Below are 57,671 nucleotides of genomic sequence, written 5' to 3' on the forward strand. Positions count from 1 at the left end.
AACAAGCTATAGCAATATATTTTTTAAAAAGCTGTTAGATAAAAAACAATCTTTGTTAAGTTTAAAATGTACAAGCTATATACATGCAATAAAATCATAAAAAATTCAGGAGAAAACTTGTAATATTATAATGAAAGTAGTATACAATTTATTTTTATTGACAAATTAGAAATTAAAAAAATCTATAAAATTGTTAACCGTCCCTATGCTTGTCAACAATTTGCTAAATAAAGTTGACAATAGGAAAAAGATATTGTAAACTATGAATTAATATTGGTTAACAATATTAATTCATAGTTTACATAACAGGGGTGGGTAAGTATGAAGATAAACACTAAACAAATGATTTTAGCAGCCTTATTTGCAGCTCTTACTGCAGCAGGAGCTTTTATTCAAATTCCATTAGGAACTGTACCTATTACACTGCAATTTCTTTTTACAGCTTTAGCTGGAGTGCTGCTTGGTGCAAGATTAGGCGCATTGTCACAATTAATCTATGTAATAATAGGACTTATGGGAGTTCCGGTTTTTGCAGGAGGAACAGGGGGTATTTCTACTATTACTAGTAAAAGCTTTGGATATCTGCTAGGGTTTATTCTTGGATCATATGTTATAGGGAAAATAGCTGAAGGAAGTACGAGACCGAGCTTTATAAGACTCTTTGCAGCTACTTTAGTTGGAATTGCTGTTATATACGCTATAGGAGTTCCTTATCTTTTTTTAATATCAAAGTACGTAATAGGTAAGGCTATTCCTTTTAATCTGGCACTTAAATTTGGGTTTTATGTATTTATACCAGGAGATTTGCTTAAATGTATATTAGCAGCAGCTTTAGGAGTAAAAATAATTCCAAGAATACAACAAGTTTTTGCATAAAAAAGAGAGCTATATATAGCTCTCTTTTCCTCTTATTGAAATTTCTCCTGATATTAAGCTTTCACGTCTGCCATCTTTGTACTCAACAAGCAGTCTTCCGTCTTCATCAATATCTATAGCTTTAGCTTCAACACTAGTTTCTCTGTTTATTATTATTATATTTTTACCTATTAGAGCAGAATTTTCACGGCAAATATTTATTGAAGAGGATAAATCATTTTGTTTTACAAACTGTACATATAGTTTTTCAAAGTTGTTCAAAATATTTCCAGCTAATTTTTGTCTGTTAATAGATTTCTTTGACTCTATCTTAAGAGAAGTGGCTATATGTTTTATATCTCCTGGAAACTCAGTCTCGTCAATATTAACATTAATTCCAATACCTACAATTACATAATTAATTCTTGTAAGCTCTGCATTCATTTCAGTTAATATTCCACATACTTTTTTATGATTAATAACAATATCATTTGGCCATTTAATATAGGTTTTGATTCCAAATTCTTCAGTACCCGTAACTACAGCTGCAGCAGCTATTTGAGTTAGTTTAACTGCTTCTATCGGATTTAAATCAGGTTTCAATATAATGGACATCCATATCCCTTTGTACTGAGGAGAAATCCAGTTTCTTCCAAGTCTACCTTTGCCACTAGTTTGTTCTTCAGCAATAACTATAGTGCCGTCCTTTACTATTGAATCGGCCAGTTTTTTTGCTTTAATATTAGTTGAATCAATAGAATTAAAGTGAATAATATTTCTGCCTATAAAATTAGTATTCAAATATGGTTCTATTTCCTCAAAAGTAAGCAAATCAGGAGAGGAAAGGAGTTTATAGCCTTTATTTGAAACTGATTCTATCTTATAGCCGTCTTCTCTTAACCCATTCATATATTTCCAAATAGCAGTGCGACTTACTTTTAAGTAATCGCTAATGCTTTGTCCTGATACAAAGCTATCAGGATTTTTTTTCAGTAATTTTAGTATTTCGTTTTTCAAAATACCACTTCCTTTGTATGAATATGTTTTATTAATACTTTATTTTATAATATATTATGAACTACTTCTCTCGGTATAGTAAATAGGAAAATAATTTATTTTAATATTAGTGATATAATATTTTTAAAGTTTAAAATGGAATACGGAGAGTTAAAAATATAAATTATATGAGTTAATAAAATAGAAAATATAACTGGAGATTATTTTAATATTAAGGATTAAAATAGTAATTAACTTATAATACGGTACGATTACCAGCAGTTTAATAGACTAATAAATTATTCTCCGGTAACAATAATATTACAAACAAATAATTATTACATAAAAAGGTTTAAAGGAGGAAGTTGAAATGTCAAACAGAAACAATAGAGTATTAGTACCACAAGCTAAAGAAGGACTTAACAGATTTAAAATGGAAAGTGCTACTGAAGTAGGAGTTAACTTAAAACAAGGATACAATGGAGACTTAACTTCAAGAGAAGCTGGTTCAGTGGGTGGACAAATGGTTAAAAAAATGGTTCAAGCTTATGAGCAAGGATTAAAATAAGATACAAAGATAGTAAAGAGGTCATCAGTTTTGATGGCCTTTTACACTTAATTTACATTTTTTATTAAAAAACTGCTTCAGTTAAAAAAGCTGAAGCAGGGTGGAGTCATTAATTATGTCTGCTTCCAGTTGCATAAGACATAATTTTTTCACGTGTTGCAATATTTCTTGGAAGCATAGCAGCAATTTTTCCATTATATAAAACCATTATTTTGTCGCACATTCCTATAACCTCATCTACATCTGAGGATATAAGTATTATGGAAACATCTTTAGTTACCATTTCATTCATAATATTATAAACATCAACTTTTGAAGCTATGTCGATTCCTTTAGTAGGTTCATCTAAAATAAGTATTTTTGATTTAGACATAATCCACTTTGCAAGGACAACTTTTTGCTGATTCCCGCCGCTTAAATAGGCTGCTTTGGTGTTTAAAGTTCCAACATTTATTCTAAGCCTATCTATATAGGAAGAGGTAAGTCTTTTTTCTATGTTTCTATCTATCAAATGCTTATTAGTAACCTTTGAAATGTTTGGTGCGGTTATATTTTCGGGAACGTTTAAATACATAAAAAGCCCATCAGATATTCTGTCTTCTGTAACATAGCCTATTCCTGCTGCAATTGCATCTTCAGGAGAATTAATGTTTACTTTGTTACCTTCTACAACGATTTCACCAGAATCAATTTTATCTATTCCAAAAATAGATTTTGCAACTTTAGTTCTTCCTGAGCCTACAAGACCTATTATTCCTAAAATTTCACGTTTTTTAAGTGAAAAGCTTATATCCTTTAAAATGTTTCCAGCATAGAGATTAGATACTTTTAATATTTCTTTTCCCGTTTTAACGTTTAACTTTGGATATCTTTCTTTTAAATCCATACCTGTCATCATGTGAATTATATTGTCTACATTCATAGCTTTTACAGATTGAGTACCTACTATCTCACCTCCGCGAATTACTGTTATCCTATCAGCAATCTGCATTATTTCTTCAAGATTATGAGAAATATAAATTATTGCCACACCTGATTTTTTTAACTCCTGTATTATTTTAAAAAGAAGCAGGGATTCTGATTCAGTAAGAGAGGAAGTAGGTTCATCCATAATAATAATTCTGGCATTAGAAACATAAGCTTTGCAGATTTCTACAAGCTGCTTTTGTGCTATATTTAAATTTTTTACAATACTTCTGCAGTTTAATGTAAAACCAAGTTTCTTAAACAAAGCCTCACAGTCAGAATACATCTTTCCCTTATCGATTATCTTAAGAGTTTTATTTAAATATGGTTTATTATCTATATAAATATTTTCTGCAACAGTAAAATGTTCAAAAAGAGAAGAATTCTGATGAATCATAGCTATTCCAAGTTTTTTTGCTGTCATTGGGGAATTAATAGAAACAGATATCCCATCAATAAGTATATCTCCACTGTCCTTTGTATAAGCACCCCAGATAATATTCATTAAAGAAGATTTTCCAGAGCCGTTTTCCCCTATAAGTGCGTGAACTTCACCTTTAAAAAGTTCAAAAGTTACATCCTTCAGCATAAAGAATTCTGAAAGTCTTTTATTAATTTTTGATAACTTTAATACTGGACAAACCATTTTACATACCACCTTCGTAGGAGTTAAAAGCAGTAAAAAGCTGAATGTTGCTTTCAAAATAATATTTTTTATACAAGTCTGGTATAGAAGGATTTGTAATTACTTTATTAGCTAAATTTAACGCACCGATTTGTGAAAAAGCGATAGTGTCAAAGCAAGTGTATGGGCACACAATAATTTTTTCTCGGGTAATATTAAGCATTTCTTTAATAACAGAAGCTTTATCCATACTTTGAACTGTATAGCCTCTTTGCATGCTGACACCTTCTACTTCTATAAAAGCCTTTGATACAAAAAAATTTTTAAGATTTTCTTCGGTTAGCTTGCCAACTAAAGTCATGCTTGAAAGGTCTAAATCACCGCCGGGAATTATAACTTTGGTATTTGAACTTGCGGAAAACTCAGAAGCTATATTAAGGTCATTAGTAAGTACAGTCAGGTTTTTTTTGTTTAAAATTTTTTTGGCTATATACAAATTAGTAACACCTGAACTTAGGATTATAACATCATTATCATCAACCATATGTGAAGCAATTTCACTAATTTCTATCCTTTGCTCTACATAAGGATCTGCTTCTATATCTGCATAATCATCATTTGATGACAAATTATTATCGTTTAAGATAGCTCCACCGTGAGTTCTCGTTAAAAAGCCTTCGCCTTCTAATTTTTCCAAGTCACGCCTAATAGTAACCTCTGATACATTAAGCATTGTACTTAAATCCGAAACATTAATATGTTTTTTATCTGAAAGTATTCCTTTAATTATTCGTATTCGTTCAGGCGCAAACATGAGAGCCTCCTATGTAAATCCAAAATTAAATAATTATTTAGTTTTATTATACCTTAGCCTATAATACATTACAATAATAAATAAAAGCTCATAAACAAAATTAAACGAAAATTGATAAATACTAAGTAAACTATTACAATTACGTTTTTTTTGTTAAACGAAATATTTTTTAAAATAATATTGCAATTAAGTTTCGAATATGATAGAATTTGATTGTAAACGAAAACAAATAAAATATTATGAAAATAATTGAAGGGGGAAGTCAAATGAAAAAAGTTGTGTCATTATTACTTGCCAGTGCATTAGTGCTTGGAATGGTAGGATGTAGTCCGAAAACTTCAGGTACATCAGGAGCAGCTGGTGGAACTTCAACAGAAACGTCTACTAAAAAAGATGGTCAAAAAACAATAGGTATTGCAATGCCTACAAAGTCATCACAAAGATGGATCGATGACGGAAATAACGTTGTTAAAGAGCTTGAAAAACTTGGTTACAAAACAGATTTGCAGTATGCTGAAGACGTTGTAGAAAATCAAGTATCACAAATAGAAAACATGATTACCAAAGGTGTAAACCTTTTGATTATTGCGTCAATAGATGGCGAAGCTTTATCAGATGTTCTTCAGAAAGCTAAGGATGCAAATATTCCAGTTATATCTTATGACCGTTTAATTAAGAAGACTCCAAATGTTGACTATTATGCAACCTTTGATAACTTTAAAGTTGGTGTGCTTCAAGGTGAGTACATTGAGAAAGCCTTAGGTTTAAAGGAAGGCAAAGGTCCTTTCAATATTGAATTGTTTGCTGGTTCACCAGATGATAACAACGCTTACTTCTTCTTTGATGGAGCAATGTCAGTATTGAAGCCTTATATAGAATCAGGCAAGTTAGTTGTTAAGAGTGGACAAACAAAGTTTGAGCAAGCAGCTACACTAAGATGGGACGGAGCTACTGCACAAGCTAGAATGGATAACCTTTTAAGCAAGAACTATGCTACTGAAAAAATACATGCTGTATTATCACCATATGATGGTATAAGTATAGGAATTATATCTTCCTTAAAGGGTGTTGGATACGGAACTCCAAATCAGCCAATGCCAATAGTAACAGGACAAGACGCAGAGCTTCCATCAGTTAAATCAATAATTAAGGGAGAGCAGACTCAAACAGTATTTAAGGATACAAGAGAACTTGCTAAGAGAGCAGTTCAAATGGCAGATGCGATTTTAACTGGAAAGAAAGTAGAAGTTAATGATGAAAAGACCTATAACAATGGTGTTAAAGTAGTTCCTTCATATCTATGTCAGCCAGTTTCAGTTGATAAAACTAACTATGAAAAAGAATTGGTAGAAACAGGTTACTACACTAAGGATAAACTTGCAAACTAACATATATTGCTGCAGAGGTACAATTTAGTGATGGCACTGCTGCCATCACTAATTGTCTATTATATTGTAGGGAGATGACAAGGTATGGCGAATATCATCTTAGAAATGAGAAATATTACAAAAACATTTCCAGGTGTTAAAGCACTGGATAATGTAAATTTAAAAGTAAAGGAAGGGGAGATACATGCTCTTTGTGGTGAAAACGGAGCAGGTAAATCAACTCTTATGAAGGTGTTAAGCGGTGTTTACCCTTATGGAACCTATACTGGAGATATATTTTTTAAAGGTCAAAAGTGTGAATTTAAGGATATAAAGCAAAGTGAAAATCTTGGTATAGTTATAATTCATCAGGAATTAGCACTAATTCCATATTTGTCTATTGCAGAAAACATATTTTTAGGTAATGAGCAGGCAAATAGAGGCATCATTGATTGGAATGCTACAACCAATCACACAAAAGAGCTTCTTAAAAAAGTAGGACTTAAGGAGCTGCCCAATACCCTAATTACAACCTTAGGTGTTGGCAAGCAGCAGCTTGTTGAAATTGCAAAGGCGCTTTCAAAAGAGGTTAAGCTTTTGATATTAGACGAACCTACAGCTGCATTAAATGAAGATGATAGTGAGAACTTATTAAATTTATTACTGGAGTTTAAAAAGCAGGGAATAACCTCAATTCTTATTTCCCATAAATTAAATGAAATATCTAAGGTGGCAGATTCTATTACAATCTTGCGCGATGGTTCAACTATTGAAACTTTAGATATGAAAAAGGATCATGTAACTGAAGATAGAATCATAAAAGGCATGGTAGGAAGAGATTTAGTCAACCGATATCCAAAGAGAGAATCTAAAATTGGAGATATTATTTTTGAGGTAAAAGATTGGACGGTATATCATCCTCTTCAAGATGAAAGAAAAGTTGTTGACAATGTAAGCTTTAACGTACGCAGGGGCGAAGTTGTTGGTATAGCAGGACTTATGGGAGCGGGAAGAACAGAACTTGCTATGAGCATATTTGGAAGGTCTTATGGAAAGAAGATAAGTGGAAAATTATTTAAAGAAGGTAAGGAAATACACCCGACTACTGTAAACAAAGCTATAGATAACGGTATAGCTTATGTTACAGAAGATAGAAAAGAATATGGTTTAGTTTTAATGGATGACATAAAGAGAAATACTACATTAGCCAATTTGAAAAAGGTATCAAAGGGGTTAGTAGTAGATGAGAATGAGGAAATACTGGAAGTAGAAAAATTCCGTCAAAAGATGAATATAAAATGTTCAAGCATTTTACAAAAAACAGGCAACCTAAGTGGTGGAAACCAGCAGAAGGTAGTTTTAAGCAAATGGATTTTTGCAGAGCCTGATATATTAATATTAGACGAGCCTACCCGCGGTATAGATGTAGGTGCCAAATATGAAATTTACACTATAATAAATCAGCTTGCAAGTGAAGGTAAAGGGGTACTCATTATTTCTTCAGAGCTTCCAGAGATACTTGGAATGTGCGATAGAATCTATGTTATGAGCGAAGGGAAAATTACTGGAGAATTAAAAGGTGATGAAGCTACCCAAGAAAAGATTATGAAATTAGTTATAAACCAGGATTAGCAGGAGGAACGATGATGGAAACTTTAAAGAATCTTTTAAAGAAAAATATAAGACAATACGGTATGCTGATAGCTTTAGTAGCAATAATGATATTGTTTCAGTTTTTGACTGGTGGTACTCTTTTAAAGCCGTTAAATATAACTAATCTTATACTTCAAAACAGTTATATTTTAGTGCTTGCAATAGGTATGCTTCTAGTTATAGTTGCCTTCCATGTTGATCTGTCTGTTGGTTCTGTTGCAGCCTTTGTAGGAGCTATCTCTGGAATACTTATGGTTCAGATGAAAATATCTTTTATTCCTGCAGTAATAATATCATTGGTGGCAGGAGGACTTATAGGAGCTTGGCAAGGTTTTTGGATTGCTTATGTTAAAATCCCAGCATTCATTGTTACCCTTGCAGGTATGCTTGTATTTAGAGGATTGACAATGGTTGCTTTAAAAGGTACCTCTGTGGCACCTTTCCCAGCAGCATTCCAAAAGATAGCTTCAGGTTTTATTCCTGATTTCTTCCATGGAAATGGTCTTCACATAACTACTATTTTAGTTGGTATAATATTCTCTTTAGTTTATATATACTTTGAACTTAGAAACAGAGCGACACAAAAGAAGTATAATTTTGAAGTTCTTCCACAAAGTTTCTTTATAGCGAAATTAGTATTAATTGTAGCAGTAATAAATGCATTTACATTTGTTTTAGCAACTTACAAAGGTATTCCTAACGTTTTAGTGCTATTATTTATACTGATAGTAATATATTCTTTTGTAACAAGTAAGACTATAATAGGGAGACATATTTATGCTTTAGGTGGAAACGAAAAAGCAGCAAGATTGTCTGGTGTAAAGACTAATAGAATGGTGTTTTGGGTATTTGTTAACATGGGAGTATTAGCAGCTCTTGCAGGACTAGTTTTTGCAGCAAGACTTAATGCAGCTACACCAAAAGCTGGTAATGGCTTTGAGCTTGATGCTATAGCAGCCTGCTATATCGGTGGAGCTTCAGCAAGCGGTGGTGTTGGTACAGTTATAGGGGCTATAATAGGTGGTTTAGTAATGGGAGTTATGAACAATGGTATGTCTTTAATTGGACTAGGGATCGACTGGCAGCAGGCAATTAAAGGTATAGTGCTTCTATTTGCAGTAGCATTTGATATATTTACTAAATCAAAAAACGCATAATAGTTATTTAACAGGAGAGATTGGTTTATAAACTGATCTCTCTATTATATTTTATAAGCTATTCTCATAAAGCTCATATAAGAAAATTTTTATTATTTACATATTTGAAAGCAGACTATATACTATATAATATAGCATAAGGGAAAACGTTTAGAAAATATTTCTAAAATAAGCCCATATTTATTGAAGAATTTAAGTGGAGGAGAGCTTAATAATGAATACAGATTTAATGTTAAACTCTAAAAACTTAAGCTACAAATTGAGTGAACTGTGGAAAAAAATTAATTCTTTTAGAGAGGCTACAATAATAACAATAATAATTGTGTTAAGTTTTGCAATAAGTTTATTTTCTCCACATTTTTTAACAAAGGATAATATAATGTCTACAATTATAGGTTTTTCTGCTGACGGGATTATTACAGTAGGTATGACTGTTGCTTTAGTTTCAGGAGGCTTTGATTTTTCAGCTGGTTCAGTTATGGCATTAAGCGGAGTTACAGCTGGAGCATTGTATATAAATGGTATTAATATTTGGCTGGCTTGTTTTATAGCGCTGATAGTAGGCACCCTTTGTGGATTATTAAATGGATTTTTTATTGGTAAGGTTGGACTTAATCCTTTCATTACTACTCTGGCAGTCATGGGAATAGCTAGAGGGGGCGCTTTTGTTTTAACTCAAGGGTATCCAATATCCATTTTTGGAGTTCCAAAGTCTTTTGAATTTTTGGGACAAGGCAAAGTTTTAGGATTTCCTTTTATAGTATTTGTGTTTTTACTTATAACTATAATTGGAGATTTTATGATGAGAAAATCAGAGATTTTAAGAAAGGTATTTTATACAGGAAGTAACGAAAAGGCTGCAATACTTTCTGGTATAAATATTACAAAGGTTAAAATACAGGTTTACGTGCTGGTTGCTTTTTTAGCCAGCATTGCAGGTATTTTAAGCATGGCAAGATTTACAGTTGCTACTCCTGCAGGAGGATTAGATACTGATGTAAGTATGAGAAGTATATTAGCAGCTATAATTGGAGGGGCAAGCCTAAGCGGAGGAGAAGGGACTATTCTTGGATCATTTTTGGGATTGGTTCTTGTAAATTTAATTAATAATGGACTTGTTCTTTTAAATGTACCTGTTTACTGGCAGGATTTAATAAATGGAATTATATTGATTACTGCAGTTACACTGGATTATATTAGTCATCAAAATAGACTTAAGAATTTGAAAAGAAAAAGCAATATATAATTAAAGGAGGCCTTAAAAATGTATAAAATAAAAAAGGCTAGAATATTCATTACAGCATTTTTTCTAGTGTTCTCTTTAGCATTAACTGCATGCTCAAATTCAAGCAGTACTGGTTTAAATAAAGAGCAGAAAAGTGCTGTGACAGGTGAAAAAAATGAAGAATATTATATGATAACTTTTTTGTCGGGAATGGAATATTGGAAAAGTGGTTATAAAGGTTTTGAAGATGCGGGTAAGTTTTATGGGGTAAAGACTGTATATACGGGAGCAATTCAGTATGATATTAATCAGGAGGTAACAGTATTAGAGCAGATTATTGCTAAAAAACCAGCAGGAATTGCAATATCCTGTATGAATTCAGATGCATTGGCAGCTCCTATAGATAAGGCTATAAGTCAAGGAATACCAGTTGTAACCTTTGATGCCGATTCACCTAAAAGCAGAAGATATTCTTTTCTTGGAACTGATAATGAATATTCGGGATATGTGGCAGCTAAAGCTTTGTCAGAACAAATTGGCTCTAAAGGTGGAGAAGTTGCTGTAATTACACTTCCTTCACAACAAAACCATGAGCAAAGAGTAGAAGGTTTTAAAAAAGCATTGGAAAATGAATATAAGAATTTGAAGCTTATAGAAATTGGAAACGGTAAAAGTGATCAAACAGAAGCTGCTAAGGTGCTTTCAGGTTTTCTGCAGCTGCACCCTAATCTTAAAGGAGTGTTTTGCACAGATGCAACTAGCGGGGTAGGGGCTGCAACCGCTGTAAAAGAGGCTAACAAAGTTGGACAAGTTAGTATAGTAAGTTTTGATACTGAAAGAGGAACATTGGATGCAATAAAGTCAGGAGTTATATCTGCTTCCATAGCACAAGGAACGTATATTATGGGCTATCAGGCTATGAATTTTCTTTATCAGCTGAAACATGAATTAATTAATCCTGTGGATAGCTGGAAGGAGAAAAAAGTAAATCCTTTGCCTTCTTTTGTAGATACAGGGGTAAATATTGTTACAAAGGAAAATGTTGATTCTTTTTATATAAAATAGTAAACTGGCACAGATAATTTCTATTAGTTTAGTGGAAGTGAACTTAATTTAATTTTCAGCATATAAATTTTGAAATTGGATAAATATAAATGTAAAAGAGGAAGGGAGGATTTTACTATGAATATAGGAGATATTAAAGATAAACTTAAAGGAATCATAGCTTCAAATAATTCAAATGAAATAGATTTACCTCTAAAAGATGAAATAAAACATGAAGAGATACAAGTTAGTGATGAAGTAGAAGAAATTATGGGCGAAAGGCCCTTTAGAATTAAAACTGTAATTGTAAAGGATGAAGAGCAAGGAGAAGAAAAAGTCAGTAAAAAAAGAATAGATAAAGTAAAAATAATAGCAGGAGCTGCAATTGCTGCAGCAGGTTTAGCTGCTATTATACTTAGCTCAAGGAAAAGAAAATAAAGAAAAGTTTTTATACAAGCGTAAAGCCCATGAAAAGTAATTACTTCATGGGCTTTATATCAGCTTAATCCTAATCCTTTTCTCTTTTTAATTATATGTGCTTCTATATTATTTGCAACTTCCACAGGGTCATCACCTAATGCCACTTTTCCACCAGTTACATCTTCAGCTTTTACTGTTAAAAGCTCAACTAATTGAGGAGCTCCTGTCATAAAAGGAGTAGGAGATAGATGAGTGTAGCAGCCGTAAGCTATTGCAAAGATACCGTCTATAGTTGCCTTTTGTTCCATCCATTCAGGTGCTGTAACAGCTATTGGAAGGTCTGATACATCAACATTCAGGTGGTCTGCAAGAGCAGTTACTAGCATAGATATTCTTCCTGTATCTGTACAGGTTCCAAAGCTAAGCACTGGAGGAATTTTTAATAAATTACATACTTCTTTAAGACCTGCTCCAGCTATTTCATTAGCTGCTGCAACTGTACAAAGCCCGGCAACTTCAAGAGCATGATTTCCACAGCCTCCTGCTACAACTAATATGTCTTTTTTAATAAGTTCTTTTGTAAGGTTTATTGTATTCCAATCCTGTGGGCCGTTTCTTAGGCTTGAGCAGTTAGCTAATGCTACAACTCCTTTAATTTTTCCAGAGGCTATTACATCTACCAATGGATCAAGCTTGTTTCCAAGAGCATTAAGTACTGCTTCAGTGGAGAAACCTGCTATAGCTTTTTGAGTTATTTTTGGAACTACTGCTTTAATTTTTCCATGTCTCTTTTTAAAATTTTCTATACCAAGTTCTATAAGTTTATCTGCCATGGCATCAACTTCTGACGGATTATAAGGAATTTTATGCTGAAGTCCTGGTAAATCAATAATAGTACTTACTGCTACTAAGGTTGCCTGATATTTTTCTGCATACATGTCTATAGCAGGAGGAGAGCAGTTTTCTTCCATAGCCATAATATCTACTGTACCAGTTGCTAATAGCGGTTCTATGGTCAGCCAATTGCCCATATGTCCAACAAATACATCATCCATTTCATATCTTTGTAAAAGTTCCTGACCTGTTTCTATAGAACCTATAACTCTAAGTCCTTTAGCACCGGCAGCCTTTGCTTTATCCTGAACTTCTTTAGTTCTGGCTTTTTCTATAGTTGCAGCTCCAGCCCAAGGCTGATGTCCGTTAAAAACTATATTAACATAGTCAGGATCCATTATGCCAAGATCCATATTAACTTCATGTGGCATTGGAGTGCCAAATAGTATATCCTGAACCATTTCAAGACCAATTTGACTATTATATATAGTTGCAATTCCTAGTCTAAGTGCTTTCATTGCTAAAGATACATAATTTCCGTCAACATTTGTTAAACAGCTTGCAACGCAGTTTTGTTCTTCATGGACAGTACCTGCAGGATAAATACCAAGTTTTCTCCAAAGCTCTTTTCTCTTTTTTGGAGCAAAGGCTTCTACCATTATATTCTGTTCCTCTACTCCGATTATCTGCTGGTCTTCAAGTAAAACAGCTAATTCTATTGCCATGTCGTTTATATCCTGATTTGTGTCAATTCCAACTTTTTCGCACATCCATTTTAATTTATTTACATCTTTAATTTTAAAAGGTGTCTTTCCTTCGGCTGTAGCTTTAAGAGTGCGGAACGCTTCATAGGCATGATGGCTGTATGTACCTGCACCCATAATATTTTTAAGAAGAAAGTTTCTCATAGCCATAGCATCAGGATCGATTCCGCAAACCCCTTTGGTTTGACCGCCTTTTTCGCTGATTCGGCAGGGACCTTGTGAACAGAGCTGACAGCTTAAACCTTCAAGGCAGAATTTGCAGCGGATTTTTTCCTGAAATGTCCATCTGTCAAATACATTGGACATTCCATCTTCTCTGATTTTTTTAAGCATTTCTTCTACAGAGTCATGATAACTTACACGACCTTCAGTTTTTTTCAAAATGGTTTCATTCATGTTGTTCTCTCCTTTAAATATAAATGTGTAATTTTATTCAATATAAAGTATTTTCATAAGTTTTCTCAAATATGTATTTAAATTGATTTTTTAAAGCCTTCCCCTAAAATTTCTGAAGCGTCTAATATAGACATAAAGGCGTAAGGATCAACAGTTTGAACTATAGTTTTTGCTTTAGGAACCTGAGATAGAGATAAAACGCAGTAAAGTATTTTCTTTTCTTTTTTTGTATAAGTACCCACTGCATTTATAAGAGTGGAGCTTCTTCCTAAGTCTGTTTTGATTCTTTCTATCATTTCTGCTTCTCTGTTAGTTACAACAAGTATCATTTTTTTTCTGCTAAAACCGTTTATCATTTTGTCAATTACATTAGAAACTATATACATGGATATTAAAGTGTAAAGGCCGCTTTCTATTCCGAAAAAAATAGAACCAACAGAAACAATTAATAGATTAATTGAAAAAGATACCTTTCCAAGTTCAAGATTATATTTTCTTCTAAGATACATAGAAATAATATCTGTTCCTCCTAAAGAACCATGATTGCTGAATACTATTCCAATAGCTGCTCCGTTTATTACTCCTCCATAAATGCAGCTTAGGATTATATCTTCAGCAAAATAAAGCTTAGATACATTTCTTGTAATTATTAAAAATATAGAATTGGATATAGTTCCTATTATAGTTAGAAAAGTAAATTCTTTATCCAGCTCTTTTAAGCTTAATAAAAATAAAGGAATATTAAGAGTAAGTATAATAATACCTGCAGGAAGATTTGTTAAATACTGAATTATAAGTGCAATACCAGAAACTCCGCCGCTTAAAAGCTTGTGAGGAACTATAAACATATTTAAAGCAACAGCGGAAAAAAAGCTGGCAGCTATTGTAATTATTACTCTTCTAGCTGTTTTTAAAGAGTGAAAGTTCAAGATTTATCACCACCCTGAATATATTCTTTCACAGAATTTAATAAAGCATACTGTGATTTCCTAATATATAAAGCTGTTCTTTGGTTAAATTAATAATGTAGTTTATTTTAAATATAGATAGACAGGAGGGTTTTTTATGCATAATAATAAAGGACTTAGAAAAACAAGACATAAATCTTATCCTGAACTTAGAAAAATTTATTTTCAAAACGGCGGTAATATTGGAATAGAAAACGGTCATAAAATAGGTATGCATGAGCCAGAAAAACATTCTCTTGCAGCTAATTCAGAAAGGTAGATGAAAGGAGGGATCAAATTCCTCCTTATTTTAAAATAATTTGCAATTTATTAAATAATTTTGTAAAATTAATTGGTAGTAATCTGGTGAGAGGGTACTGAAATGTCAGTTAAGAAAAAGGTTTTTATAATATTAACTTCTCTTTCTACAGCACTCATTATTTTAACAGCGGTAATTTTTCATGTTTTTACTATAAAAAATATTCAAAAATTAGAGAAAAGAAACGCTGAACAGTCAGTAGAAAAGGTAATAGAAATTTTAAAGGAAGAGGTATCAAATGTTGAGTCAGTATGTGCTGACTGGGCCTACTGGAATGATACATTTGATTTTATTAAAGATCAAAACGAGGATTTTAAAAAACAAAATTTAAGTTATTATAATTTTTCAATACTCAGAGTCAATACTTTAATATTTGTAGATTTAAACTGTAATATTGTATATGATAAAAGTTATAATTTATCAAGTGGAGAAGAAATAAAAACACCAGAGGAATTAAAGAAAAATATTTATAAAGACTGCTATATATTAGATTATAAAAGTGATAAAAAAGGTATGTCCGGCATAATTATGGTTGAGAAGAGACCTATGGTATTTTCTTCTATGCCTGTAACCAATGTAGAAGGTAATCGGGGTGGAAGCATTATAATGGCAAGGTTTATAGATACAGAAAAGATGAAGTACATAAATAATGTAGTTGACTCAGCTGTATATATAGAATTAGCAAATCCCCCTAAGAAAAATTCGGAAGTATCTATATTTGGATTTAAAGATATAAGAATTTATAGTAATATTAGTAACAACAGAATAAGTGGACATGCTTTTATTAAAGACCGAACAAATAGTAATGAACTTCATATAGTTACTGAAAATGAAAGATTGATATATACACAATTTATAAACAGTTATAGATTTTTTATATTTTTATCTTTAATTGGTTTATTAATAATTATAGTATTATTTATAAAAATATTTCAAAAGGTATTACTAAGCCGCATTGAAAAATTATTTGTTTTTATTAATAACATAAAATCCATAAATGATATTAAATCTAGAGTAAAAATAGAGGGAAATGACGAAATATCTTCTTTAGCTCAGGTTACGAACTTAATGCTTAATGAAATTGAAAAATCCAATGAAAAAATACTGCAGGATGAAGAGCGTCTAAGGCTTGTTATAGAAGCTACTAATGATGGTTTTTGGGATTTTAACACTATTACTCAGGAAATATTCATAAGTTCCCATATATCAGAAATACTAGGTATAGGTAAAACTAATATTCAAATAAACATAAAATATGTAAAAGATATTTTACCAATGGAATTTACAAAAGAGTTTAAGAAGGCTTATGTAAAATTACTGAAAAATAAGAGTGATAATGTGCTTGTTATAGAAAGTAAATTAGAGGACAAAAGAAGTAAAACAAAATGGGTAAGTATAAAGGGGCGTATTGTAAGAAGAGATGATGGGGGTAAGCCATTAAGATTAGCAGGAACTGTAAGTGATATAACAGAAAAGAAAAATTCTGAAGAAACAATTAAGTATTTGAGCGAACATGATGTGCTTACAGGACTTTTTAATAGAGCTAGTTTTAATAAAGAATTAGAAAGGATAGATAAAAAAGAAAATCTGCCTCTTAGTATAATACAGTGTGATGCTAATGGATTGAAGCTAACTAACGATGCTTTTGGACATAAGCAAGGGGATCAGCTACTGATAAGTATTTCTAATATATTAAAGTCTGTCTGTGGCAGAAATGCAATTATATCAAGACTAGGAGGAGACGAATTTGCTATAATACTTCCTAAAACTGATGAAGCTCAGGCAAAAGAAGTTATGAATAAAATAATAAGGTGTTGTGAAGAAGCTGAAGCAAATCCAATAAAACCAAGTTTAGCTCTTGGATGTATAACTAAAAATTTTGTTCATGAAGATATAGACAAGCTCTTTGATATAGCAGAAGAAAGAATGTATAAAAATAAACTTCTTCAGAACAAAAGCGCAAGACATTCTATAGTGGCGTCACTAGAGAGATCCCTTCTTGAAACGGATTTTGAAACAAGAGCTCACACAGCAAGATTACAGGAATTGGCAGTAAGATTGGGAAAGAGTATTAATTTATCTCATGATAAACTGGATGAACTTGCTTTATTAGGGAATCTTCATGATATTGGCAAGATAGCGATACCTAAGACTATACTTTCAAAACCAGGTCCATTAAATGAAGAAGAATGGGAGACTATCAAAAAACATTGTGAAATAGGATACAGAATTGCTGTATCAGCTATTGAACTTGTGCCAATAGCAGAGGAAATACTTTATCATCATGAAAAATGGGATGGCAGCGGATATCCTAAAGGGTTAAAAGGAGAGGAAATACCGCTTTTATCAAGAATTGTGGCAATAGTTGATGCTTATGATGTTATTACAAATTCAAGACCATATAAAAAGGCACTGACTCATGAGGAAGCAATAAAAGAAATAATAAGATGTTCCGGCACTCATTTTGACCCTGATTTAGTAAAAAAATTTGTTGAACTTTTTAATGAAGAGAATATAAATGAAAAAGAGGCTTAAAAGCAGCTTAATAGTAGAAATTAATCCATAGTTTGGACAAAATAATAGTCTAAATTATGGATTTTTTTATAAAAAACATAAATAATATATAATAGTATGATAGAATAAATTAGCTAATTAAAATTATCCAATTAAAAGCTAGGAGGGTAACATATTGGAAAATAAAAATATTATTAAGATTGTGCCATTAGGCGGACTTGGAGAGATTGGCAAAAACATAACTGCTGTTGAATACGCAGATGAGATAATCGTTATCGATTGCGGGGTTTCCTTTCCAGATGAAGAAATGTATGGTGTAGATTTGGTTATCCCAGACGTAACTTATCTGCTAAACAATAGAAAAAAAGTTAAAGGTATATTTCTGACTCATGGTCATGAAGACCATATAGGTGCACTTCCCTATATTTTAAAGCAGTTAAACGTACCTCTTTACGGAACACGATTAACCTTAGGATTAGTTGAGCTTAAGCTTAAGGAGCACAATATACTTTCTGACTGTAAGCTGAATGTAATAGAGCCAGGTGATATTATTGAAAATAAATATATAAATGTAGAGTTTATAAGAAACAGTCATAGTATAGCAGGGTCTTGCGCTTTAGCTTTGCATACACCAATAGGTGTAATTGTACATACAGGAGATTTTAAAATTGATTACACCCCAATTGATGGAAAAATGATGGATTTAGAGCGGCTTTCAAGATTAGGAAGTGAAGGAGTTTTGCTTCTTCTTGCAGATAGTACTAATGTTGAGCGTCCAGGTTATACTATTTCAGAGCGAGTTATAGGAGAAACTTTTGACAGAGTCTTTGCTAGAGCTTCCGGAAGAGTTATAGTTGCAACTTTTGCTTCCAACATACATAGAATGCAGCAGATTGTAGATGCATCTATAAAATACGGAAGAAAAGTTGCCTTCAGCGGAAGAAGTATGGAGAATGTTTCCAAGGTAGCCATGGATTTAGGTTATTTACATATTCCAGAAGGGTACAGTATTGGTATAGATGAAATTCATAAATATGCTAATGAGAATATAACTGTAATAACAACTGGAAGCCAAGGAGAGCCAATGTCTGCCTTAGCAAGAATGTCTACATCAACTCATAAAATACTTAAGGTAGAGCCTGGAGATTTAGTAATTATTTCAGCTTCTCCAATACCAGGAAATGAAAAATTTATATCAAGAGTAATAAATGAGCTGTTTAAAAAAGGTGCAGAGGTAGTATATGATGCCTTTGATGAGGTTCACGTTTCAGGTCATGCAAGGCAGGAGGAATTAAAATTAATACATACTTTAGTAAAGCCTAAATTTTTTATGCCGGTTCATGGTGAATACAGGCATTTAAGACATCATGCTGCTTTAGCACAAAAACTTGGAATGCCAGTTTCTAATATTGCAATTAGTGAAACAGGTAAAGTTGTAGAATTATCAGCAGAAGAAATAAGGTTAAGCGGAAGAGTGCCATCAGGGGCAGTAATGGTTGATGGTTTAGGTGTAGGAGATGTAGGACACATAGTTCTTAGAGATAGAAAGCATTTAGCAGAAGATGGTATACTGACAGTGGTGGTAACTATAGAAAAAGAATCTCAAAGCGTAATAGCAGGACCAGATATCATAACAAGAGGCTTTGTGTATGTAAAAGAATCAGAAAAGCTAATAAATGAAACAAGAGATATCGTAAGAGTTGAACTGGATAAATGCTTAGACAGCGGTATTACAGAGTGGATGGTAATAAAATCAAGCATTAAAAATGCTGTAGGAAAGTTTTTGTATGAAAGAACAAAGAGAAGACCGCTTATTTTGCCTATAATTATGGAGATTTAAAGAAGGGTATCTATGTTAAAAATTTCAATAATTATATTATAAGGTTGATGTATTATATTAATTAGTGTTAAAATTATATGGGACTTAGCACTCTAAGTCTCTTAATTTTTTCTGAAAAAGGGGGAATAAGTTTGGATATTATAAAAAGATTTATCAGCTATTATAAGCCCTATAAAAGAATGTTTTTTATGGATATGTTTTGTGCACTTGTGTTATCTGCTATAGATTTAGTGTTTCCTATACTTGTAAGATTTTTATTAAATGATGTTTATACTAGAGATAGTGCACAGATATTAAAATATGTAGTGTTAGTAGGTGGGGTGCTTTTATTTATGTATGTAGTAAGGTACTTCTGCCAGTATTATATAACTTTTCAGGGTCATGTAATGGGAGCTAGGATGGAAACAGATATGAGAAGAGATATATTTGACCATCTTCAGAAATTATCTTTTTCATATTATGATAATACAAACACAGGAAAGCTTATGTCTAGAATAGTTACAGATTTGTTTGATATATCAGAGCTTGCTCACCACGGACCTGAAGACATATTTATATCCATACTAAAAATAATAGGTTCTTTCATTATACTTGTAGGTATAAATATTAAAATAACTGCTATTTTGATGTTTGTAACTTTGTTTATGGTTTATTTTTCTTATTTTTACAATAAAAAGATGAAGGAAACTTTTAAAAAGAATAGAGAAAAGATAGCAAATGTTAATGCTCAAATTCAAGACAGTTTGTCTGGTATCAGAGTTGTAAAATCTTTCTCTAATGAGCATATTGAAAAAACAAAGTTTCAAAAGGGTAATAACGAATTTCTTGAAACAAAGGAAGACAGTTACAGTATTATGGGTAAATTCCATAGCACAAATGGTTTTTTTCAAGGTGTTTTATATCTTTCGGCGGTACTCTTTGGTGGAATATTTATAAGCTTTGGTCAGCTTCAAACTTCTGATCTTGTAGTTTATATTCTTTATATTAATATTTTCTTAAATCCTATAGAAAAACTGGTAAACTTCACAGAACAGTACCAAAGAGGTATAACAGGTTTTGAAAGATTTTTAGAAGTTATGAACACTCATCCGGATATTGTAGATAAAAAAGATGCAGTAGAACTTAAAAAAGTTAAAGGACACATTACATTTGAGAATGTATCTTTCAGCTATGACAATAGAAATACTGTACTTAACAATATAAATGTTGATTTAGAGGCAGGAAAAACAGTGGCTATAGTAGGACCTTCAGGTAGTGGTAAAACTACTTTCTGCAGCATAGTACCTAGATTTTATGAAATAGACAGCGGTGCTGTAAAAATTGATGGAATTGATATTAGGGATATAAAACTAAAATCACTTAGAAGTAATATAGGTATTGTTCAGCAGGAGGTTTATATGTTCTCTGGAACTATAAAGGAAAATATAGCTTACGGTAAACCAAATGCTACGGATGAAGAAATAATAGAGGCAGCAAAACGTGCTAATGCCCATGAATTTATTATAAGTCTTGAAAATGGCTATAACACCTATGTAGGTGAAAGAGGAGTAAAACTATCAGGTGGACAAAAACAAAGAATATCTATTGCAAGGGTATTTTTAAAAAATCCGCCAATTTTAATTTTGGATGAAGCAACTTCAGCTTTAGACAATGAAAGCGAAAAATATATTCAAAAATCCTTAGAAGATTTAGCTAAGAATAGGACAACTATAGTAATAGCTCATAGGCTAAGCACTATAAGAAATGCAGATAAAATTTTAGTGCTAACTGAAGAGGGGATTCAGGAAGAAGGTACACACAAAGATCTAATAAATAAAAATGGCATATATGCAAAATTGTATAATATGCAGTTTGAAATAGCATAAATATTAAAGAAGATAGTAAAAAATGGGGGAATGGGATTATGTTTAATTTATCATTAGTGCAGTGGATATGGATAATAATAGGTGGTTTTCTAGTTGGTTTTTCTAAAACCGGAATTAGTGCTTTTTTGATGCCTGTTATACCTATAATAGCAGAAGTGTTTGGAGGTAAGGCCTCCACAGGAATTATACTTCCTATGCTTATTGCAGGAGATGCTTTTGCATTGTATTACTATAAGAGAAATGCAGATTGGGATAAGATAAAAAAGCTTGTTACATGGACATTAATTGGTTTGATAGCAGGTTTGTTAGTTGGTCAGTATATAAATGACAAACAGTTTAAAATTTTTATAGCATTGTCAGTTTTAGCCTGTTTGGTTATATTGATTTATACTGATAGAAAAGGTGAGAACCTGAAGGTGCCTAATAGTACGTGGTTTCATGCTCTTACAGGGGTGCTTTCTGGTTTTACATCCATGATAGGAAACGCTGCAGGACCTATTTTTAGTGTTTATCTTTTAGCAATGGGTTTTAAAAAAGATGGTTTTCTAGGGACAACTGCCTGGTTTTTCTTTCTTGTAAATGTTACTAAAGTGCCTATGCAGATTTTTGTATGGCATAATATTACACTTAAAACAGTGCTACTAGATTTAGCATTGATACCTGCAATTGCTGCAGGAGCTGTTCTAGGTGCTTTAGTAATTAGAAAATTAAATGAAAAAAACTTTAAAACTCTCATATTAATTATGACTGCTATTGCTGCGGTAAGGTTATTAATATAGTTTTAGAAAATATAATGCAGGGAAAATCCGGTTAATACAATTATGTATTAACTGGATTTTTTTTTGAATTATTTATATTTTAGCTACTTTTCTATTTATGAAAATAATTAATTCAAATTTGTATTAAAAATAAGCTTTTCTTTCTGATAACGTTATCTTTAAGCGGTTAATATATATATTCTTTAGAATCCGTTAAAAAATTAATTAAGTTATTTCAATAGATTAAAAATAATTAAAATAAATTATTTATAACATTGGCACGTTAATTGCTAGATATATAGACGTAAAGAAAAGCAAAGTGTGGACAGGGGTGCAGGAAGATATATGAATAAGATAAGAACAATTGACGAAGTGATGGAGTATATAAAAGATGATATGACAATTATGATTGGCGGTTTTATGGGAGTGGGAACGCCTGAACACATAATTGATGCCATGGTTAAAAAGGGCGTAAAGAATTTAACTGTAATTGCAAACGATACTGCATGGCCAAATAAGGGAATAGGAAAGCTTATTGTAAATAAGCAGATAAAGAAAATGATAACTTCACATATCGGATTAAATCCAGAAACTGGGCGACAAATGAATAATGGTGAATTAATAGTAGAACTAGTACCACAGGGAACGCTAGCTGAGCGTATAAGATGCGGCGGATCAGGATTAGGCGGTTTTTTGACACCAACAGGAGTAGGAACCTTGGTTGAAGAAGGAAAGCAGAAACTCAAGATAAATGACGTAGAATATCTTTTGGAATTACCTCTTAAGGCAGATGTTGCTATAATAGGGGCTTCAGTTGTGGACAAGCAAGGAAATGCTTTTTACAACGGTTCAACTAGAAACTTTAATCCTATAATGGCTACTGCTGCTGACATAGTTATAGCAGGTGCAGAGAAAATAGTTGAAGTAGGGGAAATAGATCCTAGTCATGTTATTACACCAGGTATATTTGTAGATTATATCGTTGGAGGTGAAAACTAATGGACAGTAAAGAATTTATTGCAAGAAGAATAGCTAAAGAACTTAAAGATGGAGATGTAGTTAATTTAGGTATCGGACTTCCGACTATGGTAGCAAATTATATACCTGAAGGTGTTAATGTAACACTTCAGTCAGAAAACGGATTTGTAGGACTTGGTCCGGCACCAGAGCCAGGAAAAGAAAATAAGGATATTGTAAACGCTGGTGGACAACCCGTTACAATTCAGAAAGGAGCTGCTTTTTTTGACAGTGCTACATCTTTTGGAATTATAAGAGGAGGGCATGTTGATGTAACAGTTCTAGGTGCTTTAGAGGTAGATGAACATGGAAATCTTGCCAATTATATGATACCAGGAAAGATGGTTCCGGGAATGGGTGGTGCTATGGACTTAGTAAGTGGAGCTAAAAAAGTAATTATAGCTATGACCCATACTGCTAAAGGGGAACCGAAGATACTAAAAAAATGTACGCTTCCTCTTACTGCAAAAGGAAAAGTCAGCCTTATAGTTACAGAGCTTGCAGTTATAGAAGTAACTTCTCATGGATTAGTTTTAAAAGAAATTGCTCCAGGTGTTTCTGTTGTAGATGTTTTAAAAGCAACTGATGCCCACTTGATTGTAGCTGATGATTTGAAAACTATAGAAATATAATTTATAAGCTTTTAAAGGCCTAAACAGCCTTTTACAGCCAACTTATTCTTGGCTGATAATAAATTTAGTTTTTAAATGTGATTGAAAGGAGGTGAAGCAGATGAAAAAGGTTGAATTTAAAGATGTTAAACCTTATAAGGCTCCAAAACATTTTGATTGTGCAACATTAAGACTTCAAGGAACAGATGAAACAGGTATTACTAAGTTTTGGATGGGAGTAACTCATTTTCTTCCAGGTGGTGGTGCTGAATATGCTTATGAAGACTCACCAACTGAAAAAGTTTATGTAGTTTTAGAAGGAGAAGTTACAGTAAAGTCTAAAACTGAAACTATAGTATTAAGAAAATATGATTCATTATTTATACCACCATTTGAAGGAAGAGAAATAATCAATGAAACTAACATGCCAGCTACTATGTTGGTTGTAGTTAATTACTAAAGTTAACATTTGGGTGGGGGAGGTTAATATTGCTACAATCTTAGTAGTTATAAACTATTAATAAGTCTAGTTAAAGTGCTAGATAGTATAGGGAGAGAATAGCATGTTTGATAAACAGTTTGTAAATAATTTGTTTGATGTTAAGGGAAAAGTGGCACTTATTACTGGTGCTACAGGTGCTTTTGGAAAAGCAATTTGTTTTGGCTATGGTTTTGCAGGCATGAAGGTATTTGTTACAGGCCGTAGTGAAGACAAGTGCAAGGCTCTATGCGATGAATTAGAAGCACAAGGAATTGAATGTGGTTATTCAACTGGAGACCCAGCTGTTGAAGCAGATGTAATAAAGGTTGTAAAGGATGCAGTTGCTAAATTTGGAGAAATCAATGTATTAGTAACAGCAGCAGGATACAACCATGCACAGCCAATTGTAGAACAAGAGTTATCTGAATGGAAAAAGATTATGGATTCTGATGTTCAAGGTACATGGCTTTACTGTAAATATGTTGGTAAACAGATGATTGACCAAGGAAAAGGCGGAAAAGTTATCTTAGTATCTTCTGCACGTTCCAAAATGGGTATGGCTGGCTATACCGGCTACTGTACAGCAAAAGCTGGAATTGACCTTATGGCTCAATCTCTTGCTTGTGAGTGGACAGCTAAATACAAAATTAATGTTAACACTATAAATCCAACAGTTTTCCGTTCAGAGTTAACTGAGTGGATGTTTGATCCAGAAAGTGCTGTTTATAAAAATTTCTTAAGACGTCTTCCAATAGGTCGTCTTGGTGAACCAGATGATTTTGTAGGTCCATGTATATTCCTTGCTTCAAGTGCCAGCGACTTTATGACAGGTGCTAATGTTGCTGTTGAAGGTGGATATTGGGCTAACTAACCTAACCTTAAATGAGAAAATTTGAAGACTGGTAGATATAGCTTTTAAGTATTATCTGCAGTAACTTTATTATAGGCACTGCTACTAATACAGGTAGCAGCTGCCTAAATGGCTAAGAAAACATTGAGTAACATTAATATAGATTTTGAGGAGGAAAAATAAATGGGAAAAAAGGTATTTGTAGATTTAACTCATCCATTCCATGCTGACATACCAGTATGGCCTTATTTTGCAAAACCTAAAATTGATACAATGCATAATCTTGCAAAAAGTGGAGTATTAACTCAAAAAATAGATGTTGTTATGCACTGTGGTACACATGCAGATGCACCACGCCATGTTATGGAGTACGAATTTGACGGCAGACGTGCACGTTACACTCATGAGATGCCGGTAGATGCATATTGTGGAGATGCAATCTGCTTAGATATAAAAGTTGAACGTTGGGGTCTTATTACAGGAGAACATCTTGATGACGCCTGCAGACGTGCAAATATTAAACCAGAAGAATTAAAAGGTATGGTTCTTTGTTTAAGAACAGGTATGCACCTTAAATTCGATGATACTAAAGAATATTATCATTATTCCTGTGGTACAGGTGTAGAAGCAGGAAAATGGTTTGAAAAATACAAACCTAAATGTGTAGCTATGGATATGCAGGCTCTTGACCATCCTCTACATACAACAATGGGTAAAAATGGTGGTCCACTCGGAATGAATCTTAATGGTAATTCAGGAAAACCAATTACTGAAGAATATATTGAGCAATTTGGTATCGAAGCATATGCAGAATTTAACAAGGAAACTTATATTAAAATCTTTGGTAAAGAAAAGTATATGGAAAAGTTCGGAAAGCTAGAAAATCATGGTCTGGAAGGAACATGGGAACCTTGTCATAAATACATGCTTGGAAATGGTATAGTAGGTGTTGAGAATTTAGGCGGAGATTTAGATAAGGTTGTAGGAAAGCGCTTTAAATTCATGGCATTCCCAATTCGTTGGTGGTTAGGTGACGGTTCAATGGTTAGATGCGTTGCTGAAATAGATGAAGATGATATAAACAAAGATGTTCCAGATAGAGTATATAAATTTGGAGCACTTTAAAAATAAGGCTATGTATTAATTTTTGTTAATGAGGGTATTCCTGAGGGATATCCTCAAAATTTGATTTATCGGAGGATCATAAATGAGAGAAGTTGTAATTGCTTCAGCCGTAAGAACTGCTATTGGAAGCTTTGGTGGAAGTTTAGCAGGTTTGTCGGCTGTTGAAATGGGAAAAATTGCAGCGGAAGAAGCTATAAAAAGAGCTGGAATAAATAAAGAGGATATACAAGAAGTTGTAATAGGAAATGTATTGTCAGCAGGGCTTGGACAAAACATAGCCAGACAAGTTGCTTTAAAGGCTGGGCTTCGTGAAGAAACTCCGGCTTTAAGTATAAATATGGTTTGCGGTTCAGGGCTTAGAGCAGTAAGCTTAGCTGCTCAGATGATAATGTCAGAAGAAGCAGATGTAGTGCTTGCTGGCGGTACAGAAAGCATGAGCAATGCACCTTATGTTTTAAATAAAGCAAGATGGGGACATCGTATGGGTAATGGTGAACTTATTGACTCTATGATTAACGATGGTCTATGGGATGCCTTTAACAATTATCATATGGGAATAACTGCAGAAAATGTTGCAGAAAAATACAGTATTACAAGGGAAGATCAGGATAGATTTGCTGAGGAAAGCCAAAAAAGAGCAGAGGCAGCAATTAAAGCTGGTCGTTTTAAAGAGGAAATTGTACCAGTACAAATACCTCAGAAAAAAGGAGAACCATTAGTTGTGGATACTGATGAGTTCCCGAAGTTTGGTACAACATTTGATAAACTTCAAAAGTTAAAACCTGCTTTTAAAAAGGATGGGACAGTAACTGCAGGTAATGCTTCAGGTATTAACGATGGAGCTGCCATGCTTGTTATAATGTCTAAGGAAAAAGCACAAGAGCTAGGTATAAAACCTTTAGCAACAATAAAATCTTTTGCTTCTGTAGGAGTAGATCCAAAAGTAATGGGATATGGTCCGGTTCCAGCTACTGAAAAAGCTCTGCAAAAGGCTGGTTTAAAAGCTACAGATATTGATTTGATAGAAGCTAATGAAGCTTTTGCAGCACAGGCTTTAGCAGTAGTTAAGGATTTAGGACTTGATACATCAAAGGTTAATGTAAATGGTGGAGCTATAGCATTAGGACATCCTATTGGAGCATCAGGGGCAAGAATTTTAACAAGTCTTTTGTATGAGATGAAGAGAAGAGACGTAAAGACAGGTTTGGCTACTTTATGTATTGGCGGCGGTATGGGAACTGCTATTATTGTAGAGAGAAAATAAATTATATTTATATATAATAACATATAGAAAGAGGTAATTTTTATGGAAAACAAAGTAATATTAACTGTAGCTACTACGGGAGCATGGCCTTCAAAGCAAGATACACCTTATATACCTTTAACTCCTGAAGAAATTGCAGATGAAATATATGCATGCTATAAAGCTGGAGCTTCTGTTGCACATATTCACGTAAGAGATGATGAAGGAAAAGCTTCTATGAGTTTTGAAAAATTCGAAAAGACAGTAAAGCTTGTAAGAGAAAGATGTGATATAGTAATCAACTTAACAACCTCAGGAGGAATAGGTCTTACTGATGAAATAAGAATGAAACCTTTCATAGAGTTAAAACCAGAATTGGCTTCCTATGACTGTGGTACAATGAACTGGATGCATTCAACTGTATTTGAAAATAGTCCAAAATTCTTAGAGAAATTAGGACTTGCTATGCAGGAAAATAATGTTAAGCCTGAAATAGAAATATTTGATGCAGGTATGGTTTATAATGCATTATATTATCTAAAAAAAGGAGTTTTAAAGGCACCTCTTCATTTCCAATTTGTATTAGGTGCTCCAGGCGGTATGGCTGCAACAGTAGAAAATTTAGTATTTCTTAAGAGCTTAATTCCAGAAGGTTCCACTTGGAGTGCTTTAGGAATAGGAAAACAGCATCTTCCAATAATGTATGCGGCACTTGCTCTTGGAGGAAACGTTAGAGTTGGTATGGAAGATAATATTTATTATGCTCCAAAGCAGCTTGCAAAATCAAACGTAGAGTTTGTTGAAAGGACAAAAAGAATAGTTGCTGAATTGGGTAAAGAAATAGCAACACCAGCTGAAACAAGAGCTATTTTAGGATTAAAAAATTGCTAGAATTATTTTAGTAATTTAGATAAGCAAGGAATAGTTTATTTTATTTATTATTCCTTGCTTTAAATTTATGCTTTTAAAAATCTTTTTGATGAAATTAAAATATAATATACTTAAACTATGCGATTGAAAATTATATAAAAAATTGCATAGGGGGTAGAATATTTTGAACTATAAAAAAATAACTTTACTTCAAATTGAGTATTTTTTAGCAGTAGCCAGGCAGTTAAATTTTACAGAAGCTGCAAAAAGCTTATATGTTTCTCAGCCGTCACTAAGCAAGCAGATAGCATTACTTGAACAAGAGATAGGAGTACCCCTGTTATTAAGAACAAGAAGGAATGTTCGTTTAACACCAGCTGGAGCAGTTCTTTTTAATGAATTAAGTAATATTACTGAATATATAGAAAATGCAATAGATAAGTGTAAACAGCCAGGGCTTGGAGAAAACAGCACTATCTCCATAGGCTGTTTAGATGGTATGGATACAAGTGCTTTTTTACCAGTAATTATTAGAAAATTTCAAAAGCAATATCCGCAAGTTACCTTTGTTTTTGAAAGACATACATTTAAAACACTGAGAGAAAAACTTATAAATGGTTCTTTGGATATAGTGTTTACTCTTTCATTTGAACTAGATAATGTGCTTGGAGTTTTATCAGATGAGATTTATAAAGTTAACAGCAGTATAGTAATGAGTTCGCAACATCCAATGGCAAGCAGTGAGCATTTATCACTTGAAGATGTAAAGGCAGAAGATTTTGTGCTGATTTCAAGAGATGAGTCGCCAAAAGGTTTTGATTCAGTTATTGCTGTTTGCAGAAAACATGGTTTTACTCCAAATGTTGTAAAGCAGCTGCCTAATGTGGAATCATTGCTTCTTTCAGTAGAATTGGGTCTTGGTATTACTATTCTTGATTCAAGCGTAAGGATTCATAATAAAAATGAGCTTAAATTTTATAAAATAGAAGATGATTCAATGAGTATAGTAATAGCTTGGAAGAGAGAGAATTTAAATCCTGCAGTATCACTTTTTGTTAATAGTGCGCTAAAAGGTATTTAATAGTTATAATTTTTTAGAATAACATTTATTCTAAACAGATATTTTATTATTTACATAATATTTAGTAAAATGTAAACATAATCATTGACAATAAGATGTCAAAGTATTAATTATAAGGAGAAAGTTATGAAAGAGGTAAGAACAGAATTAAACTCTAAAGAAAAAGAAAAGCCTTACGCTAAATATTATTATGAGCCGCTTGCGGTACCAAATCCTGAATTAATTGAAATTCTTAAAAAAGGACCTATGGATCCTAGCAAGGCTTTAATGCCGGAAGATATAAACAAGCTCCTTGAGAGTGGATATCACGAAGTTGAGACCGGCTACTGCATACTTCCAAACGGAGCAGGTTATGCTGCTGTTAATAACAAGTTTCCTGGCGTAACAATTGATATGATAAACTGGTGGTTTGCATGGCATGGTCTTGAAGATATGAGGTATATGCTATGGTTTAGAAAAGGCCACTTCGGTATAGATATTAGTGAGGAAGACAGAAAGATAATACTTGATCCAGCTACGCCTATGCTTAAAAAATTTCAAGGTCGTACCCATTATGTAATTGAAGACGTTGGAAATGGAGTGGAGGATATTAAGATATCATTTTTAACTCCAGAAGAATTAGGGTTTGATATGGACAAGTTCAAATCCCCTGCTGTAGGTACTGTAGTTGCAGCTAATGGAATTTCACAAGCTCGTGCAGGAGGACCTAAAGCACCAGCCATCATGCTTCACTTTGTAAGAGAAATACCAGGAGGAGTAGAATTCCGTACAAGGTTCTGGATGGGATATCATATGATATATAAAAAGCCGGTTAAGCTCCTGCCAGATGGAATACAGATTCCTATTCAAGCTCCAATGGGGTTAGCTTTCCATAATGTTGAAGAATACAGCAATTTAGCAGCAATTTTACCTAAGTTGTATAATGAGATGGAAGGAAAAATATTTTAATTATATTAAGTAATTTTATTGGAGGAATAAATATAATGAGAGTAAAAGAAGCTATAAAGAATGGTTTAATAAGCGGGATTATTTGTTTTGTGTTTAGTTTTGCAGCAAACTATTTTATAATACCATTTCCAAAAGATATTATGGCAAATGGCATAGGAAATGGTATAAGCGGACTTATAAGTGGATTTATATCAGCTTATGTAACAGTAATGATTTTAACATCAGAAAAAAATAAGAAAAATTTTGAGAAGTTAACCCAGTAATGCAATAAGTATGTAAAAAAAGTGCTGTTTCAAAATAAAAATTATGCTTTGTTTAATAAAACCTGCATAATTTATTTGAAACAGCACTTTTGTTTATATTTATAGTATATAGTTAAGTATTTATAACTTTTTAGAATAATGTTTATTCTTAATATATATTTTATTTTTACAAACAAAATTGTTAAAATGAAAACAAATTTAATGATAAATAATTATCAATTTTAAGAAATGAGTGCAACTAAAATTTAAGTTCAATTATTTGAAAAAAGAGAGGGATATACTATGAGCAAATACAAACATGTTTTTACACCTATAACAATAAAAGGAGTTGAATTTAAAAACAGAATTCAGGCAGCACCAATGGTTCCTTGTATGGCTACACCAGAAGGATGGGTAACAAAAGAAGTAATCGAATTTTACAGACCATTTGCAAAAGGCGGAGCGGCTATAGTTACAGTTGGTGATTCAGCTGTTAACTGGGAACATGCTATGGATCATGAAGGACAGCTTAATCTAGGTGATGATAATGTAAAAATGGGATTAGATGATTTAGCTCATGAGATACATAGATATGGAGCAGTTATTTCTATTGAATTAAATCATGGAGGAAGATTTGCAAACTCTATGAATTTGGCAGCAAAAGGATTAAAGCCAGTAAGTTCAACTCCAAAGCCTGCAGAGATTGATGAATTTTTTTCAAAGCTTCAAGGAAAAACTCCAGCGGAAGTTGAAGAAATGAGTATTTCATTAATAAATAAGACAATTAAAGATTATGCTGATGCAGCAGGAAGATGTAAAGACAGTGGTTTTAAAATGGTAATGATTCATGGAGCTCATGGAATGCTTCCAGCACAGTTTTTATCACCATACGTAAATAGACGTCTAGACAGATATGGTGGAAGCTTTGAAAACAGAGCCCGTTTTTGTATTGAGTTGTTAGATGCGGTTAGAAAAAGAGTAGGAGAAGATTTTATTATTGAATATAGAATAAGTGCAGATGAACTTGTTGAAGGCGGCATGAAGGTTGATGAGGTTATAGAGTTTGTAAAGCTGATAAAAGATAAAATTGATATTCTTCATGTATCTGTAGGAATGCTTCCAAATCCATTTACAATTCAATATATGATTCAGCCTCTTTATATTCCTTATATGCCAAATATACATTTTGCTGAAAAAATTAAACAAGCTGTTGGAGGAGATTTAAAAGTAACAGCAGTGGGATCAGTTATGACTTTAGAAAATGCAGAAGAAATATTATCAAGAGGTATAGTTGATTTTGTTGCTATGGCAAGACCATTTGTAGCTGATCCTGAATTTATGAGAAAATCTGCACTTGGAAAAGAAGAGGATATACGTCCATGTGTTCGTTGTAATACTTGCTGCGGAAGATCAGCCTTCTTTAAGAAAACACGTTGTGCGGTTAATCCTGTAAATGGCCGTGAAACAGATTATATTGGAGGAAAAGTTCCAAAAGCTGAAGTGAAAAAGAAGGTTGTTATAGTAGGAGGAGGTCCTGCAGGAATGCAGGCAGCACTTACAGCAGTTGAAAGAGGTCATGAGGTAATACTTTATGAAAAAGAGGATAAATTAGGAGGAACTCTTAATCATGCTACTGACCTTGAATTTAAGAAAGATTTAAAAAATTATTTAAATTGGATAGTTTCTCAAACATTAAAATGTGGTGCGAAAATAAAACTTAATACAGAAGTTACTTGTGAAGTTATAGAGAAAGAAAAACCAGATGCATTAATAATAGCAGCAGGAGCTGTACCAGTTATACCAAATGTTCCTGGAATTAATAAGAGCCATGTTCATTGGGCAGGTGATGTGGATTGCGGCAGGGTAGAAACTGGACAAAAGGTTATTGTTGTTGGTGGAGGATTAACTGGAGCTGAATCAGCTTTAGCTTTAGCAATGAAGGGTAAGGATGTTACATTAATAGAAATGATGGGAGCAGATGCACTTTTAAACGGAGCTTCGTTAATTAATAAATTTTCACTTCAATCACTTCTTGCAAAGTATGGAGTTAAAATTGTTACTAATACAAAACTTGAAGAAGTTACTGATAAAGGTATTAAAACAATTAATTCAAAATTTCAGTGGAAAGAATATGAAGCTGATACAGTTGTTTTAGCTTTAGGTATGAAACCACGTAAAGATAAAGTTGAACAATTAAGGCATCTTATTCCAGAAACTGAAGTTTATATAATAGGTGACTCAAACTATGTAGGAAATGTTTATTCTGCTGTTCACGCAGGTTTTGATACTGCAGCTGAAATTTAAAAGATTGTGGTAAAAATATTTAATTTTTAGTAATTAAATGAAAATTAAACATACAGAATAATACGATAATGTATTATTAATACATTATCGTATTTTAAATAAACATGAAGTCATTAAGAATGCACAGATTGAGGGAAATTAATTAATACAAAAATGTATTATTTAAATCTTTTTATATATTTGATTGTTAATGAAATAATTAACAAATCATCAATTTATAGCAGTTTTTAAAAAATATAATCAAATTTAATTATTGGCACAAATATTGCTCCTATATAGCTTGTAATTGTTAATTGAATAACAAATACAAGCTATTTTAAATAGGGGGAGAGTTATGGAATTTAAAAACATAATATTTGAAAAAGAAGATAATATTGCTTTAGTTACAATTAACAGACCTAAAGCATTAAATGCTTTGAATTCTGAAACGTTGAAAGATTTAGAAGCTGTAATTGAAATGTTGGAAAAAGATAGTGAAATTTACGCAGTAATTTTAAAAGGAAGCGGTGATAAGGCATTTGTTGCAGGAGCAGATATTTCTGAAATGAAGGATTTAAATGAAGAGCAGGGAAGAGAATTTGGTAGGTTAGGTAATAAGGTTTTCAGACGATTGGAAAAACTCAATAAGCCTACTATAGCAGCTATTTCTGGTTTTGCTTTAGGCGGCGGCTGTGAGCTTGCTATGGCCTGCGACATACGTATAGCTTCTGAAAAGGCAAGATTTGGTCAGCCAGAAGCAGGGCTTGGGATTACACCAGGTTTTGGAGGGACTCAGAGACTTGCAAGGCTTATAGGAGCTGGCAGAGCTAAAGAACTTATTTATACTGGGGAAATGATTAAGGCTGATGAAGCATATAGAATAGGTTTAGTAAACAAGATTGTAGCTTTAGAAGCTTTATTAGATGAGGCAAAAGCCATGGCTAAAAAGATAGCTGAAAATGCACCGATAGCTGTAAAGCTATGCAAAGATGCAATAGACAGAGGCTTACAGGTAGATATCGACAGTGCAATAGAAATTGAAGCTGAAGACTTTGGAAAATGCTTTTCAACAGAGGATCAAAAGGAAGGCATGAGTGCTTTTTTGGAGAAAAGAGAAAAACAGTTTAAAAATAGATAAATGGGAGGAGAACAATAAATGAATTTTGCATTATCAAAAGAACAAGAATTAGTTAGACAGATGGTTAGAGAATTTGCTGTAAATGAAGTAAAGCCCATAGCAGCTGAAATTGATGAGACAGAACAGTTTCCTATGGAAAATGTGAAAAAGATGGCTAAGTACGGGTTATTTGGCTTACCTTTTAAGAAAGAATTTGGTGGAGCAGGCGGAGATACTTTATCCTATATAATCGCAGTAGAAGAATTATCAAAAGCTTGCGGTACAACAGGTGTTATACTTTCAGCGCATGTTTCTCTTTGTGCTTCTGTTATAGATGCCTTTGGAACTTTAGCTCAAAAAGAAAAATATCTTCCACCTCTTGCAAAGGGAGAAAAGCTTGGTGCATTTGGATTAACAGAGCCTAATGCAGGAACAGATGCTGCTAGTCAGCAGACAACAGCGGTTTTAGAAGGAGATCATTATGTATTAAATGGCTCTAAGATATTTATAACAAATGGAGGAGTTGCTGAAACTTTTATAATCTTTGCTATGACAGACAGAAGCAAGGGTGTTAAGGGAATTTCTGCTTTTATAGTAGAAAAGGATTTTCCTGGTTTCTCTATAGGCAAGGTTGAAAACAAGTTAGGTATAAGAGCTTCTTCAACTACAGAACTTGTAATGGAAAACTGCATAGTACCTAAGGAGAATTTGATAGGACAGGAAGGAAAAGGCTTTGCAATAGCTATGAAAACTCTTGATGGAGGAAGAATTGGTATAGCTGCTCAAGCTCTAGGAATAGCTGAAGGTGCCTTTGAAGAAGCTGTAAATTATATGAAGGAAAGAAAGCAATTCGGTAAGCCTTTAAGTGCCTTCCAAGGATTGCAGTGGCTAATGGCTGAATTAGATGTAAAAATAGAAGCAGCAAAGCAGTTGACATATAAGGCTGCATGGCTGAAGGATCAAGGACTTCCTTATTCAGTAGAAGCTGCAAGAGCAAAACTTTTTGCCTCAGAAACAGCAATGGAAGTAACTACTAAAGTAGTCCAGGTATTTGGAGGTTATGGATATACTAAAGAATATCCAGTTGAAAGAATGATGAGAGATGCTAAGATAACTGAAATATATGAAGGAACTTCTCAAGTTCAGAAGATGGTTATAGCAGGAAATTTATTTAAATAGTTAGCAAGGAGGAAATCAAATGAACATAGTAGTTTGTATTAAACAAGTGCCTGACACAACAATAGTTAAAATAGATCCTAAAACAGGAACTCTTATAAGAGAAGGAGTACCATCAATAATAAACCCTGAAGATAAACATGCTTTGGAAGAAGCTCTAGTATTAAAAGACCAGTATGGTGCAAAGGTAACTGTTATAAGCATGGGACCTCCACAGGCTCAGAATGCTTTAAGAGAAGCATTAGCCATGGGGGCTGATGATGCAATACTTCTGGCAGGAAGAGAGTTTGCAGGTGCTGATACTTTAGCTACTTCTTATGCATTGGCAGCTGTACTTAGAAAGCTTGATTTTGACATAGTATTTGCAGGAAGACAAGCTATTGACGGAGACACAGCTCAGGTTGGACCAGAGATAGCTGAACATCTTGATATTCCACAGGTAACTTATGTTGAAAAAGTTAAGCTAGAAGGCGACACTTTAATAGTAAAAAGAGCTTTAGAGGATGGTTATGAAGTTATTGAAGTTAAAACTCCAGTACTTTTAACAGCAATAAAAGAATTAAATAAACCAAGATATATGAATGCTTATGATATATTTGCTTCAAAAGATAAGGAAATTAAGGTTTGGGGTATAAATGATATAGAAGCAGATAAAGCACAGCTTGGACTTGCAGGCTCACCTACAAAGGTTAAAAAGTCAATGACAAAAGAGGTCAAGGGACAAGGAGAAATTATTAAAAAGTCTGTGGATGAAGCGGTTAATTATGTAATAGCCAAGCTTAAGGGAAAGCACTATATTTAATGGTTTTATGTTAACAATGTTTTCGAATGAAAGGAGAAAATTAAAATGAATATAGCAGACTACAAGGGTGTTTGGGTGCTTGCAGAACAAAGAAAAGGAAAACTACAAAAGGTATCACTGGAGCTTTTGGGTGAAGGAAAGAAAATTGCAGAAAAATTAGGAGTACCGCTTACAGCTGTATTGCTTGGATATAATGTTGAAGGACTTTCAAAAGAATTAGTAGCTTATGGAGCAGATGAAGTTTTAGTTGCAGATAATGAATTGTTACAAAATTATACAACAGATGGATATACAAAAGTTATATGCGATCTTGTAAATGAAAGAAAACCTGAAATATTTTTCATAGGAGCAACATTTATAGGAAGAGACTTAGGTCCAAGAGTTGCAGCAAGACTAAAAACAGGTTTGACAGCAGATTGTACTTCTCTTGATATAGATGAAGAAGGAAAATATCTTTTAGCTACAAGACCAGCTTTTGGAGGAAATCTAATGGCTACTATTGCCTGTACCGAACATAGACCGCAAATGGCAACAGTAAGACCAGGAGTTTTCTTAAAATTTCCTAAAGATGAAAAAAGAACAGCAAAGGTTGAAACAGTTAAGATTGATTTGAAGCCTGAAGATATTAGGACAAAAGTAGTTGAAACAGTAAAAACTGCTAAAGATCTTGTTGATATCAGCGAAGCTGAGTTTATTGTATCTGGAGGAAGAGGAGTAGGAAATGCTGAAGGCTTCAAGCTTCTTCAGGAGCTTGCAGGTGTTTTAGGCGGAACTGTAGCTGGTTCAAGAGCAGCAGTTGATAAGGAATGGATAGATAAAAACTATCAAGTTGGACAAACAGGTAAAACTGTAAAGCCTAAAATATATGTAGCTTGTGGTATATCAGGAGCAATTCAGCACTTGGCAGGTATGCAGGATTCAGACTACATTATAGCTATTAATAAGGATGAGAATGCACCAATTATGAAAGTGGCTGATCTTGCAATAGTAGGAGATTTATATAAGGTTATTCCTGAAATGATTAAACAATTAAAGGAACAACAATAAAAGATTGGGGGTAAAGTTATGAAAAAGATTTTTGTTATTGGAGCAGGAACTATGGGTTCAGGAATTGCTCAAGTTTTTGCGGTAAATGGCTATCAGGTTGTTGTAAGGGATATTAAGCAGGAATTTGTTGACAAAGGTTTAAATATGATAAAGAAAAATCTTTCAAAACTAGTTGAAAAAGGAAAGATGACGAAAGAAAATATGGAAACAGCTCTTTCTAACCTTACTGGTACAGTAGAACTTAATTTAGCTTCAGATGCAGATTTAGTTATTGAAGCTGCTGTAGAAAGAATGGAAATTAAAAAGCAGATATTCGCTGAACTTGATAAAATCTGCAATAGCGACTGTATCTTGGCTACAAATACTTCCTCACTTTCAATAACAGAAGTTGCAACAGCAACTTCAAGGCCAGATAAAGTTATAGGAATGCACTTTTTTAACCCAGCTCCTGTAATGAAACTTGTTGAAATAATAAGAGGAATAGCTACATCTCAGGAAACTTATGATAAAGTAAAGGAAGTTTCATTAGCTATTGGAAAAGAGCCCGTTGAAGTTGCAGAGGCTCCTGGATTTGTTGTAAATAGAATATTAGTTCCAATGATAAATGAAGCTATCACTGTTTTAGCAGAAGGAACTGCCAGTGCCCAAGATATTGATAAGGCTATGAAGCTTGGAGCAAATCATCCAATGGGACCACTTGCTCTCTCAGATTTTATAGGCAACGATGTAGTACTTGCTATAATGGAAGTGTTATATAAAGAAACAGGTGATTCAAAATACAGACCATGTCCGCTGCTTAAAAAATATGTAAGAGCAGGCTGGCTTGGAAATAAATCAGGAAAGGGATTTATTGTAGGGCAGTAGAACTAATAATAAAAACGTCAGGTGTTTTAAAATACCTGACGTTTTTATTATTAGTTACTTCCAAATAAATTTAGATAAATGATTTGTGCAAAGTGCTTAAATAATTACCACAAATTCTCAATTTATTATAATGCTATGATAGGTAAAATATACTATCATTTATAAATAACCGGTTATATTTATTTAAAGATATATTGAAACTTAATAGAAAGACAAAAGAAAACGTTATACATAATTATGTCATAGTAAATCAAAAGACTGAAAAAACTAATTTATTTGGGGGTAACGGTATGGTATTATCTGTTTTGGGTGTTGTTTTAGCGTTTATTGCGTTGATATATCTAACTTATAAAGGTGCTCATCTCGCTTATGTAACCGTTTTAGCAGTTTTTATTATAATGATAACCAGTGGTATGCCTATAATTGATACTTGGACTAATAAAGCTATGTCTGGAGTTTCAAATATTGCAGGTACATTACTGCCATTATATTTAGCAGGTGCAATTTTTGGACGTATTTTATCTGACAGCGGTGCAGCAGATTCTTTTGCTCAAGGTTTACTAAGTGCTACTACAAAAAGGGTCAGTCCTGCTACAGCACGATTATTTGGGGCTTTGATTATAATTGGTTTGGGGATTTTGATGGGGGTTGGAGGTGTAGATAACTTTGCAATTTTATTTACTGAAATAGCAATAGCGGCAAGTATTATGAAAACTGTAAATATACCAAGAAGATTTCTTCCAGTGTTAATAATGCTCGGAACTACAACTTGTGCTTTGCTGCCGGGTGCTCCTAGTATGATAAATATTATTGTGGCTCCTATTGTTGGTTCAACTCCAACTGCAGCTCCTATTCCTGCATTAGCAGGTGCTGTTATAATGCTTTCATTATCTGTATTTAGTCTTTCAAAGCTGTGGGAAAAAGATGTGGCAAGTGGAATAAATTTTGAGTATGGTCCTCTAAAACCAGCCAGGTTTGATGAAAAACATCTGCCGCCGCCATATTTGCTTCCTATTCCTGTTATTATAATTTTTGCTGCTTATAATTTACTTAAGCTGCCAGCTTTCTTTTCGCTGCTTATAGGACTAGTAATTTCTATAATTCTTTTCTTTAACTATTTACCAATTGAAGAAGGAGAAAGTAACAAACTTATTGCAAAATTCAGGGCTTTGCTTAATGCCATGAACTATGGAACTGAAATTGCTGGTATGGGTGCAATTATAGTTTTGACTCTTATTATAGGTTTTGTAGTTGGAGAAACTCAGGCTTTCAAAGGTTTAGTTACTTTATGCAGCAACATAAAAGGACCTGCGTTAATAGTATTTGCAGTGGCAGCTGTATTAATAGTTGGTATATCAGCTTCCATGTCTGGATTAATTATAACTGCCAATGTTGCAAAAGAATTATTTATACCAGTTTTAGGAATAAGTGCAGGTGCGGCACATCGTATCATTGGAGCTTCATCAACAGTACTTGATTCACTGCCTTTTGGAACAATGGTTGTAATGCTTTTAATTCTTACAGGTATTAAACATAAGGAAGGTTATCCACCAATTTTTATTGCAACAGTAGCATATACTTTTCTCGGATTAGTAGTTACAACTATTTTATGTATGATTCCAGGATTAGCTTAATATAGATATAAATAAAAGTATCTCCTTGTTAATTGATGAGGGCATTATAAGGTAGCCCTACTGATATTAACAAGGAGTTTACTTTTTACCTAATAAAAATTGTAACTAATAGTTCCATACATTAGATTAATTGCTAATCATTTTTAAATATTTTAAAAGTACTATCGAATTTACCTATTAATTTAGTTTATAAATGGTTCGATATATATAATGAAAGTCGAAATAAGTAGAAAGGTGGCATGTTATCTTGAGAAAAAGATTTAAAATTAGAAGTATTAAGTTAAAACTTATTATTATTTTGTTATTGCTTTGTATTGTACCTTTAGTTTTATCGGGTTTTTATACTTATAAAAAGACTAGTGATCTATTAACTCAGGAATTCGAAGCATCTACTAAAGCAACTTTGCAGGAAGTTAACCGTGGCTTGGATAATTACTTTGCAGGTTATGAGGCAATTTTAAATTTATTATCTTCAAATTCTGTTATTCAGAATTTAAATTTAAGTTCAGGAGATAATGAGGACGTACTAAAGCTTTTTAGTGATGCATTAAATAGCAGAACCAGTATTTCTCAAGTATATATAGGCATGCCAAACAAGGAGTTTCTGATTTGGCCGGTAACAAAAATGGCTAATGATTTTGATCCTACTGCTAGACCATGGTATATAAATGCTATGAATAAAAAAGGAAAAATAACTTATACAGATCCATATAAAAGTGCAGTAGACGGTAAAATAATTGTATCCATTTCCAGAACTGTAGAAAGGGATGGGAATGTAGTTGCTGTTATTTCTATGAATGTGGATCTTGAAGCAATGTCAAAGGAATTATCGTCAATTACTATTGGTAAAGATGGATATTTGTTTGTATCTGATTCTAAAGGTATAATGATAGCTCATCCAGATAAATCACTAATAGGTAGTGATATTGTAACAACTGTTTCCTATTGGGAAAGAGCAAAAGTTCAAAATAGTGGTTTTGAAACTTATAAATATAAGGGAGAAGATAAATTTATAAGTTATACAACAAACGCAAAAACCTCATGGAAGATTATGGCTTCACAACCTATAGAGGAATTATTATCAAAAACCAAGATTATTATAAATACAAATGTTCAAATTGTATTAATTATCGGAATTATAGCTGCAATCATTGCGTTGTTAGTGAGCAGAGGTATTACATCTAAAATAATTACACTGAAAAATGTTTTTGAAAAGGCTTCTGAAGGGGATCTAACTGTTAAGGTAAATATAAGCTCAAAGGACGAATTTGAAGAATTAGGAAATCATTTTAATCTAATGATAAAAAGAATAGGTATGCTAATATTAAATGTAAAGGCATCTTCGGAGGTGATTAACAAGACGTCTGATTCTATAAATTCGATGGCTAAGGAAACAAGTACAGCAATAAATGAAGTTTCGATAACTATTGACCAAGTTGCTCAGGGAGCTTCAGAGAATGCACAGGATGTACAGGCAAGTGTTGAAGCAGTAAGTAATTTAGCTAGTAAGATAGAGGAGATAAGCCGTTTTACTAACGAAATGATTCATGTTTCACAAAATTCGAACAAGCTTAGTGAAGAAGGACTTAAGGTCATGAATGTCTTGACAGATAAAACTGAAAGAAACAATAAGGCTTCAGAAGTAGTAGCTTCTGTTGTGTCAGAAATGCATATAGAAACAAGTAAAATTTCTGTAATAACTGATACAATAAATCAAATAGCAGCTCAGACAAATTTATTGGCATTAAATGCAGCCATTGAAGCAGCAAGAGCCGGTGAGGCTGGAAGAGGATTTTCTGTTGTAGCTGATGAAATAAGAAAGCTTGCAGAGCAGGCTACATCAGCAACAGGACAAATTCAGGAATTAATTGAAGGGATTAAAAATAAGGTAAGTTCTGCAGTAGTCTCTATGGAGGAGTCCAGAATAATACTGGGAGAGCAAAGCCATGTAGTTGATGAAACAAGAGATATATTTAATAAGATACTTCAATCAATTAAAGAGATTGTGAAAGAAATTGAGCTTATACAGAAAGCAACAATAGAAACTAATGAAGGTAAATCCGAAATAGTTAATAGAATGCATAATATGTCAGCAGTATCACAACAATCTTCTGCCAGTGCAGAAGAAGTAGCTGCTACTGCAGAGGAAATTGCAGCTACAATGGACGAGTTTGCAAATTCTGCAGCTGAATTAACAGAATTGTCCTTAAAACTTGAGGAGCAAGTTAATAAGTTTAAATTACAGTAAAGTAAAATTAGTTAGAAATAATAAATATATAAAAAGGGCAGTGATATTAGCTGCCCTTTTGACTTTGTTTTTTAATTTGAATAATAGAAGAGTTAGTAAAAGTTGATGTAAATATAAATACCTTATTGACAAACAACTAAATTAGTTATACAATATAGTTAATCGATTGCGTAAGCGTTTTTATACATAAGGCTAAGTGAGGTGGGAAAATGGCAGCTAGTATGAAGGATGTTGCTAAACAAGCTGACGTGTCTACTGCTACAGTATCTCATGTCATAAATAATACAAGATATGTTTCTGATGAGGTAAGACAAAGAGTAATACAAGCAATGAAAGAACTCGATTATCGTCCTAATTCTATTGCTCGAAGCCTTAGAAGCCAAAAATCAAATACCATAGCACTTATTGTTCCTATATTAACAGAAGATACATCAAGTTTTTTCTTTATGTCCGTTGCTCAGGGAATTGAAAGAGTTTTAAAAAAGAATGGATACAATCTTATTTTGAGCAACTCAAATGAAAGACTTGAAGATGAAAAGGAACAGATAAAGGTTTTTAATTCCCAACTTATAGACGGTTTAATCATTGCTCCAACTGCTGAAGAGCATAGTTATCTAAATGAGGTACTTAGCGGCAATTATCCAGTGGTTTTTATAGACAGAAGACCTAAAGGTGTTGATGGGGATTGTGTATTATCTGATGGCTACAAAGGTACCTATGAAGCTATAAAAACTATGATTCTAAAAGGACATAAGAGAATAGGTTTCATTACAGGACCATTAGGAATAACTACTAGTGATGAGAGATTTGAAGGTTACAAGAGAGCAATTGTAGACAATAACTTAGAGATAGAATTTTCTTTAATAAAAGAAGCAGAAGCTACTCACAAAAATGGATATATTCTTGCAAAGCAATTGTTAGATGAAGAAAAGGTCACAGCTATTTTTGTAGCAAATAATGTTATGACTATAGGTATGTTAAACTATTTACAGGAGGCTAATTTAAAAATTCCTGAAGATGTTGCTGTAATTGGTTTTGATGACTATGAGTGGACAAGGATAATTACTCCGCCGCTTTCAGTTGTAAAACAGTTTCCTTTTGAGTTAGGAGAAAAAGCTGCTGAAATTTTGCTTGATAGAATCAACAATGGAAAAGGTCAGTATAAGGAATATAGATTGCCAACAAGTTTAGTTCTTAGAAAATCTTGCTAAGAACTAAATTAAAGATAGTTAGTTAATCGATTAACTGATAATTAAATGAGATAAGGGGGATAAGTAATTGAACAATATAAACTTTAATTTAGAAAAAAAATTAAAACCAAGCAAAATAACTGTTATTGGAAAGATGAAGAGAAGCTGGCAACTTTATTTATTGATATTACCTACATTTGTTTATTTTATAGTTTTTAAGTATATACCAATGTATGGAATTCTAATGGCTTTTAAGGATTTTATGCCTTCTAAAGGTATAATAGGTAGCCCTTGGGTTGGATTTAAACATTTTAATAGATTTTTCAATTCCTTTCAATTTGTCACCCTAATAAAAAATACGGTGAGCTTAAGTGTTATTCAAATGGTAGTAACCTTTCCAATACCAATAATTATAGCCCTTATGCTTAATCAATTAACAAGGGAAAAAGTGAAAAAATTTATTCAGACAGTTATATATGCACCGTATTTTATTTCAACAGTAGTTCTTGTTGGAATGATGCAAATATTCTTATCACCATCAAGTGGCTTTATTAATAAAATCATTCAAGCACTTGGAGGAGAAGCAGTATATTTCTTCTCATCGCCTGAATGGTTTCAGCCTTTATACGTTTTGTCAAGTATTTGGCAGGGTACAGGCTGGGCTACAGTAATTTATATGGCTGCACTTGCTGGAGTGGATCCACAGCTTCATGAAGCAGCAATTGTAGATGGAGCTAGCAAGCTTAGAAGAATTTTTACAGTAGACGTTCCTGCTATAATGCCGGTTATTATAATTCAACTCGTTCTATCAATAGGTAATGTTATGAATGTGGGGTTTGAAAAAGCTTTTTTAATGCAAACTTCATTAAATTTAGATACATCCGAAATTATTCCTACATATATTTATAAGATAGGACTTCAGCAATCTCAGTATTCTTTCTCGACAGCAGTTGGACTTTTTAATGCAGTAATAAATCTTGTATTACTCATATCAGTTAATCAGATAGTTAAAAAATTTAGTGAAACCAGTCTGTGGTAAAGGAGTTGATAGTTTATGTTTAATAAGAGAAAGTCAAAAGAAGATATAATATTTGACATAATAAATTATTCTGTGCTTGGAATTGTCTGTGTAGCAGTTTTGTATCCTCTATATTTTATGATAATAGCTTCCTTTAGTGATCCAAATCTTGTTGCATTAGGTAAAGTATGGGCTTATCCTAAAAAAATTACTATTGAAGGTTATAGTAGAATATTTAATGATAATTCTATATGGACAGGATATAAAAATTCACTCCTATATGCTGGATTAGGTGCAGTTGTCAGTGTTACAATGACGATAACAGGAGCTTATCCGTTATCTAGAAAGGATTTTTATGGAAGAAATTTTTTTATGGTAGTATTTTTATTTACAATGTTCTTTGGTGGAGGTCTTATACCAACATATTTATTAGTTAAGAATTTGCATATGACCAATACAATATGGGCTATGGTAATACCTGGTGCAGTATCAGTGTGGAATTTAATTATAACAAGAACCTTCTTTCAAACTAGTATACCAGAAGACCTTAGAGAAGCAGCTTCTATAGATGGGTGTTCAGATTTAAACTTCTTTACAAAGATTGTACTTCCTTTATCAAAACCGATAATAGCTGTTATAGCTTTATATACAATTGTAGGTCAATGGAATGGATTCTTTGATGCATTAATTTACTTGGGCAAAGAAAAAATGTATCCATTGCAGTTAATACTTAGAAATATATTAATTCAAGCTGAACCACAAAAGGGAATGTTAATAGATATTGAAACGCTTATGGCAAAACAAAGGGCAAAGGAACTTATAAAATATGGAGTAATTATAGTATCTTCAGTTCCATTGCTCACAATATATCCATTTATACAAAAATATTTTGTAAAGGGGGTTATGATTGGTTCAATAAAAGGGTAATAACAAATTCCAACTTTAGTTAATCGATTAACTAATATGTAAACATTTATAGGGGGAAATTATATGAAAAAAAGAGTTTTATCAATTATTTTTACTGGAATCATAGTTTCCAGCACATTTCTAGGTGGGTGTTCAACCAAGGAATCTAATGTTTCAAAGAGTGATGTTTCAAAATTCAATGTTACAGGCTTACCAATTGTTAAGCAGAAGGTAACACTAAAGGTTGTTTCACCAAAGGCTCCACTAGCTCCATCTTATAATGAGATGACTATATTTAAAAAACTTGAAGAGCAGACAAATGTTCATATTGACTGGAACAACATTCCAGACACTGATTATCAAGAAAAGAAGAACCTTTTATTAGCAAGTGGAGATCTTCCAGATGCTTTCTATAATGCCGGCTTTTCTGATTATGACTTAGTTAAATATAGCCAAGATGGAACAATCATACCACTTGATGATTTAATAGATAAATATATGCCTAATGTTAAGAAATTGCTTGAAAAAAAGCCGGAGATTAAAAAATTTATTACTTCACCAGATGGGAAAATTTATTCACTACCTATTGGAGAAGAAATGGGTAGCGGTCAAGGAGCTATTGGTTCTAATCCTTACTTCTTCTTTATAAATAAAAAGTGGTTAGATAAACTTGGAATGAAGATTCCAACAACGTTAGATGAGCTACATGACGTATTAGTTGCTTTTAAGGAAAAAGATCCTAATGGAAATGGGAAAAAAGATGAAAATCCAATGAGTTTTATTCATATGTGGTGGTGTGCTGATATAGGAAATCTATTTGGAGGTTTTGGGATGGCAGACCCAAATGACCACTTAATAGTCAGAGATGGAAAAGTAATTTATACTGCAGTTCGGGAGGAATATAAAGAAGCAATTCAATATTTTAGTAAATGGGTACAAGAAGGTTTAATAGACAAGGAATCCTTCACTTTAACTAAGGATCCAAATGCTCTATTTGCAAAAGGGAAAACTTCAGAACAAACACTAGGTTCATTTATATGGTGGGAAGAAACTGAAATAGTTGGACCAGAAAGAGAAAAAGACTATGTATTAGTAGGACCATTAAAAGGACCTAAAGGAGAGCAAAAGATTGCTTGGTCTAATGGATCGCAGTGGGGAAGAGGAGCATTTGTAATAACTAAGGCTAACAAAAATCCAGAAATAACAGCAAGATGGATTGACCAACAATTCGAACCAAAAATGACTGCTCAAATTCATTGGGGACCAATTGGTGAAGTATATGAAGAAAAAGACGGAAAGCTTGTCAACAAGCCGCTTCCAGAAGGAGTTGCAATGGGTGAATTCAGACAAAAGGTTGCTCCAAATGGTGCTGGTGTAGTAACTGCTGAAGATTTTGAAAAGATAGTTGATATGGAACCAAGAGCAAAGGTGAGAATTGATAGAGTTAAATTGTTTACGCCTTATATGGAAAAAGAGCATCTTCCATCATTATTCTATACCCCTGAAGAAGTAGAAAGAAGAAATCAGATCGAAACAGAACTTGGAGAATATGTAAATAAAAAGAGAGCACAATGGTTAATGAATGGTGGAATAGAAGGTGAATGGGATAAATATTTAAGTGATCTCAAAAAGATTGGTATTGATGAGTATATAAAAATTACTCAAGCAGCTTATGATAGGTACAATAGCAATAAATAATTAATATTTAAGGGAATATGCTCTGGTAGGGGCATATTCCTAATTATATTAATATAAATATAGTCAATTTTAGTGTTCCTTTGATAATTTATTAATATCTTAGTTTTGCACTTTTAAAATAACTACAATTAACTTTTAATTTATAACTATCGAACCTAATCTTTTGGTAAAGTAAAAAATATTAGAAATCTTTTTCTAAAAATAATCGATAGTAGCATCTGTAATTAGTGAATATAAGAAAAGAAAGCTAGGCGGTGTTGAAAATGGAAACTAAATCAATTAATGAAGTGAATAATCTTGCTGCTTATTGGAGTTTTGATGAAGCACAGGGTAAAAATGTCCAAAATAAGATAACTAAAATAAATAATGAAATAAATTATGTATTTAATGATGCAAAGTATAAACCTTCATCAAATCCGATTTGGATGGAGGGAGTTAAAGGAAGTGCACTTTTATTTGATGGTTTTTCAACTTGGATAAAGGATAATAAGGGTGTTATAGAAAATAAGAAAAATAAGTTGTCAATTGAAGTATGGGTGGCACCTAGATGTCATGAATATAATGAGAATAATAATATAACAGCTATTGTGAATCAGCATAATGAAGAAAAAGTAGAAGGATTTATTTTGGGCTTAAGAGCTTTTGGAGTTATTTCCTTTAAAGTTGCAATTAGTGGCAATTGGTACGAAATATGTTGTGATAAAAAAACAATACCTATAAACAAATGGTCTTATATAACAGCAGTTTATGACGGTGAACTTGGCTTTATGGAATTATACATAAATGGTAATAAAGTAAGCTATCTAGAAGTTTCAAAGAACTCATTTCTTACGCCAAGCACTGAAGACTTAATCATTGGTAAGAGCAATAATGCCATAAAGCTTGAGGAAGTTTATGAGGTAGGCTGCTATTGTGGGCTTATGGATGAACTTAAAATATATAATAAAGCCCTAACTAGTGAAGAAATATCAAATGAATATAATAAATATTTGAGTATGTGGAATGGTCAACTTCCACAACCTAATTTAAGTATTGATAGAAATATTTATGAGGGAGATAAGCATAGACCAATTTATCATTTTATATCACCTGGGTATTGGATGAATGAGCCTCATGGCCCAATGTACTTTAATGGACAGTACCATCTTTTCTTTCAGCACAATCCTCATGGCCCTCTTTGGAGACAAATACACTGGGGCCATGTAGTTAGCGAAGATATGGTTCATTGGAGGGATGTACCCTGTGCATTAGTACCTGAGAAGGGCAAGCTAGATGAAAAGGGAGATTGGTCTGGCTGTGCTATTGTAGATGATGGAATTCCAACAATTATTTACACAGCAGGAGATGGTAGTATTTACAGCCAATGTGTAGCAATGGCTAGAAGCACATTTAAGGAAGATGGAGATAATGATTTAATAAATTGGGTAAAGAACGAGATACCAATTATTATTCAGAATAAAAATATTAAGACCGAAAAAGGCGAGCCTCACTTTGGTCAGTTTAGAGACCCTTTTGTATGGAAGGAAGAAGACACCTACTATGCTATAGTAGGTTCAGGGATTAAGAATGAGAATGGGAGTGTAGGTGGTACAGCTCTCATGTACACCTCAAAGGATTTATATAATTGGAAATATGAGAAGCCATTGTTTGTTGGAGACTATATAAAGTATCCTAAAACAGGAGAGGTATGGGAACTTCCTGTATTCCTTCCTGTAGGGAAAGATGGAAAAGGAAATATGAAGTATATTCTTCTTATAAATCCTTGGTTCTTTAGTTATAGTCCTTACAATGTTAAATATGTTTGGTATTGGCTTGGCAATTGGGACAGTGACACTCTCACCTTCACACCAGATACTGAAGAGCCAGAGCTTTTAGATGTAGGAGAACATTTTACAGGACCAAGCGGTATGGTAGACCCTAAGGGAAGAACTATTATATTTAGTATAGCCCAAGGCAGAAGAACAAAGCTAGATGAAATACAGTCAGGCTGGGCTCATAATGGAGGTCTTCCTGTAAGTATTTTCATAAGAGAAGATGGACGACTTGGCATTGAACCAATAAGTGAGCTTGAATCTCTTCGAGGACTTCAGTTTCTAAATATCAAGAATAAAACTATGGAAGAAGCAAATAGAGAGCTTTCAGCTATTAAGGGTGATTGTTTAGAGATACAATTAGAGCTGGATGGTGGAAGTGCAGATGAGTTTGGAATAAAGCTTCGAAGAACTCCAGATGGGGAAGAAGAAACATTATTATACTATAAAAAATCTACAAAAGAATTTTTAATAAACAAAGATAAATCTTCTTTGAATCCTGAACTGCAAAAGGGAATTCAAGGTGGAAAAGTAAATATAGATGAAGATACACTTAAGCTTCAAATATACTTAGATAAATCTATGATAGAAGCATATGTGAACAAGTTAAAGGGACTAACCTCAAGAACTTATCCAACTAGAGAAGATGCCTTAGAGTTGTTGCTTTGGGCTGATAGTAATATTGAAACTGTTAAAGTTAAGAGTTTAAAGATATGGAAGTTAAACTCTGCATATTAAAAATATAAACTCAAAAGGAAGATGACAATGAGCAAATTAAGTAAAGCAAGAGACTATGTCCTACAAAATAAAGATAAAGTAAATAATGAATATAGGTTGAACTATCATGTTATGGCGGAAATAGGATGGATTAATGATCCTAATGGATTTGTTTATTATAATGGAGAATACCATTTATTTTATCAATATTATCCCTATGATAGTGCGTGGGGACCTATGCACTGGGGGCATGTTAAGAGTAAGGATTTGGTAAAATGGGAATGCTTGCCTGTAGCCTTGGCTCCAGATATGTATTATGATGCAGATGGATGTTTTTCAGGTAGTGCTATTGAGAAGGATGGAAAATTATACTTAATGTATACTGGTCATACAAATCCTGATGTTGATAACCCAGAAAATATCCGTCAAATACAAAATATTGCTGTATCAGAAGACGGAATTGAATTTAAAAAGGTTAAACATAATCCAGTGATAAGCACGAGAGATTTGCCAGAAAATGCACTACCTCAAGATTTTAGAGATCCAAAAGTTTTTAAGCGTGGAGAGGAGTATTATGTGGTAATTGGATCTCGTCATCAAGAAGGAGATGGTCAATTACTTTTATATAAATCCAAGGATTTATTAAATTGGGCTTATGTTGGAGTTTTAGCACGGAGTGAAAATAATATAGGGAAAATGTGGGAGTGCCCTGATTTGTTTCAAATGGGAGAACATGATGTACTAGTAATATCTCCACAGTTTTTAGAGAGGGATGGAGATAAGTACTGCAATTTATATTCTAGTGTATATATATTAGGAAATTGTGATTTTAAAAATTGTAAGTTTGATTTTAATACTATAGATGAAATTGATAGCGGTTTTGATTTTTATGCTCCTCAAACACTAGTTGATAACAAAGGAAGACGTATTCTAATTGCCTGGATGCAAATGTGGGAGCGTAATGTTCCCACCCATGATAAAGGACATAAGTGGGCTGGGGCTATGACTCTGCCAAGAGAACTAAAAATATTTAAGGGTAAACTGTATCAATATCCTGTGGAAGAAATGAAAAACTACAGAGCAAACCATGTGAGTTATAAAGCTGTAATAGTAAAAGGTACATTAGCTTTAGAAAAAATTGAAGGACAGAGTATTGAATTAGAATTAGAAATAGATTCTTTGAAAGCGAACAAATTTGGTTTAAAGGTACTTAAGGATGAAGAAAATCAGACAGTTATGTACTACGATAGACAAGAAGGAAAGTTTATCTTTGACCGTTCAAATAGTGGAGAAATTCTAAGAGGCTCAGAGTCAGAAGATATTAAAGATGTAAGAAGGGTGAAAGTTTCTCTTTTAGAAAATAAATTAAAATTGAGAATTTTTATAGATAGAATTTCTGTAGAAGTATTTATTCAAGAAGGTGAGAGAGTTATAACCTCTACTGTTTATCCAAAGTCTACTGCAAAAGCTATTGAATTCTTTAGCGATGAGAAAATTCTTATTAAAACTCTTAATAAGTGGGATATAAGAGTGAAGGAGGAGGTTTAGCAATGAAAAAAGTATTTACAATAGGTGAAGCACTGATTGATTTTATTCCTGAACAAAAGGGAACTGCATTAAAGGATGTTTCTTCTTTTCAAAAAGCACCAGGTGGTGCTCCGGCGAATGTGGCAGCGGTGGTTTCTAAATTAGGTGGACAGAGTGCTTTTATTGGGAAACTAGGTAAAGATGCTTTTGGAGATTACCTTGTTGAAACTTTAAGGGAGGTAGGAGTAAAAACAGACTATATATTTAGAACGCATAAAGCTAATACTGCTCTTGCATTTGTTTCTTTAAGGGAAGATGGAGAAAGAGATTTTTCTTTTTATAGAAACCCAAGCGCAGATATGCTTTTGGAAGAAAGTGAAATAGATAAGCAGTGGTTCGGTGAAGGAGATATTTTGCACTTTTGCTCTGTAAGTCTTGTGGATGCACCAGTAAGAAAGGCACATGTGGCTGCAATTGAAGCAGTAAAAAAGGCTGGAGGAATTATATCCTTTGATCCTAATATAAGATTTCCTCTATGGCAGGATCATAAGGAATACAAAAATATTATTTGTGAATTTATAAAATATGATGATATTTTAAAAGTAAGTGAAGATGAACTAGAGTTTATTACAGGAATTAGTGAAGAAGAAAAAGCTATCCAATGGTTATTGTCCCTTGGTGTTAAAGTTATTCTTATTACAAGAGGAAGCAAGGGAGTTTCAGCTTACTTTGGTTCAAATGAAATTACCGTTGAAGGATATAAGGTTAAGGCTGTAGATACAACTGGTGCAGGAGATTCATTTATAGGAGCCTTTCTATATCAAATTTGCACAAAAGATATATATATAAATAATATAGCTTATAATAAGATGAAAGAAATTCTTAAGTTTTCTAATGCAGTAGCAGCGTTAACTACTATGAATAAAGGTGCCATAAGTGCTATTCCTTCTTTAGAGATAGTAGAAAATTTTATGATGAGATATTAATAAGTATTTGCTATAATTATCATAACATGATTTTAGAGCATTGAAAGAACTGTACAGAAGACGGTGTTAAGTCATTGGCAAAGAACCAATGGCTTTTTTATTAGTGTTACTTAGCATTGTTATTAGTGTAATATTGTAGACACAGAAAGACGAACACATTAAAATATAAATAAGAATTTAAAAATACAACAATAGAGCTTTATAATTCTGGTAAGAACTTAACATAGTTAAGCGTTGAAAATTCACTACATAGTAGTATAGAATATTTAACTCAATAAAAATGTGATGATATAGCTAGAAAATTGCGTAATAAGTTCAACTTTTTGTGTCTAAGATATTGACATAGATTTAGTAAACTAAGGAGTTTGGGGAATGGATAAAGAGTGTTTTCTTAAAATCGGCTGTAAATTAAAAGAAAGATTAGATACACTTGTTGAAAAAACAGGATTAGATATTAATAAGTTATTGTTTAAGCTTATAGAAAATAATAATGTTTTTGAAGAAAAACTAAAGATAATAATGGAAGAAAATATGTTTTTGCGTCAGAGAGAACTGAATGTGTTTGAAGCAGCAGATGCTATGTCTGATGGAGTATATTTATCTGATGAAAACGGTTTTGTTATTGCTGCAAACAGCAGATACTCAGAGGTAACAGGGATATCAGCTGATGAAATAATAGGAAAAAATATGCAGACGATTTTAAATGAAAAGTATTTAAAAGGGGAATATGTAACCTTGAAGGCTGGACATCTGATTGAGGGAGATATAATGGAAGTCCAAAACGAAATAGAGCCTTATATTGTTGAAAAACCTGTTGCAATATGCAGTATGGTATTACAGCAAAAGAAAGAAGTATCTGTTATGGGTACATTAATTGCAAAGGGAAAAAAGAAAGTGGTGCTTTTTATAGGCAAGCCTTATTTTGATGAACAAGGTAAAATAAAATATGTTTTAGTACTTATGAGAGAAACAACAGAGCTAATTAAGCTAAAAGATAAATTAGAAGAAGCAGAAAAAAAAAGTAGAGAATATCTTAATGAATTAATAAATTTAAAAAGCAGTCAACGAGAAGACAAGCTTATAGGAAAAGATTATTCAATTGAAAAAATCAGGCAGACTATTAGTTATGTAGCAAAAACTGATGCAACTGTGCTTATAACTGGTGAAACAGGGGTTGGAAAAGAAGTTGTAGCAAGAGAAATATATAAAAACAGCTTAAGAAAAAATGGGCCTTACATTAAGGTTAATTGTGCTGCTATACCTGAAAGCTTATTAGAATCTGAACTTTTTGGATATGAAAAAGGTGCGTTTACAGGTGCAATGAAAAAAGAAAAATTAGGATATTTTGAGATGGCAAATGGGGGGACAATTTTATTAGATGAGATTGGAGAAATGCCTGTAAAACTACAGTCAAAGCTTTTGAGAGTGCTTCAGGAAAGAGAGATTACAAGAATTGGAGGAACAAAAACTATAAGTCTTGATATAAGAGTTATAGCTTCAACTAATCAGGATTTGGAACAACAGATAAAGAATGGACGTTTTAGAGAAGATTTATACTATAGACTTAATGTAATACCAATAAAAATTCCGCCTCTTCGTGAGCGTAAAGCAGATATTGCATTATTAGCTTATAACTTTTTGGAAAAATTTACAGAAAGATATAATAAAAGTAAGGAATTTGAAGCATCTGCAATAGAGATTTTATCCTGCTACCAATGGCCTGGAAATGTAAGGGAGCTAGAAAATGCTATAGAAAGGCTGGTTATAATTGGAGATGAAAGATTCATTACTGATAAGGACGTTATTAATGTATTAGGAAAAGATAAATTTTCATATATTGCAGCAGATAATGAAGAGACTACCTTAAAGGAGGCAGTAAATAAGCTTGAGAAAACTATTATTGAAAAGGCTTTAAAAAAGTATAAAAGCTCCCATAAAGCTGCAAAGGTGCTTGGAATAACTCAGACTACAGTTTTAAGAAAGGCAAAAGCATTAGGAATAAAAAAATGGTAATACATTAATGTATTAGTATAGCAAAAAAGTTTCAAAACAAAATTATAAGTAAAGCATTACATTTTTGAATTAAATAATAGGATTTCCTGCAAAAAAATAAAAAAATCGCTGGCAAAAGCTTATAGCTTCCAGCGATTTTTTATAAATATAACTAAATATGAAACTTATAAGTAAAATAAAAACATATATTAAAATTGAAGTAGCTTGAATATTTTATGGGTTGAAACATTTTTGTTTCAGGCATTATTATTAACTTAATTTTGAGTTTTTACTTTTATATTTATATTAGGTTATAAATATAAAATTGTTAAAAATACAACAAAAAATTTAGCGTTTATACAAAAATTTAATAAATGTTAGTTTTTTAACAGATTGGTACAAGTATTGCTCTATATATTAGTGCTATTTTAAAAATTAATAAAAAATATAAGGAAGGTGTAATAATGGAAACAAAAGTGTCAACTAAAGTACCTGTTACAGAGCAGGACAGGTTAAAAAGCTATTTCAAGTATTACAACATGGACATGGTTCCAGCGCCAAAGGAGAAATATGATTTAGTGTTAAAAGGACCAGTTGATCCTAAAAAAGCACTGAAATTTAAAGATAGAAATGACCTGTTTAAACCAGGATACTTAGATGTAGAGGTTGGATACTGCGTAATGGAGGATGGGACAGGATTTGTAGCAAATTTAACAAAAATGCCAGGTGTTACTGTAGAAATGTTTGACTGGTGGTTTGCGTGGCATGGTCTTGATAACCTAAGATATACAATTTGGGATCCAGAGGATCACTATAAAGCTGAAACTATGCAGAGAGAAAAGGCAAAAGATCCGGATTTATCCTATAAGGAAAGATATTGGGATACAACACATCATGTAGTTGAGAATATTGGTATGGGACCAGAGGGATTATTTATAAACTTTAAAAATCCAGCCAACCTAGGCTTTGATGCTAGTAAAATTGGTACAGAAGCCTGCGGTACAATTGTATGTGCAAAAGGTAATGGCGAAGGACAACCTCCTTTTGCTTCACCACCAACAATAATGACACACTTTATAAGAGAAATTGAAGGTGGAGTAGAACTTAGAACTCGTTTCTGGATGGGATGGACAGTAGTTAATGGAAAAGATGTGAAGGCTCTCCCAGATGGAATAAGAATGCCAGCTTTTGGACCAATGGCTTTATGTCTTCACAATATTAAAGAATTCACAAACCTGGCAGCAATACTTCCAAAGATTTATGCAGAGGAAAAGGATAATTTTTAATTTTACTAAAAGGAGGGGTTTAGAATGAATATGAATAATGTAATTAATTTTGATAGAGATAAGTGCATTGGCTGCAAGCTGTGTTACAAATCATGCTTTATTGATGTAATAAGATGGGATGAAGAAAATAAAATACCGGTTTTTAAATATATAGAAGACTGTGTACACTGTAACTATTGTGAGGTTGTATGTGCAAAGGGTTGTATTAAGGTAATTCCTGATTTTAAGGGAGAACGTTTATATCAAAGCTTTGACAAATATAGATAAAGAGCCTTTATCATAAGAAAGGAGAATAGAAAATGAATAAGATAGATTATAAAGAGCAAGTATTATCCACAGATGTTCTTGTCATCGGTGGAGGTATAGCAGGTCTTACAGCTGCTATTACCGTTAAGGAAACAAATGCAAATACTGAAGTTTTAATAGTTGAAAAACAAACTTCAGGTTACAGCGGAAAAGCAAATAGAGGAGGGGGAGTGCTGCAATATTTTGATTTTAATAGAGTAAAACCTATAGAATTTGTAGCTTATCATGCAAATGCAGTTGGATGCTTTTTAGGAGACCAGGTGCAGATGCTAAATTATGTAAGCAGAAATCACGAAATGATAGACAAGCTTATAGAATGGGGAGTAAAGGTACCTTACAATGAAGATGGAAGTTTAAAAATTATTCCAACTGGACCTATGACAGGAATGATAGGTGTTGACCTTGATATAACTCTTAAAGTTCGCAGGACTGCTGAAAAAAAAGGTGTTAAAATTATAGATAAAGTAACTATATCTGATATATTGACTAATGAAGGTCAGGCAGCAGGGGCAGTAGGTTACAGTATTTTAGATGGAACTTTCTATATTATTAAGGCTAAAGCTGTAATACTTGCTACAGGAAGCCAGAACTACCGAGTTATAAATATGTGGTCTAACGGACGCGGAGATGGTATAGCAGCTGCTTATAGAGCAGGAGCAGAAATGAGAAATGCTGAGTTTGGTAATTTTGCACAGCTATTTAAAGTAAAAAGCCATCATGAGCTGGTATTTAATGAAAACTGCTTATACAATGCTTTAGATGAAAATATTACAAAGAATTTCAGATGGTTCCCTGAAGCTGATATTAATTCAAATGCCATAGCTGAATGGTATAATCAAATGTCTGCAGGGAAAGGACCTATATATATGCGTCCAGATGAGTGCCCGATGACTAAGGATGATGAGGTATTATTTACAACTGATTTAATATGGTCCAGACCTTATGGATTAAAATTGTGGAAAACAATCTACGAAAAATGTCATAGTGTAGATACAGACAATGAAGTTGCACCAGGTTTCTTAGGAGAACAATCACCGGTTAAAGTTAATCATGATATGGAAACCACTGTTCCAAGATTATTTGCTATAGGTGATGTAAGTTATGCAGGCTCTGCAGCAGCGGGAGCGGTTCCAGCACCTCCAGGAAGAAACAGGGGCTCAGGAATATTAAACGCAGTATTTGCAGGACTTATAGCAGGTGAAAAATCTGTTCAGTACGCTGAGAAATCAGAGCAATTAAAATTATGTGAAAATCAAATTAATGAATGCAGAGAAAGAGCTTTTGCACCTCTTTACAGAGAGGAAGGTTATACTGCAAAAGAAGTAATTCAAGACCTGCAGGCTATTATTGCTCCAGTAGAAAACAGTATATATATGAGTGAACATAGATTAAGCATTGCTTTAAGAAAATTAGAAAAGGTAAAGTCAAAGGCAGCTCAGCTAAAAGCTGAAGATTTCCACTATCTACTGTCTTGTCATGAAGCAGAAGCTATGATACTTTCCGCAGAGATGTTCTTTAAAGCTTCACTTTTAAGAAAGGAATCTAGAGGATGGTTCTTAAGGGAAGATTATCCTAATATAGATAATGAAAATTGGTTAAAATGGATTACAGTTAAAAATGTAAACGGAGAAATGACCTTTGGTACAGAAGATATTCCAATAGAATCTTATCCTATAAAACCTCCTACATATAAAACTGTTTAAAAAATGTTTTCAATGCTATCCTGGATTCTGTGAACATAAGACAGATATACCGCTTTGGGTTAAACTGTCTAAAGAAGAGGCGGCTAAAATTTACTCTCCAGCATCAATGGGCAGATGTGCAATAAATCCTAATTCAGGTTTTGGACATTATCCTGATCGTATGCCTATTCCAAAGGAAAGCAAAAGAGTATTAATTATCGGAGGTGGTATTGGAGGACTTCAAGCAGCATTGACAGCTAAAGAAAGAGGACATAAAGTAACTCTTGTAGAGAAGACTGATAAATTAGGCGGAATTATCAATTTCACTGATAAAGATAAAGATAAGGTAGACTTAAGGAATTTTAAAAATCTTTTAATCAGGGAAGTAGAAAATGATAAAGATATTAAAGTAATTTTAAATACAGAGGCTGATGCAGCTTTAATAGACAAGATAAATCCAGATGCATTAATTATTGCAGTAGGTTCTCAGCCTCTTGTACCAAGGATTCCTGGTATTGATTTAGCTATGAATGCTCTTGAAGCTTATAATTCAATAGACAAGATTGGTAAAAATGTTGTCATAGTAGGCGGCGGTCTTGTGGGGTGTGAAGTAGGACTTCACCTTGCTAATGAGGGCAGGAATGTTACTGTTGTTGAAATGAATAAAATGATGGCCTATGAGACCTTTGGGTACTATAGAAATGCTCTACTTGATGAAATGGATAAAAGAGCAATAAAGCAGGTTCTTGGAGCTAAGTGTCATGAGTTTAAGAAAGACGGTGTTGTTGTTTTTAAAGATGGAGAAGAATTATTTATTAAGGCAGATACTGTTATTTTTTCAACAGGAAATAAATCAAACTCTGATGTTGTAGAAAAATTAAAAGATGCATTCAAGGGAAAAGAAGTATATGTTATTGGTGATTGCTTAAAGCCAGGAAAAATAGGAGATGCAGTTAGAAGCGGTTATATGGCTGCAATGTCAATTG

48 protein-coding genes (1 of these 48 running past the window's edge) are annotated in these 57,671 nt (G+C 32.9%); 43 read left to right on the forward strand and 5 right to left on the reverse strand.

The genetic code is table 11. The features are described 5' to 3' along the window. The first annotated feature begins 321 nt into the window (after positions 1-321). Positions 322-876, forward strand: a complete 555-nt coding sequence (locus tag M2651_RS09060; RefSeq protein ID WP_252132032.1) for a biotin transporter BioY — start codon at positions 322-324, stop codon at positions 874-876. A gap of 9 nt (positions 877-885) precedes the next feature. Here the strand turns inward: M2651_RS09060 and M2651_RS09065 are convergent, their stop codons facing one another. Further along, positions 886-1,872, reverse strand: a complete 987-nt coding sequence (locus tag M2651_RS09065) for a biotin--[acetyl-CoA-carboxylase] ligase (RefSeq protein WP_252132033.1) — start codon at positions 1,870-1,872, stop codon at positions 886-888. A 349-nt stretch (positions 1,873-2,221) separates the two neighbouring features. Between M2651_RS09065 and M2651_RS09070 the strand changes: the two genes are divergently transcribed. Further along, positions 2,222-2,419, forward strand: a complete 198-nt coding sequence (locus M2651_RS09070; RefSeq protein ID WP_252132034.1) for an alpha/beta-type small acid-soluble spore protein — start codon at positions 2,222-2,224, stop codon at positions 2,417-2,419. A gap of 109 nt (positions 2,420-2,528) precedes the next feature. Here M2651_RS09070 and M2651_RS09075 read toward each other — a convergent pair whose 3' ends face one another. Further along, a complete protein-coding gene (locus M2651_RS09075; RefSeq protein ID WP_252132035.1) occupies positions 2,529-4,031 on the reverse strand; it encodes a sugar ABC transporter ATP-binding protein in 1,503 nt (500 codons plus the stop codon). A 1-nt stretch (position 4,032) separates the two neighbouring features. Then, complete coding sequence (locus tag M2651_RS09080; protein WP_252132036.1) at positions 4,033-4,824, reverse strand: DeoR/GlpR family DNA-binding transcription regulator; 792 nt, start codon at positions 4,822-4,824, stop codon at positions 4,033-4,035. Between the two features lie 266 nt (positions 4,825-5,090). On the opposite strand from M2651_RS09080, the gene chvE reads away from it, so the two are divergent. The 6 genes from chvE (at position 5,091) to M2651_RS09110 (ending at position 11,708) form a co-directional block, all read left to right on the forward strand. Beyond that, the gene (chvE, locus tag M2651_RS09085) at positions 5,091-6,212 is read left to right on the forward strand and encodes a multiple monosaccharide ABC transporter substrate-binding protein (protein ID WP_252132037.1); all 1,122 of its coding nucleotides are present in this window, start codon (positions 5,091-5,093) and stop codon (positions 6,210-6,212) included. Positions 6,213-6,296: 84 nt separating this feature from the next. Next, entirely contained in the window at positions 6,297-7,823 is a 1,527-nt protein-coding gene (mmsA, locus tag M2651_RS09090; RefSeq protein ID WP_252132038.1) for a multiple monosaccharide ABC transporter ATP-binding protein, read from the forward strand. Between the two features lie 14 nt (positions 7,824-7,837). Then, positions 7,838-9,001 carry a multiple monosaccharide ABC transporter permease gene (gene mmsB, locus M2651_RS09095; protein WP_252132039.1) on the forward strand — a complete coding sequence of 388 codons (1,164 nt, stop codon included), beginning with the start codon at positions 7,838-7,840 and terminating at the stop codon, positions 8,999-9,001. Between the two features lie 214 nt (positions 9,002-9,215). Beyond that, the gene (locus tag M2651_RS09100) at positions 9,216-10,247 is read left to right on the forward strand and encodes an ABC transporter permease (RefSeq protein ID WP_252132040.1); all 1,032 of its coding nucleotides are present in this window, start codon (positions 9,216-9,218) and stop codon (positions 10,245-10,247) included. 18 nt (positions 10,248-10,265) lie between these two features. Continuing rightward, complete coding sequence (locus M2651_RS09105) at positions 10,266-11,291, forward strand: substrate-binding domain-containing protein (protein WP_252132041.1); 1,026 nt, start codon at positions 10,266-10,268, stop codon at positions 11,289-11,291. 117 nt (positions 11,292-11,408) lie between these two features. Continuing rightward, positions 11,409-11,708, forward strand: a complete 300-nt coding sequence (locus M2651_RS09110) for a hypothetical protein (RefSeq protein WP_252132042.1) — start codon at positions 11,409-11,411, stop codon at positions 11,706-11,708. A 59-nt stretch (positions 11,709-11,767) separates the two neighbouring features. On the opposite strand, the gene cooS is transcribed toward M2651_RS09110, so the two are convergent. Beyond that, entirely contained in the window at positions 11,768-13,684 is a 1,917-nt protein-coding gene (gene cooS / locus M2651_RS09115) for an anaerobic carbon-monoxide dehydrogenase catalytic subunit (protein WP_252132043.1), read from the reverse strand. A gap of 77 nt (positions 13,685-13,761) precedes the next feature. Continuing rightward, the gene (locus tag M2651_RS09120) at positions 13,762-14,613 is read right to left on the reverse strand and encodes a YitT family protein (RefSeq protein WP_252132044.1); all 852 of its coding nucleotides are present in this window, start codon (positions 14,611-14,613) and stop codon (positions 13,762-13,764) included. A 136-nt stretch (positions 14,614-14,749) separates the two neighbouring features. On the opposite strand from M2651_RS09120, the gene M2651_RS09125 reads away from it, so the two are divergent. From M2651_RS09125 to M2651_RS09295, 35 genes are all read left to right on the forward strand, one after another. Then, positions 14,750-14,911, forward strand: coding sequence for a hypothetical protein (locus M2651_RS09125; RefSeq protein WP_252132045.1), 162 nt, complete (start codon positions 14,750-14,752; stop codon positions 14,909-14,911). Positions 14,912-15,013: 102 nt separating this feature from the next. Next, positions 15,014-17,485 (forward strand): HD domain-containing phosphohydrolase, encoded by a 2,472-nt coding sequence (locus tag M2651_RS09130; RefSeq protein ID WP_252132046.1) that lies wholly within the window; start codon positions 15,014-15,016, stop codon positions 17,483-17,485. 151 nt (positions 17,486-17,636) lie between these two features. Continuing rightward, complete coding sequence (locus M2651_RS09135) at positions 17,637-19,304, forward strand: ribonuclease J (protein ID WP_434062143.1); 1,668 nt, start codon at positions 17,637-17,639, stop codon at positions 19,302-19,304. A 131-nt stretch (positions 19,305-19,435) separates the two neighbouring features. Continuing rightward, positions 19,436-21,169: an ABC transporter ATP-binding protein gene (locus M2651_RS09140; RefSeq protein ID WP_252132048.1), complete on the forward strand. Its 1,734-nt coding sequence runs from the start codon at positions 19,436-19,438 to the stop codon at positions 21,167-21,169. A 38-nt stretch (positions 21,170-21,207) separates the two neighbouring features. Next, on the forward strand, positions 21,208-21,948 hold the full coding sequence (locus M2651_RS09145; RefSeq protein ID WP_252132049.1) for a sulfite exporter TauE/SafE family protein: 741 nt from the start codon (positions 21,208-21,210) through the stop codon (positions 21,946-21,948). Between the two features lie 324 nt (positions 21,949-22,272). Next, on the forward strand, positions 22,273-22,926 hold the full coding sequence (gene atoD, locus M2651_RS09150; RefSeq protein ID WP_252132050.1) for an acetate CoA-transferase subunit alpha: 654 nt from the start codon (positions 22,273-22,275) through the stop codon (positions 22,924-22,926). Then, complete coding sequence (locus M2651_RS09155; protein ID WP_252132051.1) at positions 22,926-23,576, forward strand: 3-oxoacid CoA-transferase subunit B; 651 nt, start codon at positions 22,926-22,928, stop codon at positions 23,574-23,576. Before atoD ends, M2651_RS09155 begins: the two co-directional genes overlap by 1 nt. Before the next feature lie 100 nt (positions 23,577-23,676). Continuing rightward, positions 23,677-24,015: a cupin domain-containing protein gene (locus tag M2651_RS09160; RefSeq protein ID WP_252132052.1), complete on the forward strand. Its 339-nt coding sequence runs from the start codon at positions 23,677-23,679 to the stop codon at positions 24,013-24,015. Positions 24,016-24,118: 103 nt separating this feature from the next. Continuing rightward, the gene (locus M2651_RS09165; RefSeq protein WP_252132053.1) at positions 24,119-24,907 is read left to right on the forward strand and encodes an SDR family NAD(P)-dependent oxidoreductase; all 789 of its coding nucleotides are present in this window, start codon (positions 24,119-24,121) and stop codon (positions 24,905-24,907) included. A gap of 162 nt (positions 24,908-25,069) precedes the next feature. Beyond that, on the forward strand, positions 25,070-26,011 hold the full coding sequence (locus M2651_RS09170; RefSeq protein WP_252132054.1) for a cyclase family protein: 942 nt from the start codon (positions 25,070-25,072) through the stop codon (positions 26,009-26,011). Between the two features lie 82 nt (positions 26,012-26,093). Further along, entirely contained in the window at positions 26,094-27,275 is a 1,182-nt protein-coding gene (locus M2651_RS09175) for an acetyl-CoA C-acetyltransferase (protein ID WP_252132055.1), read from the forward strand. Between the two features lie 42 nt (positions 27,276-27,317). Beyond that, entirely contained in the window at positions 27,318-28,145 is an 828-nt protein-coding gene (locus M2651_RS09180; protein ID WP_252132056.1) for a beta-keto acid cleavage family enzyme, read from the forward strand. Positions 28,146-28,308: 163 nt separating this feature from the next. Beyond that, positions 28,309-29,205 (forward strand): LysR substrate-binding domain-containing protein, encoded by an 897-nt coding sequence (locus M2651_RS09185; RefSeq protein WP_252132057.1) that lies wholly within the window; start codon positions 28,309-28,311, stop codon positions 29,203-29,205. 126 nt (positions 29,206-29,331) lie between these two features. Next, complete coding sequence (locus tag M2651_RS09190) at positions 29,332-30,153, forward strand: DAPG hydrolase family protein (protein WP_252132058.1); 822 nt, start codon at positions 29,332-29,334, stop codon at positions 30,151-30,153. Between the two features lie 35 nt (positions 30,154-30,188). Next, entirely contained in the window at positions 30,189-30,416 is a 228-nt protein-coding gene (locus M2651_RS09195; protein WP_252132059.1) for a hypothetical protein, read from the forward strand. Between the two features lie 282 nt (positions 30,417-30,698). Next, positions 30,699-32,699, forward strand: a complete 2,001-nt coding sequence (locus M2651_RS09200) for an oxidoreductase (protein ID WP_252132060.1) — start codon at positions 30,699-30,701, stop codon at positions 32,697-32,699. Between the two features lie 334 nt (positions 32,700-33,033). Beyond that, a complete protein-coding gene (locus tag M2651_RS09205) occupies positions 33,034-33,816 on the forward strand; it encodes a short-chain-enoyl-CoA hydratase (protein WP_252132061.1) in 783 nt (260 codons plus the stop codon). Between the two features lie 18 nt (positions 33,817-33,834). Beyond that, the gene (locus M2651_RS09210; RefSeq protein ID WP_252132062.1) at positions 33,835-34,974 is read left to right on the forward strand and encodes an acyl-CoA dehydrogenase; all 1,140 of its coding nucleotides are present in this window, start codon (positions 33,835-33,837) and stop codon (positions 34,972-34,974) included. 19 nt (positions 34,975-34,993) lie between these two features. Continuing rightward, positions 34,994-35,773, forward strand: coding sequence for an electron transfer flavoprotein subunit beta/FixA family protein (locus M2651_RS09215; RefSeq protein ID WP_252132063.1), 780 nt, complete (start codon positions 34,994-34,996; stop codon positions 35,771-35,773). 45 nt (positions 35,774-35,818) lie between these two features. Then, positions 35,819-36,820, forward strand: coding sequence for an electron transfer flavoprotein subunit alpha/FixB family protein (locus M2651_RS09220; RefSeq protein WP_252132064.1), 1,002 nt, complete (start codon positions 35,819-35,821; stop codon positions 36,818-36,820). 18 nt (positions 36,821-36,838) lie between these two features. Then, positions 36,839-37,684, forward strand: a complete 846-nt coding sequence (locus M2651_RS09225) for a 3-hydroxybutyryl-CoA dehydrogenase (protein WP_252132065.1) — start codon at positions 36,839-36,841, stop codon at positions 37,682-37,684. A gap of 290 nt (positions 37,685-37,974) precedes the next feature. Continuing rightward, positions 37,975-39,318 carry a hypothetical protein gene (locus M2651_RS09230; RefSeq protein ID WP_252132066.1) on the forward strand — a complete coding sequence of 448 codons (1,344 nt, stop codon included), beginning with the start codon at positions 37,975-37,977 and terminating at the stop codon, positions 39,316-39,318. Positions 39,319-39,565: 247 nt separating this feature from the next. Beyond that, complete coding sequence (locus M2651_RS09235) at positions 39,566-41,566, forward strand: methyl-accepting chemotaxis protein (RefSeq protein WP_252132067.1); 2,001 nt, start codon at positions 39,566-39,568, stop codon at positions 41,564-41,566. A gap of 209 nt (positions 41,567-41,775) precedes the next feature. After that, positions 41,776-42,777, forward strand: a complete 1,002-nt coding sequence (locus M2651_RS09240) for a LacI family DNA-binding transcriptional regulator (protein ID WP_252132068.1) — start codon at positions 41,776-41,778, stop codon at positions 42,775-42,777. Positions 42,778-42,844: 67 nt separating this feature from the next. Further along, complete coding sequence (locus M2651_RS09245; protein WP_252132069.1) at positions 42,845-43,795, forward strand: ABC transporter permease; 951 nt, start codon at positions 42,845-42,847, stop codon at positions 43,793-43,795. 15 nt (positions 43,796-43,810) lie between these two features. Further along, positions 43,811-44,701 (forward strand): carbohydrate ABC transporter permease, encoded by an 891-nt coding sequence (locus M2651_RS09250; protein ID WP_252132070.1) that lies wholly within the window; start codon positions 43,811-43,813, stop codon positions 44,699-44,701. 63 nt (positions 44,702-44,764) lie between these two features. Then, positions 44,765-46,378 (forward strand): ABC transporter substrate-binding protein, encoded by a 1,614-nt coding sequence (locus M2651_RS09255; protein ID WP_252132071.1) that lies wholly within the window; start codon positions 44,765-44,767, stop codon positions 46,376-46,378. 263 nt (positions 46,379-46,641) lie between these two features. Beyond that, on the forward strand, positions 46,642-48,927 hold the full coding sequence (locus M2651_RS09260) for a GH32 C-terminal domain-containing protein (protein WP_252132072.1): 2,286 nt from the start codon (positions 46,642-46,644) through the stop codon (positions 48,925-48,927). Positions 48,928-48,954: 27 nt separating this feature from the next. Further along, on the forward strand, positions 48,955-50,454 hold the full coding sequence (locus M2651_RS09265; protein WP_252132073.1) for a glycoside hydrolase family 32 protein: 1,500 nt from the start codon (positions 48,955-48,957) through the stop codon (positions 50,452-50,454). Positions 50,455-50,456: 2 nt separating this feature from the next. After that, positions 50,457-51,419: a carbohydrate kinase family protein gene (locus M2651_RS09270; protein WP_252132074.1), complete on the forward strand. Its 963-nt coding sequence runs from the start codon at positions 50,457-50,459 to the stop codon at positions 51,417-51,419. A gap of 372 nt (positions 51,420-51,791) precedes the next feature. Beyond that, complete coding sequence (locus M2651_RS09275; RefSeq protein WP_252132075.1) at positions 51,792-53,432, forward strand: sigma-54 interaction domain-containing protein; 1,641 nt, start codon at positions 51,792-51,794, stop codon at positions 53,430-53,432. Positions 53,433-53,875: 443 nt separating this feature from the next. Continuing rightward, complete coding sequence (locus M2651_RS09280) at positions 53,876-54,697, forward strand: DAPG hydrolase family protein (protein WP_252132076.1); 822 nt, start codon at positions 53,876-53,878, stop codon at positions 54,695-54,697. A 24-nt stretch (positions 54,698-54,721) separates the two neighbouring features. Beyond that, complete coding sequence (locus tag M2651_RS09285; RefSeq protein ID WP_252132077.1) at positions 54,722-54,964, forward strand: 4Fe-4S dicluster-binding protein; 243 nt, start codon at positions 54,722-54,724, stop codon at positions 54,962-54,964. Between the two features lie 32 nt (positions 54,965-54,996). Beyond that, positions 54,997-56,706 carry an FAD-dependent oxidoreductase gene (locus M2651_RS09290; protein WP_252132078.1) on the forward strand — a complete coding sequence of 570 codons (1,710 nt, stop codon included), beginning with the start codon at positions 54,997-54,999 and terminating at the stop codon, positions 56,704-56,706. Positions 56,707-56,812: 106 nt separating this feature from the next. Beyond that, positions 56,813-57,671, forward strand: the 5' portion of a protein-coding gene (locus tag M2651_RS09295; RefSeq protein ID WP_252132079.1) for an FAD-dependent oxidoreductase. It continues 5 nt past the right edge of the window; only the first 859 of its 864 coding nucleotides appear in the window; the start codon lies at positions 56,813-56,815; the stop codon falls past the right edge of the window.

It is taken from the genome of Clostridium caldaquaticum (genome assembly GCF_023806125.1).
Lineage (GTDB): Bacteria > Bacillota > Clostridia > Clostridiales > Clostridiaceae > Clostridium_AT > Clostridium_AT caldaquaticum.

Excerpts from the sequence above, each read along its gene's own strand:
- M2651_RS09190 (WP_252132058.1), top strand. The coding sequence starts at position 29,332 with ATGAAAGAGGTAAGAACAGAATTAAACTCTAAAGAAAAAGAAAAGCCT.
- M2651_RS09170 (WP_252132054.1), top strand. The coding sequence starts at position 25,070 with ATGGGAAAAAAGGTATTTGTAGATTTAACTCATCCATTCCATGCTGAC.
- M2651_RS09160 (WP_252132052.1), top strand. The coding sequence starts at position 23,677 with ATGAAAAAGGTTGAATTTAAAGATGTTAAACCTTATAAGGCTCCAAAA.
- M2651_RS09255 (WP_252132071.1), top strand. The coding sequence starts at position 44,765 with ATGAAAAAAAGAGTTTTATCAATTATTTTTACTGGAATCATAGTTTCC.
- chvE (WP_252132037.1), top strand. The coding sequence starts at position 5,091 with ATGAAAAAAGTTGTGTCATTATTACTTGCCAGTGCATTAGTGCTTGGA.
- M2651_RS09200 (WP_252132060.1), top strand. The coding sequence starts at position 30,699 with ATGAGCAAATACAAACATGTTTTTACACCTATAACAATAAAAGGAGTT.
- M2651_RS09285 (WP_252132077.1), top strand. The coding sequence starts at position 54,722 with ATGAATATGAATAATGTAATTAATTTTGATAGAGATAAGTGCATTGGC.
- M2651_RS09145 (WP_252132049.1), top strand. The coding sequence starts at position 21,208 with ATGTTTAATTTATCATTAGTGCAGTGGATATGGATAATAATAGGTGGT.
- M2651_RS09265 (WP_252132073.1), top strand. The coding sequence starts at position 48,955 with ATGAGCAAATTAAGTAAAGCAAGAGACTATGTCCTACAAAATAAAGAT.
- M2651_RS09175 (WP_252132055.1), top strand. The coding sequence starts at position 26,094 with ATGAGAGAAGTTGTAATTGCTTCAGCCGTAAGAACTGCTATTGGAAGC.
- M2651_RS09105 (WP_252132041.1), top strand. The coding sequence starts at position 10,266 with ATGTATAAAATAAAAAAGGCTAGAATATTCATTACAGCATTTTTTCTA.
- M2651_RS09260 (WP_252132072.1), top strand. The coding sequence starts at position 46,642 with ATGGAAACTAAATCAATTAATGAAGTGAATAATCTTGCTGCTTATTGG.
- M2651_RS09215 (WP_252132063.1), top strand. The coding sequence starts at position 34,994 with ATGAACATAGTAGTTTGTATTAAACAAGTGCCTGACACAACAATAGTT.
- M2651_RS09270 (WP_252132074.1), top strand. The coding sequence starts at position 50,457 with ATGAAAAAAGTATTTACAATAGGTGAAGCACTGATTGATTTTATTCCT.
- M2651_RS09180 (WP_252132056.1), top strand. The coding sequence starts at position 27,318 with ATGGAAAACAAAGTAATATTAACTGTAGCTACTACGGGAGCATGGCCT.
- M2651_RS09110 (WP_252132042.1), top strand. The coding sequence starts at position 11,409 with ATGAATATAGGAGATATTAAAGATAAACTTAAAGGAATCATAGCTTCA.
- M2651_RS09060 (WP_252132032.1), top strand. The coding sequence starts at position 322 with ATGAAGATAAACACTAAACAAATGATTTTAGCAGCCTTATTTGCAGCT.
- M2651_RS09290 (WP_252132078.1), top strand. The coding sequence starts at position 54,997 with ATGAATAAGATAGATTATAAAGAGCAAGTATTATCCACAGATGTTCTT.
- atoD (WP_252132050.1), top strand. The coding sequence starts at position 22,273 with ATGAATAAGATAAGAACAATTGACGAAGTGATGGAGTATATAAAAGAT.
- M2651_RS09250 (WP_252132070.1), top strand. The coding sequence starts at position 43,811 with ATGTTTAATAAGAGAAAGTCAAAAGAAGATATAATATTTGACATAATA.
- mmsB (WP_252132039.1), top strand. The coding sequence starts at position 7,838 with ATGGAAACTTTAAAGAATCTTTTAAAGAAAAATATAAGACAATACGGT.
- M2651_RS09130 (WP_252132046.1), top strand. The coding sequence starts at position 15,014 with ATGTCAGTTAAGAAAAAGGTTTTTATAATATTAACTTCTCTTTCTACA.
- M2651_RS09125 (WP_252132045.1), top strand. The coding sequence starts at position 14,750 with ATGCATAATAATAAAGGACTTAGAAAAACAAGACATAAATCTTATCCT.
- M2651_RS09230 (WP_252132066.1), top strand. The coding sequence starts at position 37,975 with ATGGTATTATCTGTTTTGGGTGTTGTTTTAGCGTTTATTGCGTTGATA.
- M2651_RS09280 (WP_252132076.1), top strand. The coding sequence starts at position 53,876 with ATGGAAACAAAAGTGTCAACTAAAGTACCTGTTACAGAGCAGGACAGG.
- M2651_RS09100 (WP_252132040.1), top strand. The coding sequence starts at position 9,216 with ATGAATACAGATTTAATGTTAAACTCTAAAAACTTAAGCTACAAATTG.
- M2651_RS09240 (WP_252132068.1), top strand. The coding sequence starts at position 41,776 with ATGGCAGCTAGTATGAAGGATGTTGCTAAACAAGCTGACGTGTCTACT.
- M2651_RS09210 (WP_252132062.1), top strand. The coding sequence starts at position 33,835 with ATGAATTTTGCATTATCAAAAGAACAAGAATTAGTTAGACAGATGGTT.
- M2651_RS09225 (WP_252132065.1), top strand. The coding sequence starts at position 36,839 with ATGAAAAAGATTTTTGTTATTGGAGCAGGAACTATGGGTTCAGGAATT.
- M2651_RS09275 (WP_252132075.1), top strand. The coding sequence starts at position 51,792 with ATGGATAAAGAGTGTTTTCTTAAAATCGGCTGTAAATTAAAAGAAAGA.
- M2651_RS09075 (WP_252132035.1), bottom strand. The coding sequence starts at position 4,031 with ATGGTTTGTCCAGTATTAAAGTTATCAAAAATTAATAAAAGACTTTCA.
- cooS (WP_252132043.1), bottom strand. The coding sequence starts at position 13,684 with ATGAATGAAACCATTTTGAAAAAAACTGAAGGTCGTGTAAGTTATCAT.
- M2651_RS09080 (WP_252132036.1), bottom strand. The coding sequence starts at position 4,824 with ATGTTTGCGCCTGAACGAATACGAATAATTAAAGGAATACTTTCAGAT.
- mmsA (WP_252132038.1), top strand. The coding sequence starts at position 6,297 with ATGGCGAATATCATCTTAGAAATGAGAAATATTACAAAAACATTTCCA.
- M2651_RS09155 (WP_252132051.1), top strand. The coding sequence starts at position 22,926 with ATGGACAGTAAAGAATTTATTGCAAGAAGAATAGCTAAAGAACTTAAA.
- M2651_RS09220 (WP_252132064.1), top strand. The coding sequence starts at position 35,819 with ATGAATATAGCAGACTACAAGGGTGTTTGGGTGCTTGCAGAACAAAGA.
- M2651_RS09195 (WP_252132059.1), top strand. The coding sequence starts at position 30,189 with ATGAGAGTAAAAGAAGCTATAAAGAATGGTTTAATAAGCGGGATTATT.
- M2651_RS09165 (WP_252132053.1), top strand. The coding sequence starts at position 24,119 with ATGTTTGATAAACAGTTTGTAAATAATTTGTTTGATGTTAAGGGAAAA.
- M2651_RS09070 (WP_252132034.1), top strand. The coding sequence starts at position 2,222 with ATGTCAAACAGAAACAATAGAGTATTAGTACCACAAGCTAAAGAAGGA.
- M2651_RS09205 (WP_252132061.1), top strand. The coding sequence starts at position 33,034 with ATGGAATTTAAAAACATAATATTTGAAAAAGAAGATAATATTGCTTTA.